General features: G+C 53.5%; 50 protein-coding genes, 1 tRNA gene and 4 pseudogenes (1 of these 55 only partly in view). 34 read left to right on the top strand and 21 right to left on the bottom strand.

The genetic code is table 11. From position 1 onward, the window contains the following. Nucleotides 1–34: 34 nt before the first annotated feature. Entirely contained in the window at nt 35–706 is a 672-nt protein-coding gene (locus FS665_RS10575; RefSeq protein WP_027919754.1) for a Bax inhibitor-1/YccA family protein, read from the bottom strand. A 255-nt stretch (nt 707–961) separates the two neighbouring features. Here FS665_RS10575 and FS665_RS10570 point away from each other — a divergent pair. The 6 genes from FS665_RS10570 (at nt 962) to FS665_RS10545 (ending at nt 10,358) form a co-directional block, all read left to right on the top strand. Continuing rightward, nucleotides 962–1,051 (top strand) — tRNA-Ser (locus FS665_RS10570). Between the two features lie 217 nt (nt 1,052–1,268). Continuing rightward, the gene (locus FS665_RS10565; RefSeq protein WP_088523336.1) at nt 1,269–2,696 is read left to right on the top strand and encodes a site-specific integrase; all 1,428 of its coding nucleotides are present in this window, start codon (nt 1,269–1,271) and stop codon (nt 2,694–2,696) included. Between the two features lie 148 nt (nt 2,697–2,844). Beyond that, nucleotides 2,845–6,225 carry a hypothetical protein gene (locus tag FS665_RS10560; protein ID WP_145187356.1) on the top strand — a complete coding sequence of 1,127 codons (3,381 nt, stop codon included), beginning with the start codon at nt 2,845–2,847 and terminating at the stop codon, nt 6,223–6,225. Beyond that, a complete protein-coding gene (locus FS665_RS10555) occupies nt 6,194–6,850 on the top strand; it encodes a hypothetical protein (protein WP_140174184.1) in 657 nt (218 codons plus the stop codon). The genes FS665_RS10560 and FS665_RS10555 overlap by 32 nt, the downstream gene beginning before the upstream one ends. Before the next feature lie 843 nt (nt 6,851–7,693). Further along, entirely contained in the window at nt 7,694–8,746 is a 1,053-nt protein-coding gene (locus tag FS665_RS10550) for a nucleoid-associated protein (protein WP_088523333.1), read from the top strand. After that, a complete protein-coding gene (locus FS665_RS10545) occupies nt 8,715–10,358 on the top strand; it encodes a hypothetical protein (protein WP_178108324.1) in 1,644 nt (547 codons plus the stop codon). The genes FS665_RS10550 and FS665_RS10545 overlap by 32 nt, the downstream gene beginning before the upstream one ends. Before the next feature lie 283 nt (nt 10,359–10,641). Here FS665_RS10545 and FS665_RS10540 read toward each other — a convergent pair whose 3' ends face one another. Continuing rightward, entirely contained in the window at nt 10,642–11,127 is a 486-nt protein-coding gene (locus FS665_RS10540; protein WP_239937040.1) for a hypothetical protein, read from the bottom strand. Between the two features lie 382 nt (nt 11,128–11,509). Between FS665_RS10540 and FS665_RS10535 the strand changes: the two genes are divergently transcribed. Further along, nucleotides 11,510–12,361, top strand: coding sequence for a sensor histidine kinase KdpD (locus FS665_RS10535; RefSeq protein WP_306102581.1), 852 nt, complete (start codon nt 11,510–11,512; stop codon nt 12,359–12,361). A 26-nt stretch (nt 12,362–12,387) separates the two neighbouring features. On the opposite strand, the pseudogene FS665_RS10530 reads toward FS665_RS10535, so the two are convergent. Then, nucleotides 12,388–13,346: pseudogene (locus tag FS665_RS10530) on the bottom strand (IS66 family transposase); the annotation flags it as partial. 173 nt (nt 13,347–13,519) lie between these two features. Here FS665_RS10530 and FS665_RS10525 point away from each other — a divergent pair. From FS665_RS10525 to FS665_RS10510, 4 genes are all read left to right on the top strand, one after another. After that, nucleotides 13,520–14,311 carry an FAD-dependent oxidoreductase gene (locus tag FS665_RS10525; protein ID WP_218570365.1) on the top strand — a complete coding sequence of 264 codons (792 nt, stop codon included), beginning with the start codon at nt 13,520–13,522 and terminating at the stop codon, nt 14,309–14,311. A gap of 763 nt (nt 14,312–15,074) precedes the next feature. Beyond that, complete coding sequence (locus FS665_RS10520; protein WP_088523332.1) at nt 15,075–15,875, top strand: citryl-CoA lyase; 801 nt, start codon at nt 15,075–15,077, stop codon at nt 15,873–15,875. A 56-nt stretch (nt 15,876–15,931) separates the two neighbouring features. After that, nucleotides 15,932–16,591 (top strand): TetR/AcrR family transcriptional regulator, encoded by a 660-nt coding sequence (locus FS665_RS10515; protein ID WP_088523331.1) that lies wholly within the window; start codon nt 15,932–15,934, stop codon nt 16,589–16,591. A 66-nt stretch (nt 16,592–16,657) separates the two neighbouring features. Further along, nucleotides 16,658–17,503, top strand: a complete 846-nt coding sequence (locus FS665_RS10510) for an ABC transporter substrate-binding protein (RefSeq protein WP_145187353.1) — start codon at nt 16,658–16,660, stop codon at nt 17,501–17,503. Between the two features lie 40 nt (nt 17,504–17,543). Here FS665_RS10510 and FS665_RS10505 read toward each other — a convergent pair whose 3' ends face one another. From FS665_RS10505 to FS665_RS10490, 4 genes are all read right to left on the bottom strand, one after another. Next, on the bottom strand, nt 17,544–18,152 hold the full coding sequence (locus FS665_RS10505) for a TetR/AcrR family transcriptional regulator (RefSeq protein ID WP_371921252.1): 609 nt from the start codon (nt 18,150–18,152) through the stop codon (nt 17,544–17,546). 38 nt (nt 18,153–18,190) lie between these two features. After that, complete coding sequence (locus tag FS665_RS10500; RefSeq protein WP_140174185.1) at nt 18,191–18,592, bottom strand: thioesterase family protein; 402 nt, start codon at nt 18,590–18,592, stop codon at nt 18,191–18,193. Between the two features lie 277 nt (nt 18,593–18,869). Further along, the gene (locus tag FS665_RS10495; protein ID WP_088523328.1) at nt 18,870–20,450 is read right to left on the bottom strand and encodes an NAD(P)/FAD-dependent oxidoreductase; all 1,581 of its coding nucleotides are present in this window, start codon (nt 20,448–20,450) and stop codon (nt 18,870–18,872) included. Nucleotides 20,451–20,467: 17 nt separating this feature from the next. Further along, complete coding sequence (locus tag FS665_RS10490; protein WP_140174186.1) at nt 20,468–20,866, bottom strand: RidA family protein; 399 nt, start codon at nt 20,864–20,866, stop codon at nt 20,468–20,470. 347 nt (nt 20,867–21,213) lie between these two features. Between FS665_RS10490 and FS665_RS10485 the strand changes: the two genes are divergently transcribed. The 11 genes from FS665_RS10485 to FS665_RS10435 all read left to right on the top strand — a co-directional run bounded on the left by FS665_RS10485 (nt 21,214) and on the right by FS665_RS10435 (nt 30,864). Beyond that, nucleotides 21,214–22,002 carry an aspartate/glutamate racemase family protein gene (locus FS665_RS10485; protein WP_145187350.1) on the top strand — a complete coding sequence of 263 codons (789 nt, stop codon included), beginning with the start codon at nt 21,214–21,216 and terminating at the stop codon, nt 22,000–22,002. Nucleotides 22,003–22,056: 54 nt separating this feature from the next. Further along, the gene (locus FS665_RS10480; RefSeq protein WP_088523325.1) at nt 22,057–22,845 is read left to right on the top strand and encodes an SDR family NAD(P)-dependent oxidoreductase; all 789 of its coding nucleotides are present in this window, start codon (nt 22,057–22,059) and stop codon (nt 22,843–22,845) included. Further along, entirely contained in the window at nt 22,842–24,026 is a 1,185-nt protein-coding gene (locus FS665_RS10475) for an acyl-CoA dehydrogenase family protein (protein ID WP_145187347.1), read from the top strand. Before FS665_RS10480 ends, FS665_RS10475 begins: the two co-directional genes overlap by 4 nt. Continuing rightward, nucleotides 24,023–24,835 (top strand): polysaccharide deacetylase, encoded by an 813-nt coding sequence (locus FS665_RS10470; protein ID WP_145187344.1) that lies wholly within the window; start codon nt 24,023–24,025, stop codon nt 24,833–24,835. Before FS665_RS10475 ends, FS665_RS10470 begins: the two co-directional genes overlap by 4 nt. Before the next feature lie 16 nt (nt 24,836–24,851). Further along, a complete protein-coding gene (locus FS665_RS10465) occupies nt 24,852–25,334 on the top strand; it encodes a MaoC/PaaZ C-terminal domain-containing protein (protein ID WP_145187341.1) in 483 nt (160 codons plus the stop codon). Nucleotides 25,335–25,379: 45 nt separating this feature from the next. Continuing rightward, a complete protein-coding gene (locus FS665_RS10460; protein ID WP_145187338.1) occupies nt 25,380–26,879 on the top strand; it encodes a class I adenylate-forming enzyme family protein in 1,500 nt (499 codons plus the stop codon). Continuing rightward, on the top strand, nt 26,872–27,768 hold the full coding sequence (locus FS665_RS10455) for a nitrilase-related carbon-nitrogen hydrolase (RefSeq protein WP_088523321.1): 897 nt from the start codon (nt 26,872–26,874) through the stop codon (nt 27,766–27,768). The genes FS665_RS10460 and FS665_RS10455 overlap by 8 nt, the downstream gene beginning before the upstream one ends. 176 nt (nt 27,769–27,944) lie before the next feature. After that, entirely contained in the window at nt 27,945–28,712 is a 768-nt protein-coding gene (locus FS665_RS10450) for an amino acid ABC transporter ATP-binding protein (RefSeq protein ID WP_220634175.1), read from the top strand. Continuing rightward, the gene (locus FS665_RS10445) at nt 28,712–29,359 is read left to right on the top strand and encodes an amino acid ABC transporter permease (RefSeq protein WP_088523319.1); all 648 of its coding nucleotides are present in this window, start codon (nt 28,712–28,714) and stop codon (nt 29,357–29,359) included. The genes FS665_RS10450 and FS665_RS10445 overlap by 1 nt, the downstream gene beginning before the upstream one ends. After that, entirely contained in the window at nt 29,359–30,018 is a 660-nt protein-coding gene (locus FS665_RS10440) for an amino acid ABC transporter permease (protein WP_088523318.1), read from the top strand. Before FS665_RS10445 ends, FS665_RS10440 begins: the two co-directional genes overlap by 1 nt. Before the next feature lie 219 nt (nt 30,019–30,237). Next, a complete protein-coding gene (locus FS665_RS10435) occupies nt 30,238–30,864 on the top strand; it encodes a TetR/AcrR family transcriptional regulator (protein ID WP_088523317.1) in 627 nt (208 codons plus the stop codon). 367 nt (nt 30,865–31,231) lie between these two features. On the opposite strand, the pseudogene FS665_RS23910 reads toward FS665_RS10435, so the two are convergent. The 8 genes and pseudogenes from FS665_RS23910 to FS665_RS10400 form a co-directional block, all read right to left on the bottom strand. Then, nucleotides 31,232–31,822: pseudogene (locus FS665_RS23910) on the bottom strand (methyl-accepting chemotaxis protein); the annotation flags it as partial. Between the two features lie 267 nt (nt 31,823–32,089). Beyond that, nucleotides 32,090–32,953 (bottom strand): annotated as a pseudogene (locus FS665_RS23905) (HAMP domain-containing protein); the annotation flags it as partial. 530 nt (nt 32,954–33,483) lie between these two features. Further along, nucleotides 33,484–35,406 carry an ATP-binding cassette domain-containing protein gene (locus tag FS665_RS10425; RefSeq protein ID WP_145187331.1) on the bottom strand — a complete coding sequence of 641 codons (1,923 nt, stop codon included), beginning with the start codon at nt 35,404–35,406 and terminating at the stop codon, nt 33,484–33,486. Nucleotides 35,407–36,036: 630 nt separating this feature from the next. Beyond that, nucleotides 36,037–36,768, bottom strand: a complete 732-nt coding sequence (locus FS665_RS10420) for a TorF family putative porin (protein WP_088523314.1) — start codon at nt 36,766–36,768, stop codon at nt 36,037–36,039. 237 nt (nt 36,769–37,005) lie between these two features. Further along, on the bottom strand, nt 37,006–37,680 hold the full coding sequence (locus FS665_RS10415; RefSeq protein ID WP_140174190.1) for a cache domain-containing protein: 675 nt from the start codon (nt 37,678–37,680) through the stop codon (nt 37,006–37,008). Next, the gene (locus FS665_RS10410; protein WP_088523360.1) at nt 37,680–38,468 is read right to left on the bottom strand and encodes a FadR/GntR family transcriptional regulator; all 789 of its coding nucleotides are present in this window, start codon (nt 38,466–38,468) and stop codon (nt 37,680–37,682) included. The genes FS665_RS10415 and FS665_RS10410 overlap by 1 nt, the downstream gene beginning before the upstream one ends. Before the next feature lie 122 nt (nt 38,469–38,590). Then, on the bottom strand, nt 38,591–40,024 hold the full coding sequence (locus FS665_RS10405; RefSeq protein ID WP_088523312.1) for an aldehyde dehydrogenase family protein: 1,434 nt from the start codon (nt 40,022–40,024) through the stop codon (nt 38,591–38,593). 64 nt (nt 40,025–40,088) lie between these two features. Continuing rightward, nucleotides 40,089–41,552: an APC family permease gene (locus tag FS665_RS10400; protein ID WP_256660719.1), complete on the bottom strand. Its 1,464-nt coding sequence runs from the start codon at nt 41,550–41,552 to the stop codon at nt 40,089–40,091. A 705-nt stretch (nt 41,553–42,257) separates the two neighbouring features. Between FS665_RS10400 and FS665_RS10395 the strand changes: the two genes are divergently transcribed. From FS665_RS10395 to FS665_RS10375, 5 genes are all read left to right on the top strand, one after another. After that, on the top strand, nt 42,258–43,919 hold the full coding sequence (locus FS665_RS10395; RefSeq protein ID WP_145187328.1) for a choline dehydrogenase: 1,662 nt from the start codon (nt 42,258–42,260) through the stop codon (nt 43,917–43,919). 405 nt (nt 43,920–44,324) lie between these two features. Next, nucleotides 44,325–44,963, top strand: a complete 639-nt coding sequence (locus FS665_RS10390; RefSeq protein WP_088523309.1) for an NAD(P)H-dependent oxidoreductase — start codon at nt 44,325–44,327, stop codon at nt 44,961–44,963. 212 nt (nt 44,964–45,175) lie between these two features. Continuing rightward, a complete protein-coding gene (locus FS665_RS23900; RefSeq protein WP_088523308.1) occupies nt 45,176–45,445 on the top strand; it encodes an MbcA/ParS/Xre antitoxin family protein in 270 nt (89 codons plus the stop codon). Nucleotides 45,446–46,275: 830 nt separating this feature from the next. Beyond that, the gene (locus FS665_RS10380) at nt 46,276–46,587 is read left to right on the top strand and encodes a hypothetical protein (protein ID WP_140174192.1); all 312 of its coding nucleotides are present in this window, start codon (nt 46,276–46,278) and stop codon (nt 46,585–46,587) included. A 439-nt stretch (nt 46,588–47,026) separates the two neighbouring features. Further along, nucleotides 47,027–47,683: an HAD family hydrolase gene (locus FS665_RS10375; RefSeq protein ID WP_140174193.1), complete on the top strand. Its 657-nt coding sequence runs from the start codon at nt 47,027–47,029 to the stop codon at nt 47,681–47,683. Nucleotides 47,684–47,696: 13 nt separating this feature from the next. Here the strand turns inward: FS665_RS10375 and FS665_RS10370 are convergent, their stop codons facing one another. After that, nucleotides 47,697–48,110 carry a helix-turn-helix domain-containing protein gene (locus FS665_RS10370; RefSeq protein WP_371921251.1) on the bottom strand — a complete coding sequence of 138 codons (414 nt, stop codon included), beginning with the start codon at nt 48,108–48,110 and terminating at the stop codon, nt 47,697–47,699. A 338-nt stretch (nt 48,111–48,448) separates the two neighbouring features. Here FS665_RS10370 and FS665_RS10365 point away from each other — a divergent pair, with 338 nt between their 5' ends. The 3 genes from FS665_RS10365 to FS665_RS10355 all read left to right on the top strand — a co-directional run bounded on the left by FS665_RS10365 (nt 48,449) and on the right by FS665_RS10355 (nt 50,178). Further along, nucleotides 48,449–49,180, top strand: a complete 732-nt coding sequence (locus FS665_RS10365; protein ID WP_140174194.1) for a metallophosphoesterase — start codon at nt 48,449–48,451, stop codon at nt 49,178–49,180. Continuing rightward, nucleotides 49,180–49,494: a hypothetical protein gene (locus FS665_RS10360; RefSeq protein WP_145187325.1), complete on the top strand. Its 315-nt coding sequence runs from the start codon at nt 49,180–49,182 to the stop codon at nt 49,492–49,494. The genes FS665_RS10365 and FS665_RS10360 overlap by 1 nt, the downstream gene beginning before the upstream one ends. 186 nt (nt 49,495–49,680) lie before the next feature. Then, nucleotides 49,681–50,178: a hypothetical protein gene (locus FS665_RS10355; RefSeq protein WP_140174196.1), complete on the top strand. Its 498-nt coding sequence runs from the start codon at nt 49,681–49,683 to the stop codon at nt 50,176–50,178. A gap of 888 nt (nt 50,179–51,066) precedes the next feature. On the opposite strand, the gene FS665_RS10345 is transcribed toward FS665_RS10355, so the two are convergent. Together FS665_RS10345 and FS665_RS10340 are read right to left on the bottom strand one after the other, a co-directional pair. Further along, nucleotides 51,067–51,261 (bottom strand): hypothetical protein, encoded by a 195-nt coding sequence (locus FS665_RS10345; RefSeq protein WP_038453505.1) that lies wholly within the window; start codon nt 51,259–51,261, stop codon nt 51,067–51,069. A gap of 305 nt (nt 51,262–51,566) precedes the next feature. Next, nucleotides 51,567–52,274, bottom strand: a complete 708-nt coding sequence (locus FS665_RS10340) for a hypothetical protein (RefSeq protein WP_145187322.1) — start codon at nt 52,272–52,274, stop codon at nt 51,567–51,569. Between the two features lie 415 nt (nt 52,275–52,689). On the opposite strand from FS665_RS10340, the gene FS665_RS10335 reads away from it, so the two are divergent. After that, on the top strand, nt 52,690–53,070 hold the full coding sequence (locus FS665_RS10335; protein ID WP_140174198.1) for a hypothetical protein: 381 nt from the start codon (nt 52,690–52,692) through the stop codon (nt 53,068–53,070). Between the two features lies 1 nt (nt 53,071). Here FS665_RS10335 and FS665_RS10330 read toward each other — a convergent pair whose 3' ends face one another. The 3 genes from FS665_RS10330 to FS665_RS10320 form a co-directional block, all read right to left on the bottom strand. After that, nucleotides 53,072–53,845 carry a hypothetical protein gene (locus tag FS665_RS10330; RefSeq protein ID WP_140174199.1) on the bottom strand — a complete coding sequence of 258 codons (774 nt, stop codon included), beginning with the start codon at nt 53,843–53,845 and terminating at the stop codon, nt 53,072–53,074. A 202-nt stretch (nt 53,846–54,047) separates the two neighbouring features. After that, on the bottom strand, nt 54,048–54,356 hold the full coding sequence (locus tag FS665_RS10325) for a hypothetical protein (RefSeq protein WP_145187319.1): 309 nt from the start codon (nt 54,354–54,356) through the stop codon (nt 54,048–54,050). After that, complete coding sequence (locus FS665_RS10320; RefSeq protein ID WP_145187315.1) at nt 54,346–55,095, bottom strand: hypothetical protein; 750 nt, start codon at nt 55,093–55,095, stop codon at nt 54,346–54,348. The genes FS665_RS10325 and FS665_RS10320 overlap by 11 nt, the downstream gene beginning before the upstream one ends. Before the next feature lie 367 nt (nt 55,096–55,462). On the opposite strand from FS665_RS10320, the gene FS665_RS10310 reads away from it, so the two are divergent. From FS665_RS10310 to FS665_RS10300, 3 genes and pseudogenes are all read left to right on the top strand, one after another. Beyond that, nucleotides 55,463–55,795 carry a transposase gene (locus FS665_RS10310; RefSeq protein ID WP_189672604.1) on the top strand — a complete coding sequence of 111 codons (333 nt, stop codon included), beginning with the start codon at nt 55,463–55,465 and terminating at the stop codon, nt 55,793–55,795. Further along, nucleotides 55,792–56,127 (top strand): IS66 family insertion sequence element accessory protein TnpB, encoded by a 336-nt coding sequence (gene tnpB, locus FS665_RS23675; protein ID WP_145187308.1) that lies wholly within the window; start codon nt 55,792–55,794, stop codon nt 56,125–56,127. Before FS665_RS10310 ends, tnpB begins: the two co-directional genes overlap by 4 nt. A gap of 81 nt (nt 56,128–56,208) precedes the next feature. Next, nucleotides 56,209–57,240, top strand: a pseudogene (locus FS665_RS10300) (IS66 family transposase); it runs 515 nt beyond the window's last position.

Raw genomic sequence — 57,240 nt, 5'->3', positions numbered from 1 at the left:
GAAGCGGGCTTTTGCAGGGTATGGCCGGGAAGTGTCAGTCGTCCCGACCCATGATCCCGAACAGCTGCAGAAGGCTGATGAACAGGTTGTAGATCGAGACATACAAGCTGATGGTAGCCATGATGTAGTTACGCTCGCCGCCATGGATGATGGCGCTGGTCTGGAACAGAATGCAGACCGACGAGAACAGCACGAAGCCGGCGCTGATCGCCAATTGCAGGCCGCTGATCTGGAAGAAGAAGCTTGCGACCACCGCGCCCAGCAGCACGAAGAAACCTGCGGTGATGAAGCCGCTGAGGAAGCTCATGTCCTTACGGGTGATCAACACGTAGGCCGACAGGCCACCGAACACCAGCGCGGTCATGGCGAAGGCCGAGCTTACCACTTCAGCGCCACCGGCCATGCCGAGGTAGCGGTTGAGGATAGGGCCGAGGATGAAGCCCATGAAGCCAGTCAGGGCGAAGGTGGACACCAGACCCCAGACCGAGTCACGCAGCTTGGCGGTAAGGAAGAACAACCCGTAGAAGCCGATCAGCACGACGAAGACGTTCGGGTAACCAACGCGCATTTGCTGAGCGACGAAGGCCATGACACCGCTGAAGGCGAGGGTGAGTGCCAGCAGGCTGTAAGTGTTGCGCAGGACCTTGCTGACCTCCTGCTGCTCGGCTTGCTGGCCGTGGTGTACGGCGTAATCCTGTTCGCGCATGGCGACACTCCTGTTGGTTTTGGACGTTCAGATGCCAGCAGTCTAACAGAGCCCCTGCAACCCGCGACACAGAGAGTTTGACAGCGTGTTTCATTACGGTATTATGGCGGCCGCAAACGAGCTGGAAGCGTGGCCGAGTGGTTTAAGGCAACGGTCTTGAAAACCGTCGATGGGCAACTATCCTAGAGTTCTTATCTAAAGCCCCTTCTAGTTGCATCTTATAGCGCCGTTGTCCAGTGGCGCTACGAACACCCCGGGAAATTGGCAGAGTGGTTGAATGCACCGGTCTTGAAAACCGGCGAACGTGAGAGCGTTCCCAGGGTTCGAATCCCTGGTTTCCCGCCAAACATCAATGAATTAAGGGCTTAGAGCAATCTAGGCCCTTTTTTTCGTCTCGATTTTCTTAACCCCGACCTCGCTAAGCCCACAAGAAAACTAAAGCGTGCAACGTTTTTGTTGCGTGTTGTTGCGTCTTGTTGCAGTATCGCCATCCGTTGCAACTGGTAGTTGCATCTTAGGGGTTTGCCCATTCCAGCAAACCTACATCCAAGACGGGGGCTTAATGGCTGCAGTGGTAGATGTGTCGATCAGCATCATGGAGACGTTTCGCGCCGGAAGGCCAACGTACCGCATGCTTTCTGCTGACGTGGTGACCAGCGAGTTCTTTGACACCTGGATCTTCGAGCTCTCGAAGCGTCAGGCCTGGAACACCGTGAAATCCTATGGCCCAGCAGTGCTGCTGTTCATCCAATACATCCAGGTGGTCGCCGATCGGAATGGGGGCCTCACGCCTTTGCTTCTGACTGAAGCGATCGAGGGGTACGAGAATTTCCTGGCTTATGGCACGGGCAGTAGTGTCAAGCTGAGCCGATCCGTCGCGAGGATTTTGGGTAACCGGAAAATGGGGGGTAGCTCGATCCGGAAGCACCTTACTGCCGTCAACAACTTCATCGACGCGAGTGAGACTTTCAGAAAGGCAATCTTTCAGCTCCAGGAGACCGGCTACGTAGGCAAAGATCTCATTTCAGCGCTGCCGGCAATCACCTCCCAGTACGTAGCTGCGCCCAGGAAGATCAGCGTTGCAATCGGCAACAGTAGCTGGTTGGCAGGATGCATAGCGGGTGGGGCAAAACGGATACGACAGGTGGGGCTGGTCGCCACCTCCAAGCCGTCAACCATGGCACATACTGATAGCTATGGTGGCGATGAAAAAGTCTTTCCGATTGACCTATGTGTGAAGCTTATTGAGAGCGCGACGTGCCTCAGGGACAAGACGCTATGGTCACTGCTAGCGGCCTGCGGTTGCCGTATCTCAGAAGCGCTGACTATGTTTACGTCTGATGTATGTATCTATCCTGGGAAGCCAGCTGACAGCTACGTTCAGATCATCGATCCGAACAGTCGAATCAAAGAGCTGTCCCGCTTCATGACCGATGTGGCTATCAGCAAGCTGAGCCACAAAGGGCGTTTGCACCCCGAAACCTTCCTGATAGAGCCGTTCGCTTCTCATTTTTGGGTGAATCTAGATCTTTACATCGCCGAACAGCGTGCTCTGGAAATGAAGCGCCACAGGCCTGTATCGCATCGCTTTCTGTTTAGAAATCTTCTCAACGGAGAGGGCATGCCATCCTCCTATCAAGCCGTGTGGGAGCGCTTCAACGCAGCCGCTAAAGCGTTGACGGGTGAGAGCTATGGATTTCATTCTCTTCGCCATATGTATGCATACTACTTGCACAACCACTGCCCAAATCCTTTCAAACCTGGTGCGTTTGGCTTCGAGCTTGGCGTTGTCCAGAAATTACTTGGGCACTCCTCTGCTACTGCAGTCGAGCGGTATGCGCGCAAAGATAGCCACATGCTTCGAGCGTCCATGGCTGCGATGAACCTTATGAGAATGCGAGATAGTACCTTCAATGTAGCTAAGGTACAGATTGAGCACTTGAGGCAGCAAATTGCTCATCTTGAAAAATTTGTAAGCAGCGAGACTTGATCTACCTTTGGTGCTATTTGGCCCCTGTAAATAACGTCTAGTCAAAAAACGCGCGGAATATCCGGGTGCACGTAATTATAAAGTGCGGCCTGCGGGCTTCTCTTGTCCAAAATTCGCTATTTCGTTCTGCTTAAAGAGTAAACATGGTATGAAGATTTTATACAAAAACTCGATGATGTGGTTGATTCCTGGGTCGGAGATCGCATCTGCGATTCAAGGCGCTTGCAAAGAGGTCAGAGCTTTCTATCAGGAACACTCTTCAGGGGTAACTCCCGATGCAACCTATCAGGTTGATAGCTATTTTCAGGGGGCGTTTATTAACTTCTCGTTGTGGGAGAAATCTCACTATCGCGCGCTGGTGAATTGCTGCACTGATGATCCCGATGCGAAATTCGCGGATGTTCATCCCCAGCTGACTTCGTGCACTCCACGGCAAGAACAGGCCCTCGCAAATTTCTTCAAGCTAGTCTTTATTCTCATGTGGTCGAGGAGGCAGGTCATCCTGCCTCTTTCGATGAGGGCCGTAAGCCACCTGGATAGCGTCCTCGAAAAAGTGATCGCATTGGGTGGCGCGCCTGCGCTCCAACAGATACGAAAGAATATGAATCATGACAAGTTATACGCCAGCAAGCACGATCGTCATTTTGACAAGAGCGCTTATACACGTTGGACTAAGCTGTTGCTAAGTGGTCAGGTTTACTCTTCAGATGATTTGACTCGGGAGTACTGTGTTGCGGTTTATAAAGATAGTATTGGGCGAAAAAAGCCTCTTGGTCAATACCGTGTGTTGCAGTTCCTGTATTTTTTGGCCGGGGATAACGTTGCAGCTCGGGAAATGGTAGAAGAGGTTGTCACGGAAGTCAGGAGGGAAATCGACGACGTCAATAAAATTGCTCGGGAAAACAGGAAGAAGCCTGCAAAAAAGGCCGCTGCAGACATCGCGTTTGACGAGGGCGTCGAGTATGGGAATGGCATTAAGCCCGTAGATCTTGATGCTCTTTTCACTCGTTGCGTCAAGTCGTACATGCTTAAACCTGTATTTGATATGCAAGAGGGTGGTGCGAAGTTTTATGCTAGGTTGCCTGAGAAGGTCAGGGTCTTCTGTGCTGGAGTGGACGCCACCTTCCGATCATTTGTAAAATCGAAGCGGTTGCAAAGCGAAAAAACTCAGATTTTTCTGCTGAATTTGCAGTTGGCATACTTGTCGACCTATCTGCCTAATTTCTTCCTGGCTCGCGATGGAGATCTGCGAAATTACCCGGCGTCTTTCAATGATTACGATTGCGTGTTGTATTTTACTCGTGAGGCTAACTTTGTAGATGGGGTTCTTGTGTATGAGAAAGAACCTCCCATGACATTTCTGAAGTTTCTTGAGTGCTACGCTAAGTTTAACGATTGGGGGAATGAGTCGTGGTATTCGCGCGTCCTTTGTGCAGACGAGTTTTGTGATTGGGTGCAAGAGCACCGGTTCACCATCCCAAATGCTGATCGCTTTACCAATAATTTCTCGTCAGCCTGCTATCCACCGTTGAGGCGGCGGAACGGTACAGTCAAACGGCCAATTCCCCGAGCGTACTTTGGTGCCTTTGTGAGTATGCTTTATTCCATGGAATATTTGGTTATGCACCTGAATATGATGGCTGACGGTCAAATGCCAGGGGTCATTCAGGGGTCGCTGTATCAACCTAGCCTGGCCGAACTACAAGAATCTTCTGAATGGGAGTCGATGTGGGGTAGGGGGGAGGCTCGGGTCACGGTTATTGATCAGAGTAAATTAAACTATTGTCCTATTTTCTACTGCGATGGAAAAATCCATAAGTTTGAATTTCTTCCCCGCTTCTATCGTACGATCGATTATGAAATTGGGGGCGAAGTTGTGCCAAGGATCGTGCCTAATCACGTTCGCCTGACGCAACTTATGTGTGAGACAGGCCTTCGTCAGAAGCATCTCATCTGGCTTGATAAGGATCGATACGATTGCATGCTGGATCGCAGCAGTGGTAGCCAGCTGTCGCCGCTGTTTGTTAGTAGTGATAAGTCGCATGGCGAGTGGACTGCGATTGTTGCTCGTCCGGTGATGGCCATCCTTGACAGGCAGAGGAAATGGTACGGACAGTGCAGTGCGCAAAACTATAGCGAGCCTTTATGGTATGGAAATAAGGAGAGCTCTAAATTTGGCAAATTCAAGCCATTGTTCAGAATGCCGCTGGAAGGGCAAAATAGTTGGGCTAGCTATCGATATTATCCTGTGATGCTGTCGATTTTGCAGTGCTTTATTCATAATCAACTCAAAGATCTGAAAGTCCCTGACCTGGTCTTCGTAAGAAGGAGAAATGGTGGGGGTGAGATCCCTATTGTTTACACCGACGAATTCTTTGCGGGGATCACTGTTGACTCTATGGTCAGTGATTATACGCCTCACGGGCTGCGCGCTGGCTTCGTCTCGGAAGCAGTCAGGTTCCTCCCTGCATGGGTTGTCGGTCAATATATGACAGGTCAGTCCGAGCCGCATGTGTGGTATTACTCTGTATTTGAAGAAGATGACCTTCCGAGTCACCAGAAACTACTAGCGAATTATTTGCTGAAAAATACTGAGAAACTCAATGATGCAGAGGCTCCGGAGCTGGCTGCTGCGGTCATCAAGCTCAATGCACGATTAGCTGCTGACATCAAAACTGATCCCGCTCAAGCTATTAAAACGCATGGGCTGATGAGCTTGATTGGAGTGAAGGAAGATCAAAGCGGAATTGAGATTCTAAGGGCTCGTAAGGATACGGTATTTGCCTTCAACCCAACTCACATCTGTCCATTCAACAATCGGTGCCCCAAAGAGATTCTGGAGCTGCTGGGGGCTGGCAGGCCCTGTGATATGTGTCATTACGCCATTCGCGGAGTTTGTCACCTACCGACGATCAGTGCCGAAAAGGACAAATGCAAGGAGTTAATGGTAGAGGTGCTTCGCAAGCTGCAACATTATCGGAATCTGAAGCGCACCGCAGCTGATCGGCAGGTGATCGAGACGCTGAGTGAGGATCACGATAGATATGCTCGTGAGGTCTTTGCGTACGAGGCTATCGAGCAGCAGCTGTACCAAATGGCACTCAATGGGCAGGCGGATAAGCTGTTCGTGCCCAGGAAGGATGATCTGTTGATCCACTTCAAGCGGGTGGAGCTCACCGAGGGGGAGCATTTGGTCAAGCGTCTCATCGACGTCCAGAATTTTCCGGACGCATCTAGCGCCGATCTGGACACTAAATTCGCCTATCTTCGAGCAATGTTGCAAATGAAGCAGGGGGATCTAGATAGCGTCCTCAATATCAGTGAGCATCCACCAGGCGTGGCGTTAGCTTCGCAAATTGGCAGTATGGTAAATTCACAGGCACTAGACGTTATGGACGTCTTCAAGATCAGTCAGGCGGCAGCCAAACCGCCAGTGCCCGTGAAACCCGATTTGCTGATAACCAAGAGGATCGGGCACGGCCAAGTGGAGAAACACGATGCTGAACCCGAAAAAGGACACGTTCGATGAGTATAGGGAAAATCATAGACAACAGCGTATAGAGTTCATTAGGAAGGCACTGATTGTTCTTTCTAATGCTAAGTATAATAATGTTACCAGGTTAGCCAAGGATGTGGCTAAGCTGGTAACGGAGTTTGAGTTGAAAGCGTTCTTCGCTCAGATGGGTTCAGAGCGTGAGGAGCTTTGTAAGCCTGTGAGCCACGTTACGCTGCTCAGGAATACAAGTTACCGTAAGCTACTTGAAGACTTTTTGGGGATGGAGGCCTCCGTGGAGGCAATTTCAGGTAGTGTCATAACCGATATAGAAGCTTTAAGAATACGCAATGCGAGCCTTGAGTCGCAGAATTTATTGCTTAAAGAAAAGATTAGAAGCATTGATTTAGTAGCTTTGCCAGCGCAGGGAAAGATAGACCAAGCTGTGGTGGATGAGTATGAGATTTTAAGGCATGCGTTGGTTACATTCTTAAAGATGATTGATGGCATGGTAGAGCAAGCGGCAGATATATATAAAACAGTTCTAGAAGGGGAGGAATCCGAAAACTTCCCAGAGCCAGGGTTTTATGGGCCGTGGGCTAAGATATCGACATTGGATGAGCTTAGAGAGCTAGATAGAATTAGGAAACGATTGGGTTAAAGAGCATTCAAGTTTTTCCCTTTTTAACTTTGCTCGGAATTTTCCGGGTTTTAGTGTGTCCGCTATAAATCAATGGGCTAAAAGTCAGTCTCCCTTGCTTTATATTTTGTGCTATTAGATATCAAGCGGTTTTAAGAGCATTTAGATGGCGTGGGTGACGGGGGTAAGTAGGTAGAGTGCTTGACTTTATAATATCGCTCCGCTGGAAGCTCACCTTGCCGGTGGTTCTGCTGAGTTGCATCGCCATTCATAAATGGCGCAGTGTTAGAGCGAATTAGGCGTTTGAGGTTAGTTCTTGGTTAAAGCATGATGGCTTCACTCAGTATCTAATTCTTCAACCTATCTGACGATTTTCCAAGCCTTGACTCCTTGGTTAGGTGTTATTGGTTTCAATGATATTTCAATGACTCCTCTAACTATTTTCTGTTGATACGCAACCTTCCTTCATCGCTCACTCTTTCATCTATTCCGGGTCATGTGAATTAGCAGAGTTTCGTCCATTGATAAACTCAACACAGAAACTTGTAGCGTTTGAGTACAAATGTACTCTTTAATGGAGGAGCCAGGCGGTTGTGAAGATTTCTGGCAGCAAAAGCTGATCGGCGTTGCAGCTGTGGGATGGCCTTACGCTGCTTAAGTTGGCTAATGCACCCACAGCGTTGTTGTACTGGCCGCTGGCCATTCTTTCCGGATATGCTCCTGCCACAGCATCACATCCAGCCCTACGCGGAAATGGCCATCGGCTCTGCAGGCTGCAATTGATGCGTAATTGTCGTCTGGGCGCATGCCGAGGCGGGTGGTTCCTCTTCCTGCTTAGGACGGGGCGGATTCCATGGAGATGGCATGAGCTTTTTTTCAGACGAAGAGATTGATTCACTCAAGATCACACGGATGATCTTGCATGTAGTGGGTACCAAGGACTTCGCGGCCATGCCAGAGCGGGCTCTGGAGGAGGAAGCGTTCTTCATCGGCAAGATCGTAGACATGGCCACCGCGCCGGTCTTCATGTTCAAAGCGGTATCGGTGACCCGTAACGAGGTCGAGGCGATCGCAAGTGCGGACACGTCCTTCGTGGCCGGCGCTCAGGCCCTAGCCGCCAGTTTCAACCGTGCGCACGTGGGCGGCAGTGCTGATGGCGTTCTGTTGATGTTCGAGCTGTCGGTCGCAGACCCGGATGTGAAGATCTACAGCCTGATCAAGTACGACTACAAGCTTGCGTTGGAGCAGAACGACGGTGCTCCAGGAAAGAAGCTGCGGCGTATCGTGAATGCTTTGGTAGACGAGAAAAAGGCCATTCAGAAAACGGCACTGATTCGGGTGATCAGCGGGGTTGCCGACCAGAACATTTCGGCTACCGATCGCACCAAGCAAGGGGTGGATCTTGCCGACTACTTCGCCGATTTCTTGGCTGTGAGCAGAGCAGTCTCGGACACTGAGCTGAGCGAGATAACCCGCAAAGTCCTAAAGGCTGCACTGCAGACCTGCATTGAGCACCTGCCCGGTCAGGATATAGCCAAGGCGCTGCAGCGGGCCCAAGCCAACTTGGGCACTCGTCGACGCATTGATGAAGAGACGATCGTTGAGGCAGTGATGATGGCAGCGGGTCATCCTGAGGATGAGAAAATAGCCAACCGCCTGGAGCGTGAGACTCGGAGTCGTGTCAGGAAGAGCAAGCTTCACGAGCTGAGCTTCAAGCCCGACCGCCGGATCCTCCGTCAGCCCTACATGCGCAAGATCGTCACGGCTGAGGGCGTCACCATTCTCTTCCCTGATCGGAAGGAAAATCCCAACGTCCAGGTGATACAGCTCGACGGAGATAAGAAGCAAATCATCGTCGATACAGATCGAGTCAAGGAGGACAGCGTTGTCACACCAAAGCCTGGCCAGCCTGATTAACGAGCTATCGCGCAAGCGTCAGGCCCTAATCACAGAGGGCAACCTTACCCTCATCGTTTCCGACCTATCAGCGGAAACTGCTCGGTCGATCAAGAAAGCCGCTGTCGATGCTGCCTGGTCATTCACGATTTACGACTGCGCGAGTAGCGAAACTGACGTCGATGACGAGGATGAAGATTTCGGGCCGTTCCGCGTTGAGCTGGAGAAACCACTTCCGGAAGACCATGTCCAGGAACAGGCCCTCTATGTGGCGACGGAAGTAGGCTTCAAGGCGTTCCTGGTCAATGGACACGCTGCTGCACGTTGGCACCTGCTTGGCCTCACTCAGCCTTTCAATACCAGAGCGAGGGCATATTGTGGTTGGGGTGAAGGGGGCGACTACACCGAATCACAGGCGACCAAGTCACCTCGGCTCCTGGTGAAAGAATCAGCGACCCTCCGCAAAGTACCGGAGGATGTGCGCCATTGGTTGCTCGCAGAAGGACACCATCTCGATGAGACTGATCCTTTACACATGCTCTGGGCAGGGCAGGCGTTCGGTGCTCTCAGCCGTTGCTTTGCGAACGAAATCGACACCAGTGGTAGCAAGCTCACTTTCAAAGGCCCGCCCAAGCTCAATCTGACAATCCCAGAGTCGATAGATGGGACTTCATCCATCTCGCTTACAGACTTCGAAGTTGTCCACGAAGCAGCGGCATGGGTGTTCGATAACGCGCGGGAAGCAGAGGTGAAGCACATCCTGCTGTCCGCCGAAATTGCGCGTTCCGGTCGGGCGGACGGGGAGGTACAGGAGTACTTCAGGGAGAACATGGCCGCTGCCTTGGACTGCGCGAGAATCGCTTATCAGATGGCGGTCTCGGAAATCACCAAAGACACCCTGAAGTCCCTGACAGATCTTCGTAAGGCCGTGACGGAGGAAACGTCGAAGGCCACAGACGCGACCCGGCAAGCAATCGCAGCGATCTCCACGGCGCTGACCGTTGGCCTGGGCCTGATCGCCGCGAGGCTCACATTGCAGATCAACCCGTACCTGATCTCGATCGTCATGGCGGTCGCAGTTGGATACACGGTACTGAACGTGATGTCGGGCCGTAAGTTCATCAACATCCAGCGAAAGCTTCGCAAGGACTGGCAGCCAAAGCTGTATCGCTTTTTGCCTGAAGGCGAATTCAAGAAAATGGTAGCGGATCCCATTGAGCAAGCCGAAGGGCTCTTCTACAAGGTGAGTCGTCTGGGTATTGCGATGCTTGGGGTCGCGGCCATGGGTATTTCCGTTTACGCCTTTACCTACAGCGCTCCTCCACCCTCATCGTCGACGTCTGTAGTTCCCCCGTCCCAAGTTTCAGCAGCTCCAACAGCCCCGCAGACGTCTGCCAGCGACACCGCGACTCAGCCTCAAATCAAGTCTCAGCCAGCCCCTGTTTCTCGGCCCGAAATTACACCGCAGCAAAAGCCGGCGTCTCAGCCTGAAATAATGCCTCAGCCTGAAATAATGCCTCAGCCTGAAATAATGCCTCAGCCTGAGATAAAGCCACAGCCTGAGATAAAGCCACAGCCAACCCCGGAGCTGAAAGAAACCGTCCCAAAAACGGGAGGCCCCGGTCAGGCTTGATCAGGGGGTTTTTCGCTGCGCGGTCAATGATGTATAGCCCAGAGAGGGTTGCGTGAAAGCCGACGAACTAAGCGCCAGGGGTTGATCACAAAAACGAAAAAAGCCCCATTAGGGGCTATCTCAACTCGTCACAAACATCCTGTTTGTAGCGCAACTCGACCCAGGCACATTGCAATGCTGTGTTGCTCGCTAGTTGAAGAGGGAACCGTGGGTGGATGGATTTACTGTATGCTCATACAGTGCCCGTGTCAACCACTTTGTCAGCAAGCTCTTTAAGGAATGTTCACCACTCTGCTGGTGCAAAGCTCAACATTTGCTCGGAAAAGTTCCCGAACAAAGGCAAGCGTCCGTGGAGTTCACCTCGGTATCCTGCTTGCGGCAACAACTCAACAATCGCCCCATGTAGAGAGTCGAGATGCACGGGTTTAGGCAAATATTTCGCATTTGGGCGCAGAAACCCAGGCGGAATCACAGTATTGCCGGACATAATAATTACGGGCAGATCAGGCCATCGAAACCAAATCGTTCGAACCAAGACCAAGCCATCGAGCCTGCCCGGCGTGCGCACGTCAGTGATGATCAAGGAAAACGATACCGTCCCCTCCAGTGCTATCAGCGCTTGATCGGCGGTGGGGCATTCGTCGACCACATGACCGAGGATCGTACAGCCTCCGCCATCAATGAGCGCAAAATTTTTTCGTCCTCGACCAGGAGTACATTTAGCGTCACGAAGAAGCTCCCAGAAGGAGCTGGACAGGATGTTAAGCAAGTTCCAAGTTTGTGCTGACCGGATATGCCACCACCTATTTCCAGGACTAATCTTGAACCGCACGGCGGCGGCATCGGTATTCCCCTCTTCCAGCTAATTCAAGGACAACGATGAGACTGCACGAGTTCATCCTTAAGCACACCGAGCAAATATTGTCAGCTTGGGAGAGTTTTGCTCGAACTGTGGAAACCGCGTTGCCTGCGATGGACGCCAAAGGGCTGAGGAATCACGCTCAGCACATATTGACGACGGTAGCTGAGGATATGCAAAGGCTCAATCCGAGCGGCAGCAGCTCAAAAAATCCCATGGTCTTGGCCCAGTGACGGAGGGGGATGCACCCTCTCAGACGCATGCGATGACACGATTCGTCGCAGGATTTTCCATGGATCAGATGGTTTCAGAGTATCGGGCTCTTCGATCTAGCGTTCTCAGGCTGTGGCTGGCCAACCATCGGATGGACGCAGAGCACGATATGCAGGACATGATCCGCTTCAATGAAGCCATAGACCAAGCGCTAATCGAGTCTATTGCTACTTTTGGCCAGGCAGCTGAGTCCACACGCAAAACGGTTCTAGGGGTGTTAGGTCACGATCTACGCTCACCATTGGGCGCTGTGTTAATGGCCAGTGACCTGCTTCTCGGGAGCGAAAATCTGGCAGCCAGGGAAAAAAAGCTGGCAGCGCAGATTAACGCGAGTGTGCGTCGAGCTAACCACATGGTGGGCGACTTGCTCGATCTAGCTCGTAGTAATCTTGGAGGTGGCATACCCGTAAATCCGGAGGACGCTGACTTACGCGCCCTTTGCGCGTCTGTTGTAGGAGAGCTTCGTATCGGGTTTCCCCGCGCACAGATCATTACGAACGCAAGCGATGCAGTGACGGGGATGTACGACCCGGCCCGCATGGAACAGGTGTTCACTAACCTGATTAGTAACGCGGTTCGGCATGGGGATTTAGAGCAACCGATTAACGTGACATTGTCGCGGGGTGACGACGGTGCGGTTTTCAGCGTGCAGAATCGCGGCGAACTTATTCCCTCCAGTGTAATGCCCCATCTTTTCAATCCACACGCTCGATACTCAAGTTACGCTACGAGAGAAAAAGGTGCGTCCGCTGGCCTCGGGTTAGGCCTATTCATTGCGGCGGAAATCGTCTCGGCCCACGGTGGAAAAATCGAGGTGGTGTCAACGGTTGAGCAGGGAACAGTATTCAAAGTGCTGCTACCGATTACCTAATGAGGTCTACACCATTCTGTAAGAGTCTACGGGCTACGCCAGCACGGCTGAACAGACGCCCACTTATGCGGCAACAGTTCGGTAATCTCACTCGCCCGCTGCGTCGGCAGGCGTGTAAGAACATCCTTAAGATAAACGTACGGATCATGACCGTCGAGCCGCGCCGACTGGATCAAACTCATGATCGCCACCGCGCGTTTACCGCTGCGTAATGAGCCCGCGAACAGCCAGTTCGAGCGTCCAAGGGCCCACGGGCGGATTTGGTTTTCAATCCAGTTGTTGTCGATGGGCACACCGCCATCATCTAGATAACGCGTCAGCGCTATCCAGCGTCTGAGGCTGTAATCCACGGCCTTGCCGATGGCCGATCCCTCAGGCACAAGCTGCCTCTGGGCGATCATCCAGGCATGAAGTGCGTCGATAATCGGCGCTGCCTTTTTCTGCCGTATTCGCTGTCGGACATCCGGCTTCAGCTCGCGGACTTCTCGTTCAACTTCGTACAAGGCCCCGATGTAGTGCAGCGCTTTCTCGGCAATCTGGCTTTTGTTGGTCACGTGCAGGTCGAAGAACTTGCGGCGTGCATGGGCCATGCAGCCGATCTCCGTGACGCCCAGTTCAAAGCCTGCCTTGTAGCCAGCGAAGTCGTCGCAGACTAGCTTGCCGTTCCAGTGGCCCAGGAAGGCTCGGGCATGTTCACCAGCACGGCTCGGACTGAAGTCATAAACGACGGCAGCCAGATTGGAAAACTGGCTGGTGGCATAGGCCCAGACATAAGCACGATGAGTTTTCTTCGCGCCAGGTGTCCGCATTTGTACCGGCGTCTCGTCGGCGTGGACGAAGCCATGCGTCAGCACGGCTTCGCGCAGCGCATCAACAGCGGTTGTAATTGGACGCCGCAGTTGCCCACCCACTGCGCCAAGGTCGAGCGAGCAATCTACAGTCCGGCGCGGCCAAAGATTTTCTCTTGGCGATACAGCGGCATATGGCCACTCGTCCGCTCAAGCGTCACCCGGATACTCGAATAGATTGACAGGCCGGCTTTAGACCCAAATACTGACCGAAGGGTATGTAAAACAGTCTTCTGGGTATGTTCCGTTCTGGAGCTCCAGGAGGCCGATCGCGGGCCATACCGGCACTGGCAACCACGAGGTACACGCTGTGGATAAATACGTTGGACTGGATGTGCTCATCATCGGAGGAGGGGCTGTAGGGGTCTGCTCAGCCTACTTCCTGCAAAAGGCCGGTATGCGAGTCACCTTGATTGAACAATCAAGGGTAGGTCTCAAAGGGCCGCGCACCCCCTTCGTTGATTGCATCGGCGGCGGTGATAAGAGGTCAGAGCTTGCTAGGCGCGGAAGCGAGCTGGTGTCTCCCCTGTTCGAGGATCTTGGTTATAAAATGCGACTGGTGAGCCGGTTCTGCTTCACCTCTCAGTCGACGATCACGGCTCATAGTGTGCGGAAAGGCACCTTAGGTAATGAGCTTTCGATGCATGAAATGCTTATGGACTTGAGGAATGTCGTAAACGATCGGGGCGGGCGGATTTTTGAAGAGCTCGAAGTAACTGAGCTCATCATGGCTGACGATAAGGTCGTTGGTGCATCGACGCCCGTTGGCCAGTTCTTGGCAGATGAAACCATTATTGCTGCGGGCGTCCTCAGTTCCAAATTCGAAGGGTGCCTGAACCTTGATTTAAGGCTCAAAGAGGAGCGCATCGCCGCAGGCGATGATCTAGTAGATGTACCTGTTACACCTTATGGCAAACCTTACCTGGGACGTCCTGAAGGAATAAATGGCGCAATTGTAGCTGTCGGGCATGACGTGGACGCGATCTGCGCTATAGGAGTAGGGCAGATTGTTGCGGACTTGGTTTCCTCTCCAGTCGCGGGAGAAGGGTTCACATTGAAAAAAAGGATCACGGCACGAGATATACCTTGGGCTGGCGTTTGACTAGGGTCGTGCGCTTCACGGTTTAAATCAAGCTGCGCCAAGTTAAATCTCGTCTATAGTGCTGACGGCCCTGTAGGCGAGATTGATAATAAGGCACCTATAGTGCTAGTGCTATTTGCATGTCTTGGTTCAATAAGTCTGTGTGTAGGTTAATGGGCTTCCTTTTGAGTGTATAAGGGTTAGTGGATTCACAAACCTTTTTTGATTCCTAATGGTTTTATAAAATAGATGTGTGGGGACGCGCGCCTCGATTGGTATTGGCTTGATTCTTTCATATCCCAGGCGCTCAGCTCCCGGCAGTAATTGGCAATAAGCCAGAGAAGGTCTCATTCAATGAATGCATTTTCTCTGATTTAAGTTGGTCGTCCAGTCGGGATGCAATTCAATGATTGCCGGGATATTGTCGGCGGCTATGATCATGCACTTTCTTCGCTGGTCTTCAGTGCTACCGATACCTACGGCGATGATAGGTATGGCATCGGAGGGCTCGCGCTTGTATTTCCGGCCTCGCACGGGGAGGAAAAAATGGATTGGGGAGTTATCGCCGTAGCAGTGAGAACTCCACGCCATCGCTCTGGAAGTGGGCCTAGGGGAGGGGCGAGCCGCTAGGCCTGGCCAGTGACGTCACCGAGCTAGGGTGATGCCATAAAGACCCGTAAATCATTTTTACGTACCCGCTGGACAAAAAAAAGTACCTGGAATACAGTCGAGTCATCGGGCCGTCTCGGTGGATGGCACGGGCAACATTCCATAGGAACCAGCAATGACTACAGAAAAACGGTATTGGAGCACCTCGGTTAGCGACGTCGAGGAGTCCGCTGTCTACATCCGGGGCTATGACCTGGGCGATTTGATCGGGAAGCTGAGCTTCGCTTCGGCGACCTATCTGCTGATCCGTGGTCGCCTGCCGAATGCCGGCGAGTCCAAGATGATCGATGGCATTCTCTGCTCGGTCTTGGATTACGCGTTGAAAAAGCCTGGTACTGCGGCTGCCCGCTTCTGCGTTTCCAGCAACCCGAGCATGGTCGCGGGTTTGGCCACCGCAGTTTTGTCGGCTGGTGAGTATTCGCTGGCCCCTGATCAAACTGGCAACTTCCTGAACGCTACCTTCTCGCCAGACGTAAACGACTTCGAGGCCTCGGCCAATGCCTTGGTAGAAGGTATGCGTGCGCGCAAGGAGCGCGTTCCAGGGCTGGGCCACCCGGTCTTCCGATTTACCGACCCGCGAGCCCAGCAACTCAAGGCTCTGGCTGTTGAAACCGGTGTATGGGGCGATATCTGCGAATGGTATGAGGCGGTGCACAAGGCCTTTATCACTCAAGCCAACAAGCCCGAAATCGTGATCAACGAGGTCGGCATGATGGGTGCGATTTTGGCTCAGATGGGCTTTACCCCAGCAGAGATGACTGGCCTGGCAGTGATTTCCACTATGCCAGGTGTGGTCGCACACATTTCTGAGGAGCTGCAGAGCAAAGTTCGCATTCGCGCGATCAGCGACAGTGAGGTCGACTACGCTCGCGACCGCCGTAACTTTGCGGAAGATCTGGCAAAAAGCGGGCTTTGACGTTTACTGCTGCCGCTCCCAGTGAGCGGCGGCATTTCATAGTAACTTCTTAGTTTATGTACAACGGCATCCTGTTGTACGAGGTTGGTGGTATCAATATGGGAAGTCTTGCCAGTTCGTTCGCCACCAATGCCAATATTGATAGCGGCTCGTGCAAGTCGGTAGCTGTACGGCGCACCGCATTGGAATTATTTGCGACTAAAGGGTTTCAGTCTGTCAGCCTCCGGCAGCTCGCCGATGCTGTGGGAATCCAGGCTGGCTCTTTGTACAACCACATTGAGAGCAAACAAACTCTTTTGTTTGATTTCATTGAGGAGCTCGACTCGTTGTTGTTACATGCGATCACGCAGGAACTCAAAAGTCGCCGCAATGCTATCAGTGCGCTCGAAGCCTTCGTCAAAACATACATGACCATTGCGCTTGAAAATCGCTCCCTTTATGTGTTGTCGCGACGTGAAACCTGCAATCTCTTGGCTGAACAGCAGGCAGATATCAACCGAATTCGAGTTCGAGTTGTCGAGCTCTTGTCTGGCGTTATCGCTTTAGGTCGAACGAGGGGCGTCTTTCATGCCCAAGATGACCGCATGACTGCAGGGACGATTTGCGCCACTTTGGATGGGGCGCTCACCAAGGAGTGGGGAAGCGACGTTTGCGTCGCCTCTCTGGTCAAGCAGATCCAGAAGTTCGTACTTCAAGCCGTTTTGAGCAAGCAGTAGTTTACGCGAGCGAAGCTTTGCTGAAGCTCACGTTCCCTCGGTTAATTCATAAAGCTAGGTGAGACGATGAAAAATAATAGCATCAAAGGTCTGCTGGGCATGGGCGCTTCGGTTCTGGCACTAGCCATTTCGGCTTCTGCGGTGGCGAAGGAGTGCAAACCTCTGTATACCTTCAAAACCATCACGCCTGGCGAGTTGACCGTGACTTCGGTAGTGCTCCCGCCGTTTGCCTATGATGATCAGGCCCGTCGATTCAGCGGGGTCGACGGGGAAATTGTTCAGCAGATCGCAAAGGACAGCTGCCTGAAGGTCAATCACATCGTCACCGATTCTGCCGCTTCGATTCAGTACGTCGTGGCCTCTCGATCCGACATCTCCGTCGGCGCTTGGTATCGCACCTTCGAACGCTCCAAGGTCATGGGTATCTCCGACCCAGTGTATTTGGAGCAGACCGCCATTTACTCGCGTGATGGCGCCGATACGTTCGATCAGCTCAAGGATCGCAAGGTTGGCACTGTGACTGGCTACCTTTGGGTTCCGGAGTTGAAGAAACTCTACGGTAACAAGCTTTCTCTCTATCCGAACGCTGTGGCGCTTTCTCAGGATCTGAACAGTGGCCGAATCGACGCTGCGGTCAACACCTATGCAATCGGCGCTGAAAGTCAGAAGAAGGGCGGTGTCGGCAAGGACATTCAGATCAAGGTCGCGAAGCCGGACGAAAAGGTGAAGTCTTCAGTGTATCCGGCACAAACGGCGTTTATCTACAACAAGGGCAATCCTGAGCTGGGCGCCGCGATTAACGCAACCATCAAAAGCTTGCGCGAGTCGGGCAAGCTGGCGAGCCTGCTGACTGACCAGGGTCTGAGAGCAGATGGCGCGGACGTGGGAGAGCCCCGTTACGCCGACCAGTAAGTGTGTTGAAACAAAAAGCGCCTCTTGTGAGGCGCTTTTTTTATGTTCGGTAACCGCCGGCCATCATGTCGACGTAGGTCTCAGCAATCTCCTGCGCACTCATCTTGCCATTCTCATCGAACCAAGTGTGCAGCCAGTTACACATGCCTAGGAACCCGCTCACTGCAATGTGTGTGGGCACTGGTTTGAAAAAGCCTTCCTCCACACCGCGCTGATAAACGCCCTCGATCATCTTATCGTATTCGCGCTTACGCTTGCGAATGACCAGACGTTGCGACTCTTCAAGCTCGCTCTCGTCGCGGAAGTAGATCGCCGTCCAATCTTTGCGCTGCATCACGTTCAGTGCGTGCTGGCACAAGATCTTCTTGAGGGTCTCATCAGTCGGCAGGCCTTCCTGCAAAATTCCCACGATCGTGTCTTCGTAGCACTGGTGCATGCGATTGAAGATCTGCCACAAGATCTCATTTTTGTTTTTAAAATAGTAGTAAACGACCGACTTCGTATAGCCTAGGCTGGCAGCAACATCATTGATGGTGATGGCGCGGAACCCTTTATCAGCGAACAGGGTAGCTGCAGATGCAAGGATTTCATCCTGGACGTAGGCTTGTTTTTTTTGCTTTAGTTGGTCGCGCAAATCGACAGTATTCAAGGTAACCACCTGGATAGAGGTTTAAGATCGCTAGGCAGTTAGATTCTGCTCACGGCTGCTTCTTTGATGTCACTCGGTATGGACTTTGAAGTCCGCTGCTCCAGATCGAAATAGACCGACGTCATTTGGATTTCTGCGCACAGCTCATCCTTGGCGCTGTACATCTGATGACGAGTGACAATGGAAGAGTTGCCGACTTTTTCGACAGTGCTCGCCACCTTGAACAGGTCACCGACCTTCAATTCAGCTCTGTAATCAATTTCGTATCGAACATCTGCCCAGCCTTCCTTGCGCTCGAAGCGCCAATCGGCGTTATAGCCCAACGAGTGGATCAGGTGCCAGAAGGCCTGGTCGAACGCTGCAACATAATACTGCACGGTCATATGTCCCATTGCATCCGTTTGCGCAGGGTAAACAACACCTCTGTACGTGATTTCCATTCAGTCATCCACTCGGTTCTGGCGTGCGATAGAGAGCGACTGAAGTGGTACTTCACGCTCATTGGTTGTCCATTGTCAGTTTTATAGACCGATACGTCAAATTTTTTATCTTTCTAGTCTGGTGCCCGTAAGCCCGCGTTTGTGGGGTCGTGGGCGTCCAAAGGGGTCTAATGTCCGAGCAGAATAGCCGGTAGGGAAGGGCGGGGAAGGAAGCGGCGGAGCAGAGGTGATGGTGCAAAGCCCCCTCCAACAAGCAGAGGGGGAATCCACACCGCGATTAGATTTCGCTAAGAATAACCTGCGCAGCATTGTGGCCAGGAACACCGGTGACACCACCACCGGGGTGAGTCGATGCACCACATTGATACAGCCCAGCGATCGGCGAGCGATAGTCTGCGTAATGGGCGATAGGCCGACGGAAGAAAATCTGGTCGATGCTCAACTCACCATGGTGAACGTGCCCGTCTGGAAGGTCGAACATTGCCTCCAGGTCAGAGGGCACGAGAACTTGTTTGTGTAAGACAAGTTCGCGGAAACCAGGTGCATAGCGTTCAATCTGATTGACCACGATGTCGAACAACTCTTCCTTGGTCGTTTCGTCCCAAGGCCTGCCATCTCGAAGCGCGTAAGGCACATGACCGCCTAGTAGGCTCAAGGTGTGTTTGCCTGCAGGGGCTGCGGTCGGATCGAACACGCTTGGGGTCAAAATCCACATGTAGGGATGCTTGGCCATCTCACCGTGCTGGGCCGACTCGTACGCAGTCTGCAGTTCTTCTAGATTTTCCGCGATCGTGATCGAGCCGGGAGTCTGGTTATCCGAAGCCTTAAGGCCCTGCCACCTGGGCAGGCCGGACAGCGCCATGTTGATCTTGAAGGTGCTCGCTTTGGTGCGAATTCGTTTCACGGCATCAATGACTGCCGGCGGCAAATCTTGAGGTTTGAGCAAGCGCAAGAACAGGGTTTTTGCGTTCGCATTGCTGACAACAGCCTTGGCGTGGATGACCTCACCATTATCGAGGCGTACGCCTACGGCGCGTTTGTCTTTGACAACGATCTCTTTCACGGGAGCGCTGCAGCGGATAGTGACACCGTGATCCAGGCATGCTTGCTTAACCGCGTTGGCCAAAGCGCCCATACCGCCTTTGACCAGGCCGCCTGGGCCGGCCTTAGTGGTGCCGTCGCGAAGATAGGGTCGAGCGAGCACATAGGCAGTGCCAGGAACCATCGGGCCAATGTTGCCGCCGCTGCCAGAGGTGTAGCACCCAAACATTGTGAGCACTTGAGGGCTCTCGAACCAACGGCGGAGGAAGTCGTGGCAGCTCAGCGTCAGCAGATCCCAGATGTCGTAAAACATCGGGCCTGCCGCTTTCATACGCCACAACAGGGCGGCTGATTTGGTCAGGTCTTTTACCTTGCCCGTCGCGATATCAACAGGCACCTCAAACAGCAGCTTGCGAAGATGGCCCACCAGTTTCTTCATGTGCTCTACATAAGCCGGGTAGACGTCAGCGTCCTTGTCTGAGTACCGGCGGATTTCGGCGCACATCCGGTCTACGTCTGCCCAATGTGTGACGACTGAGCCATCTTGGAATGGATGAATACCGGGAGGGGTCGGAATCACTTCGACGCCGTATTTGGGCAGGTCAAGGTCAAGCATGATTTTGGGCTGCATCAACGACATCCAATAGGATGCAACCGAAAGGTGGAAGCCGGGCCACAGTTCTTCCGTGAGGGCTGCTCCGCCTACGATATTACGTCTTTCGACCACACAGACCTTTTTCCCAGCTTTGGCCAGGTACGCAGCGCATACCAGGCCGTTATGGCCGGCGCCGACAATCACAGCATCGAATTGAGACATTCTGGCAGCTCGCTTATTTACTTCGGTTGACGTGGTACTACTGCGAAGCCATCGATTTCGATCAAAACGGCTGGGTCGTAGAGCATGGGTACGGTAACCAGAGCGCTGGCCGGTGGGCACGCCTCGTTCACGTAAGAGTTTCGCACTTTCTTGAAGATGGGAAGCATTGACGGCTCGAAGTGCGCGACGTACGTAGTCAGCTTCGCGACTGCCTCAAAGCCCACGCCAGCTTCGGCGAGAGTTGCCTTCAGGTTTTCAAATACCGCGCGTACCTGAGCTTCGAAGTCGCCCTCTACAACATCGCCATTGATATCGGTTGGGCAATGGCCGCTCAAAAAAAGGATTTCGCCTTCGCCCGAGAGGGTGGCGGTGGATACGCCTGGGAAGCCTGCGCCCACGTTTACTGCCTTGATCATCCGTTGCTCCTCACATCATTTTGGAGTTGGAGGTATGAGTCACCTCTGATTGTCCGGCCATACTAAAAAACTGACCGATGGGTATAATCTATACAACAGACCGGCACGGTGCAAGAGGCGAGTCAGCAGATTCATGCTGCACTGATCTGGCGCGGGGCGTCGCTAATTGGTGCGTTCTGGGCCTTTCCGAGATCGGGTACGCAGAGGCGTATCGAGACGATCGTGACCTATTGACACGTCGCAAGATTCAATCATACTGACTCGACGGTCTAATTTTTAATACGGCTGGTAGGTTTTTCCGAAAGCTCCGTTCGAGGCGGGGCTATAACAACAGCGGAGCTTTTCCTATGCGTGTTCGCGTCAATTTCATCAACCCCTTCGGTACGCCTGCCTATAACGGGTTGATCTCTGAAACCCTCACGCCGTACCTCAATCAGGGGAACGAGCTGGTGGTCACCAATACTGAAAACGTTCCCGAGAACTGCGACTGGTGGTACCCCAAGCACCTCGTAGAAGAAGAGCTTTTTGAGTGTGTGATCCAAGCTGAGAAAGATGGCTTCGATGCCGTGATCATCGGTTGCTGCAACGACCCAGGCGTGCGCGCAGCTCGTGAGCTGGTGGACATTCCCGTAATCGGGCCTCTTGAGGCTGCGATGCAACACGTAAGCTATTTTGGCTACGACTATCTGCTCGTGACTGATCACCGGAAGTCAGCGGCTTACATGACCGACCTCGTGAAAATCTATGGTGCCGAGCAGAAGTGTCGCGATGTCCGTTACATCGACTGGCACATCACCGACATGATCAAAGACCTGGAAGGCGTTGCCCGTGACGCACTTTCGGCGTCCGAACAAGCCCGTGAGGTTGGCGGCGTGGAAGCGGTCATTCTGGCCTGCACCATCATTTCTGCAGCCACAGAGAAATGGTTACTCAGCAATGGCCAGTACCGCGACCCCACCATCCTTAATCCCAACACCTTCGCGCTGAAGATGGCGGAATCGCTCGGCCTGCTGAAGCAAATGGGTGCATATGGCATCAGCCGCATCGGTTACTACGAGCAGATGACCCAGAAGCGCCCAGAAGAGTTTGCTGCGGTTCGTGAGCGCTTCGGGCGTCGTCAGCGCTTCGCTAAATAATTCTGTTTGAAGGGCTGCGTCCTTCGACTCAGCCCTGATGATGTGGAGATAACTATGTTTGACCTCAGAGGCCGCGTAGCGGTCATCACAGGCGGTGAGTCCGGTATTGGCTTGGCGCTTTCCAAGACATTTGCCGCTGCCGGTGTGAAAACGGTTATCGGTGGAATTCTCGCCGAACGCGGTGAAGCCGTTGCCCGTGAACTGGCGGAGACTGGCGCCGAAGTCCGGTTCGTCAAGGTAGACGTTCGTAACCAAGCAGACGTTGAAGCGCTTGTGCAGAGCGCAGTCGACCAGTATGGCCGCATCGACATCCTCGTAAACAATGCCGGGGTTTTCGACGGGATGGCTGATGTCGAGGAGACCACCGAGAACCTCTGGGATCACATGGTCGATATCAACCTTAAAGGCACCTTCTTTGGCTGCCAGGCCGCGATCAAGCACATGGTCAAGCAGAACTACGGGCGAATCATCAACACCTCGTCCATTGGCGGGCTGATTGGCGGCGCAGACGGCGCGTCGTATACCGCTTCGAAATTTGGTGTGGTGGGTCTGACCCGTCAGATCAGCAACACCCATGCAAAGCACAACATCACCGTCAACGCAGTCTGCCCTGGTGCGATCGACACTGATGTGCGTGGCAACTCGGCTGCAATCGTCAGCTCTGCTGCAGAGTTCATGAACCGTGGCGTCGGTGCGAATCCTGAGTGGATCAACCGAATCATTCCGGCGCAGCGCAAAGGTACTGCACAAGAGATCGCGAACCTCATTTATTTCCTGGCCACTGAAGAAGCGAGCTACATCACTGGCCAAGCTATTGCCGCAGACGGAGGGTGGACTGCATGAGCCAATTCAACGACTTTGATGATGTCGAGAAAGAGATTCTCGAAACCGTCCGTAAGTACATCGCCAAGGAAGTTCGGCCTAACGTTCAGCAGCTTGAACTGAGCAAGACCTTTCCTGCAGAGATGCTGGCCGCGATGAAAGAAATGGGCCTGTTCGGCTTGGCCATTCCGGAAGAGTATGGCGGCTACCAACTGCGGTTGCCGGTTTTCGCTGCCGTGATGGAAGCCATCGCTGCTGGCTGGACAACTTTGGCTGCCTTCATCAACAGCCACTGCACGGTTGCTTATGCCATCAGCAAGCATGGTACCGAAGAGCAAAAGCGCCAGTACCTCCCTCTCATGGCAACCGGGGAACACCGTGGCGCGCTGTGCCTGACCGAACCGGCAGCCGGTTCTGACTTGCAATCGATCACCACCGTTGCTTCCGCAGACGAATCGGACTTCGTGCTCAACGGCACCAAGATCTTTGTGACCAATGGCGAGCGCGCCACGCTGCTGCTGACATTGGCTCGTACCAGCGTTGACGCTGGAACCGGTCGTCCACGCTCCAGCTTGTTCTTGGTCGAAAAAGCCTTCCCTGGCGTTACCGTGGAAAGCGAATTCCACAAGATGGCCTATACCCAGGTCGACACCGTCGAGATCCTGCTCTCCAAGGTCAAAGTGCCTGCGACTGCGGTTGTCGGTGGTAAAACCGGTCTGGGCATGCGCCACCTGCTCGACTCGCTCGAAGTTGGTCGTATCGCCATCGCAGCCAGTGCAGTTGGCCTGGCTGCAAACGCCCTTGCCGAAGCCAAGCGTTATGCAAGCGAGCGCAGTTCGTTCGGCGTGACCATCGACCAGCATCAGGCCGTCCAGCTGCGCATGGCCGATATGGCCACCAAGCTGGTCGCCGCTCGCCTTATGACCGCTGAAGCTGCGCGTGCGAAAGAGGCAGGCCAGCGTGCAGACATGCTATCGGGTATGGCCAAATTGCTGGCCAGTGAGTCAGCAAAGGAAATCTGTGAAGACGCGCTGCGTATCCACGGTGGTTATGGCTACATCAACGAGTTCCCTGTAGAGCGTCTGTACCGTGAAGCGCCGCTCTACATTGTGGGTGAAGGCACCAACGATATTCAGAAGATCGTGATCGCGCGTCGCATCATCGACGGTAGCGAAGTGGACGCTCTAGGGCTGCCAGCATGACCACGACCGTCTGCTTGACCTTCGACTTCGATGGTGTGGCCATCTGGCTTAGCACCTTCAAGCAGGTTTCGCCTACTCCGCTTTCGAGAGGGGAGTATGGGGCTAACGTAGGTATGCCAAGGCTGCTTGATGTATTGAGACGTCGTGGGGTATCAGCAACGTTCTTCGTACCAGCACATACGGCGACGTCCTATCCAGACTTGGTAAAACAGGTCGTCACGGATGGTCACGAAGTCGCCTGTCACGGGTACGTGCATGAGTCCCCAGTAAACCTGGAACTGGCCGAGGAGCGTGAGCTCCTGGCCAAAAGCATCAAAGTCCTGCAGGACGTCACAGGCGTGCGCCCTCAGGGTTATCGTTCGCCGGCGTGGGACTTGAGTCCAAACACCATCCCGTTGCTGGAAGAGTTTGGGCTTCGCTACGACAGCAGCCTGATGGCAAATGACTTCGAGCTGTTCTATGCCCGTACCGCTGACGTTCTGACAGAAGATGGTTTCACTAAAGGCCCGGAAAGTTCGGTGGTTGAATTTCCGGTTGCCTGGGAGCTGGATGACTACCCGTATTTCCAGTTCAACGTGAAGCCGATGAACACTGGCAATCGCCTGCCTTCGGATGTCTATAAATATTGGGCCGCCGAGTTTGATACCGCACGAGCTCAAAACGGCGTGTTCACCTTGACTTGTCACCCCGAAATTATCGGACGTGGCCCGCGCATGAAGATGTTGGAAGAACTGATCATCTACATGCAAAGCTTCGATGACGTTGTGTTCTCGACCATGATCAACGCTGTACCTCTAATTAACAAATAAAGTGCTGGAGATAATCATGACTGCTGCTGTTAAACAAGAAGCTGGTATCGGCCAAAACGCTCTGTATTTCGATGAGCTGTTTGAAGGTCAGGAGTGGAACTCCCCACGTCGCACCATCACTGAAGCAGACATCGTGATGTTTGCTGCTCTGACCGGTGACCATAACCCGGTGCATACTGATGAGGAGTTCGCCAAGAACACCGTCTTTGGCGGTCGTATCCTGCATGGCCCAGCTGGTTTCGCGATCGCGACCGGTCTGGAAAGCCGTCTTGGTATCAAGGAAGGTACTGCAATTGCCTTCCTCGGTATGACCTGGGATCTGCGTGGCCCGATCAAAATCGGCGACACTATCCACGTCAATCAGAAGGTCGGCTCCAAGCGTGAAACCAAGAAGCCAGGCGTGGGTATCGTCAACTTCCAGGTGGCCTTGGTGAACCAGCGCGGCGAGTCGGTTCAAGAAGGTGAGTGGAAGGTTATGATGCACTGCAAGCCTGAGTAATTGATTTGGCCGCCCGCTAACGTACTATTTTTGAGGTTTTGCAAGATGATCGTAGGTTTTGTCGAAGAGCACGCTACTGAGAGAAGCGATAGCGTTGCTTTGCGGTTTGATAACAAAGTGCTCAGCTATAGTGCGTTGGCGCGCGAAATTGATCGAGCTGTTGTCCTGTTGAAACATGCAGGCGTCAGCGCTGATACAACCATCGCGGTTTACTGCGAGAACAATATTGAGATCATGGTGTTGTATTACGCCATGGCGAAGATGGGCGGGACATTCGTTCCGATCAATGCGGTGCTCAGTGCAGCTGAAGTCAGCTACATCCTGGGCCACGCAGACGTAAAATTCTTGTTCACTGACAAGAAGCTGCGCGAGAACGCCGTTACGGCGGTTGGTGATACAGCCTGCAGCCTGATTGAAGTCAGCGAGTTCTTCAGCAATACCCTGGCCGCCGCCGAAGAGGTCGAGCAGGCAGAGGCGATCAAGAACGACTTCTTGATCATCTACACCTCGGGCTCCACTGGGGTACCGAAAGCGGTGCTCTACAATCAGCCGGCTGAGGTGGCAGGCAACGCGTCGCTGATCGATATGTGGGAAGTTTCGCCAAATGACAAGGTTCTGGTCGCGCTCCCGCTGGGCTTCCTTTACGGGCTCTCGACCGCTGCATCCATGGCACTGCAAGCCGGGTGCGAGACGATCATCCAGCGTCGGTTCCACCCGCGAGAAGCCCTTGAGGCCTTCGTCCAGCATGGCGTCACCGTGTTCCAAGGTGTGCCAACCATGTTCTCCATGATGCTGGAATACGCAGAGCAGAACGGGCTGGACTTCGACTTGTCCTCCATGCGCGCTGTCATCTCGGCGGGCGCTCCATTGGCAAGCGACCTGCGCGCCCGCTTCAAGAGCAAGTTCGGTGTCGAGATCCAGGACTATTACGCACTCACTGAGGTGCGACCGGTATTTGGCAAATTTTCCGGGGATAGCACCCCAGTGCCTGCAGGCGCGATCGGCAAAGCAAGCCCTTGCGTATTGATCAAGATTGTTGACGGTGACGGTCAAGAGGTTGGCCCAGGCGTGACTGGCGAAATTCTGGTGCGCGCTCCAGCTACCACCTCTGGCTACTACAAGGCGCCTGAAGTGAGCGCTGCCGCCTTCGTTGACGGCTTCTTCCGCACCGGCGACCTTGGGCATGTCGATGCTCAAGGCTTCTATTACCTGACTGGCCGGATTAAGGACATCATCATCAAAGGCGGAGCCAACATTGCCCCGGCTGAGGTAGAGGAGGCGTTGTTGTCTCACCCACAAGTCGTGCAGGCCTCTGTGATTGGCGTTCCAGACCAGAAGTTCGGCGAGCTGCCTGTTGCGTACCTCGTCGCTGCTCAAGGGACTCAACCTAAGCCAGAAGATCTGGCTGAATACTGCCGTTTGGTGCTGGCTGAGTTCAAAGTGCCAAGTGAATTCATTGCGCTGGCAGAGATGCCACTTGGAAACACCGGCAAGATCGACAAAAAAGAACTGCTGAAGCTGTGGAAGGGGAAAGCACATGTCTGACAATTTGAAAGTATCCGTTTCAGTATTCCGTATCCAGCACTACCAGCAGTTTGCGCAATTTGCCGAGCACGTTGAGCGCTTCGTTGTGGATGCCAAGGCTGCAGGCAGCCGGGTATTGGTTTTGCCCGAGTTCTTGGCAATGGGCTTGCTGTGGACTCATGGCACCGCTGCTGAAATCGACAACTCCAAAGTTTCGGACTTCTACCGTGAAGTGTTCAGCCCGATGCTCCCGGAATTCCAGCATCTGATGTCTGCTTTGGCGAAGAAACACGACATCTACCTGGTGGGCGGCACCTTCTGGCATGAGGAAGACGGTAAGGGTCTTAACAGCGCCTTCGTGTTCAGCCCAGATGGCTCCCAGTTGCGTCAGGACAAGATTCACCTGACCCGTGGGGAGCGCGCCATCAACAGCACAGGTGGCGAAACCCTGTCGGCGTTCGAGATCGATGGCGTGAAATGCGGTTTGTTCGTCTGTTATGACGTGCAGTATCCGGAGCTCACCCAAGCATTGGTGGCTGAAGGCATCGAAGTCCTGTTCGTGCCGACCCTGACGGAGAAGCGCGGGGCTTGGCGCAGCTGGTACAGCGCACACGCTAGGGCCCTCGAAAACCAGATCTATGTTTGCGTTTCACCACTCGTAGGCAATCTGGGCATTCCAAACGACTACCCAGTTAATGGGACGGGTGAAGCATTCATCGCTTGCCCGATCGACAACCGGATGAATGTCGAGGACGGTACCTACGCGGTTTCCGATTTCAGCGAGGGTGAGGAGGGTTTGATCCATGCAGATCTCAACCTCGCCACTCTGCGACTGTCCCGCGAGCGTGGAGAGGTTCGGCACCTCAAAGACCGCCGACCTGAACTTTACAAAAGTTTTCAAGCTAATTGATTGTTAGCGCGCGGGGCAGGTATGCCCCGCATTGAAGATAAGAAAATAACCCGCATAACCTCGAACAGGGATTGTATTTAGCAATGCTGCCGTGATGTGCCTCGACTCCAGGTCAGGCATAGAGATTCAGTTAATAAGACAGAGAAAAAATGACTAAAGTCGCGCAGATAAAAGACATGAATCGCCGAGAAAACGCCTCACCTATCCTGACTGTACAAGGCCTAGGTAAGTCCTTCGGTTCCGTTCGAGTGCTCCATGACGTTGACTTCTCGATGGCATCGGGCGAAGTGGTGGCGATCATTGGCCCTAGTGGTTCGGGTAAAAGCACCTTTCTGCGATGCATCAACCAGCTTGAACCGCCAACAGAGGGCACCATCTGCATTGGTGGGCAGACGATCGATGCTAGCAAAGGAGCCACGAAGCAACAGCTGGCTTTTCTGAACCGAAAGCTCGGGATGGTCTTTCAGTCTTTCAATCTCTTTCCTCACCTTACCGTTCTGGAGAACGTGAGCTTGGCCCAGCGCCGCGTGCTGAAACGCAGCGCCAAGGAAGCTGACGAGCGTTCCATGCAGCTCCTGACGCGGGTAGGCCTAGCCTCGAAAGCCAACATGTACCCTTCCCGGTGCTCCGGTGGCCAACAGCAGCGGATTGCGATCTCGCGCGCCCTGGCTCTCGATCCTGAAGTCATGCTCTTCGACGAGCCGACCTCTGCACTTGACCCCGAAGTTGGACTGGAAGTACTCGCGGTCATGCGTGAGCTGGCCAACGAAGGTATGACGATGATTGTCGTGACGCATGAAATGCGCTTCGCAGAAAACGTCTCTGATCGCGTGGTGGTAATGGCTGATGGCGGCATCATCGAGCAAGGGCGCAGCGTCGATGTCATGCGTAATCCCCAGCACCCACGGGTACAACAGTTTCTGACCGCCGTGAGGGATCGGTGATGGAAACAAGTCAAATTTTGGCGGCGATGCTCGCTGCCTTGCCCTGGACGATCGCCCTCACCGCCGGATCGTTTCTGGGGGGAGCGATCCTGGGGATTCCGATCTGCGCTATGAGGATCTCCAAGCACAAGATCCTTCGGAATATCGCCATCGCGATCATTCTGACCTTGCGCTCAATTCCGCCAATTGTTTGGCTGTTCTTCATTTTCTTCGCATTCAGCCAGTACGTGATTCAGCTAAGTCCATTCGTGGCAGCGATCATCGGTTTGGCATTGATCACCTCCGCTAACATGGCCGAGATCTATCGTGGAGCGTTGAGTGCAGTACCGAAAGGGCAGTATGAAGCTACAAAGGTGCTGGGGTTGAGTACCTGGCAGAAGTACGTCCATGTGATCGTTCCCCAGGTAGTACGGATCTCGGTTCCAGCGGCGAGTACCTATTGTATCGGCCTGCTGAAAGACACCGCCATTGCGTCCACTATCGGTGTGTCGGAACTGGCTCAGGTCGCAAACCATATCTCTCAGGAGACATTCCGAGGCCTGAGTGTGTACGCCATCGCGGGCCTACTGTACTTCGTTGTGAGCGTTGTTATGGCCCTGCTGTCGCGACAGCTTGATATTCACCTTCGTGCAAAGGTTGAACGGTAATGGAGCTCATTGACCGCTGGATTGAGTGGTTCCCTCAACTGATGGATGGCTACTGGCTGAGCCTGCAGGTCACCGCCATCAGCCTAGTGATAGGGATTCCGTTGGGGTTGTTATTCGCGCTGTGGGTAGGATCGAAAAAACGGCTCAACCGTGCACTCGCGCTCATCTTCATCGAGGTCGGACGCGGAGGGCCGGTGCTGATCCTGCTTCAGTTTTTTTACTTCGGACTGCCTAGCGCTGGCCTCACGCTGCCTTCTTTCACCGCATCAATCCTTGCGTTGGCTTGGAGTACCGGTTCGTACACCAGTGAAATCATTCGCGGAGGACTGGGGGCAGTACCTCAGGGCCAGCGAGAGGCGGCTCGCACCTTAGGACTCAGCAGCTGGGATGCATTAAAGATCATAATCTTGCCTCAAGGGATGAGGATCGCTCTGCCGCCACTGCTTGGCTTTTCTCTGGTGATCCTGCAAACCACATCGTTGTGCTTCACTATTGCGCTGCCCGAACTTGTCGGCGTGGCCAATGACATTGGATCTGCATCCTTCGAATATATGTCGGTATTGTTGCTAACCGGGCTGATGTATGCGGCGGTATGCGTACCGGCGACCGTGTTCGTAGGGCGTTATGAAAAGCATTTATCTCGGTACGAAAGTGCCTAATAAATAGCGGCTGATGAGGTTGACTAACAAAAATACCACTTGGTATTGTTAGTTTGCATCACTGCTGCGTTGGCATATTAGCTTGGGAGCTTTCCCGCCTTATGTACCAGCATATAGGTCAGGCTTTTTTGCCGCTGCTCGTCTCTATCTTCGTTTTGGGGCTCCTGCGTTAGTATTTATTAGCGTAGGTAGCCCATTTTTTTTGAACGGGATTCTTAGATGCATTATCTTCCGAAATCATATCTTCACTATTTAACAGATCGCATCGAGGCTGATCAGTTGCCGGGCAGAAAGCACGAAGTCCAGCAAGCAGCGCTCTCTCTTTTTCTAGAATTCGGTTATGCCTCGGTTAGTTTGCGCCAAATTGCCTCCCTGGCCAATATTAAGCTAGGGTCAATTCATAAGCTTAGCGAGGGAAAGGAACAGCTGTTGGCAGACTTGTTCATGAGCGCGGCGAGCAGCTTACTAGAGGAGGTCAGCACTGCAAGCCAAAGGAAAGTCCCTACATCGAAAGCTGTGGAGAATTACGTCGAAGCGTATGTTCGCTGTGGGCTCAAGTACAGATTGCACCATATGCTTTTCCGTCGCGAAGGTCATCTCTTGAATAGTGGCATACTATCGGAGCTCAATGTGCTTCGAGATCGTAAAGTGACTCGGCTATGGGAGCTGTTAGCTTACGGACAAGCGACGCAGGTCTTTCCCGACCAAGATGCTCGTTTCGCTGCGAAAGCCATCGTCGCGATGCTTGATGAGTTGATAAATAACTCAACTATCAGCGGGGAAAAGCTTCAGGATTCGATTGAAGCTCTGAAAGGAATGGCGCTTCGGCTGGCAGGCACAACGTAGATGGATCATTGATGAGCTCTGTTGACCACTTCTGGCCGCATGCTCGATGGCCTATCCGCTGGCACTCCTGGATCCCAGGCTCATCATTGTCTCGCTGGGCGCGGTGCAAGGCGAATTTGATCGAGCCGGTAAGGTCTCCAACACCTGAACAGCGCATTCAACGTTGCGCTAGCCTCATGCATGATTCTTGCCGGTTCACTTCTGCGAGCGAAGGGGCCTGAAGCTCACATTGTTAGCTGACTTCTGCCCATGTAGTGATGCCGAGCAGACCCCAATTTCCACAGCGTGGGCATTGCAGTTGCGACGTGCCTGGTGGCCTGAAGGGAGAGCAAACCGAGAAAAAAGGGCCCGTGAGGGCCCATGGGTTTTAAGATTTGAATTGCTCTGCCAGGCTGAACTGAAGGTCTGCTTGAGAGCTGAGATGTTCGCTGATCGCCGCAGTCTCTGTGGCGCTGATACTCAACTCATCTGTGACCTGCCGGATGTTCGTGATGTTGCGATTAACGTCCTCTGCAACGGCGCTTTGTTCTTCAGCGGCAGCGGCAATCTGGAGATTCATCTCGCTGATCACGGAAACAGCATCGCTGATGGTTCCGAACGAGCGCGCCGTCGCCTGGATCGTCTCATGACTGATTTCAGCTTTGGTGTAGCTGCTCTGCATGGAGTTGACCACGCCCTCGGTACCGGATTGCAGGCGCTCAATCACCTCCCGGATCTGTTCAATGGACTCTTGCGTGCGCATGGCCAAGTTCCGTACTTCATCCGCCACGACAGCAAAACCTCTCCCGCTTTCTCCTGCGCGTGCCGCCTCGATCGCGGCATTGAGGGCGAGGAGGTTAGTCTGCTGGGCGATGCTTCTGATGACCTCCAGAACGCTTCCGATCTCTTCGCTATTTTCTGATAACGACCGTGCTTCCGTCATTGCGGCAGACAGGGTCTCCACCAGTCCGGTGATATCTTGCGTACTGCGCGCGATTGCTTGCAGGCCATGCTTGGCAGACTCATCCGCACCCTGGGCCGCACTTGCTGCTCTGGCTGCACTGGCCGCCACTTCATGTGCAGTGGCGCTCATCTCGTGGGAGGCTGTGGCAACCTGTTCGATTTCCCGCAGCTGCGACTGCATCCCCATGCTGGTTTCTTTGGCTATTTGATTAGACCGACTGGCAGTTGAGCGTGTCTCTACGGTGGCTGATCGGATCTTCTGAATGGTGGGCTGCAACTTGTCTAGGAACAGGTTGAACCAGCGCACCAGCTCTCCAAGCTCGTTTGTACTGGCGTAATGCAAGCGCTTGGTCAGGTCTCCCTCGCCTTCAGCAATGTCTTTCAACATTGCCGCTACACCGCTCATAGGTTTTGTCAGGCCTGCCGCGATGAACCACATGGCCACAGCTCCGACTAGGGCAGCGATTACGGCAATGAGTGTCGAGAATACCGTGGAGGCTTGCTGAAGGTCAGACTGGGCTTTTTTTAGTGCGAGTGAGTCTGCGCTGGCTACCTCGCTCGGGAGCTCCACACTTATCTTCCAGGGAGCAGTGCTGCCCACTTCCAGATTCTTGGTAACCTTCAGTGGCGCGTTTTGTGTAGCAGTTGAGGGGTTAGGGCCTGAACTATTGCCAGTCTCCATTTTCTTGCCTATCGACGCAGGATCAGCGCTATTCGCGGCGATTAGGCCCTGACTGGTGGTAATGACCAGGTTGCCTTTTCCATCGTATAGCTGGCGCTTAGCTTCTTCGGCGATTGCCTGTAGCGAGGAGAGGGAAACATCGATACCAGCAACTCCGATGACCTTACCGTCGGCGATGATCGGCGTCGAAAAACTGGTCATAAAAATCTCTGTACCCGAATCGGAACCGTAGAACGGCTCCAAGACGCAGGTACTCCTATTGGTGTCGGGGCATGTCATGTAGTAGTTGGCCGGATAGCCGGAGTCGCCTACGGTCGTGTCTTTCAAGCTATCTTCTTTTGTGGCCAGGTTGACAGATCGCCCGTCAGGCCTCACCCAATAGCTGGAAAATCTACCCACTTCATTGGATCCCGCTGTCAACGCGTTGACGAAGTTGCTGTCCTCACCTAGTTGATTGGGATACATGATGATCCAGAGCCCCAGGATATTAGGGTGAGCCTCGAAGAGATCTTTGAGCAGAGTGTTCTGTTCTAAGCGGATTTTACGTGCATCTGCTCCGTTGGTGATGAGCGCTTGCATCGAGGAGGTCTGGTGGGCGAGGAACTCAACGAGGTTGATCTGGCTGTTGAAAGTGCTTCTGATTTTTTCTGTCTGTTCGGCAGACTTTGAATCTAAGACTTGTTGTATGTTCTGAGAAATTATCTCATTGCTGCTGCTGTATATTAGGTCGTTGTTTTCAGAATTTTTTAATATTCCTATGCATGTAATAATGCTTATTACAATTAATATGATGGTTAAAGAAGCGAGTGTGATCTTGGTTTTGATTGCAAGGTTGTGAAGCATCTGATTCTGGCCCCTGTGTTTGTTATTCTAGATCGGCAGTTTGATTCTTCGAATGGTTGCAAGGATCATCAGTGCGGCCAACCTCGCTCGCACGGGTGACTATTGTTTTCTTTATAGATCGCTCGGCTGTGTCCTAAGGGTGTAAATGCGATCTAGCGCTTGGCGCATAATTCTTCAGCTTCGTCTTGCAATAACAACCATTGTTCTTCGAGCTCTCCAATGAGCTTGCCCATGGTTTCCCATTCCAGCGTGATGGTCTGAACTTCTGTGTAGGACAGCATGGGGCACATCCGACTTTCGGCCCGACCTTTGTTCTCTTGTGCTTGGGTAAGCCTCTGCTCAATTTTTTGCAATTCACGCTCGATGCTTTTTAATCGCTTCGAGCCTGAGGCGTGAGGTTGGTGTGCAGTTTTTACGGGGCGTTCGACAGCGGGATGCGCGGCCCGTCTAGCCTCGGCGCTGCGTTTGGACTCATCAACTAGGTAGCGGTGATAGTCTTCAAGGTCACCTTCGAAAGGGGTTACCTCTCCTCGACCTACAAGCCAAAATTCATCGCAGACAGCGCGAAGCAAGGCCCGGTCGTGGCTCACAAGTATCACGCTTCCCTCGAACTGGTTCAGTGCAAGGGAGAGAGCTTCACGAGTAGCGAGATCCAAGTGGTTGGTCGGTTCATCGAGTAACAGCAGGTTTGGCTTCTGCCAGACAATCATGCAAAGCACGAGGCGTGCTTTTTCGCCACCACTCAATGTACTAACGGTCTGGGTCACCATGCCTGCGTTAATGTTGAATGTGCCTAGGAAATTCCGCAGCTCCTGTTCCCTGGCGCTCTGACCGGCTTGCCCTGATTTGCGTGCAAGCTCCAGCATATGGTGCAGCGGCGTCTGCTCAGGATCCAGGACGTCCAATTCTTGCTGGGCAAAATAGCCGATCGTCAGCCCTTTTCCCTCGGTGATCGATCCAGCAAGGGGTTCCAAGTCACGCGCGATGGACTTGATGAAAGTCGATTTGCCTTGGCCGTTCGCACCCAAAATCCCAATCCGCTGGCCTGCCATTATGGTTTTGCGGACATGAGACAGAACTTTACGATCAGGGCTTCCATCGGACGTCTGGTAGCCGAAGTCAGCGTCGTCAATCGCGATCATGGGGTTTGGTAGATGGTCGGGCTCTTTGAAAGTGAACGTGAACTCGGCGTCAGCGGCCACGGCGCTGATTTTTTCAATGCGCTCCAACGCTTTGATACGGCTCTGAGCTTGCCTGGCTTTGGTGGCTTTGTAGCGGAATCGATCAATGTACTTCTGCAGGTGCTGCATTTTTTCCTGCTGCTTTTCGTGAGCGGCTTGTTGCTGCTCAAGCTTCTGCACGCGTAGGAGTTCGAATGCGCTGTAGTTGCCGCTGTATCGGGTGAGTTGCGCATGCTCAAGGTGAATGGTGACCTGGGTAGCGGCATCCAGGAATTCACGATCGTGGCTGATGACCAGCAATGTGCCCTCATATTTCTTGAGCCATTCTTCAAGCCAAACCAGAGCATCAAGATCCAGATGGTTAGTCGGTTCGTCCAGCAGCAGCAGATCAGATGGGCTCATGAGTGCCCTGGCCAGTTGTAGTCTCATTCGCCAGCCACCCGAAAAACTATTCACTGGTTTTTCAAGGTCGCTCGGTTTGAAGCCAAGGCCCAGGATGAGAGATTGAGCTCGGGACGTTGAATCATGGTCGCCGGCATCAGCAAGGTCACCGTACGCCTGTGCGATTGCCATTCCGTCGTCGCGATCGGTCGCACGTCTCAGCTCCGCTCTCGCATGCATCAGGACGGTATCTCCTTGAAGCACAAAGTCTGTCGCAGCATCCGAGGTCTCCGGCATGTGCTGGTCAACCTGGGCAATACGCCACTGGCGGGGTAGCTCGACCTTGCCGGCCTCCTCATGAAGCGCGCCGCATAAAAGCGAAAACAGTGTTGATTTCCCCGCACCGTTCCTTCCGATCAGAGAGGCTTTCTCTCCGGCATTGACAGTCATGGTGGCGTCCTGCAGAAGCACCTTGGTGCCCAATCTCAGTTCTATGTTCTTCAGAGAAATCATGTGGGGGCCTGACTGCAATGGAAGGCTCGGCATTGCTAGGGGAGGGGAATAGCAAAAATACCGAGTGGTCAGAAAATGATACCACTAGGTTTTGAAATATGCATGATGGGTTTTTAAGCTGGGGCTGGATGTGAATTGAGGGTGCCATCGCATTCCCATGGATGGGCCAAAACGCTGCGACTGGAGCTATGAGAAATCTCGGATGCTCGCAAACCCAAAGCGAGCGTTTGGGCTGGTCTCAAACCCTATAGCCTTTTCATCCCAGGCGGCATCTGCCAACGCTGATATTGGGGCATGCGAATGCCAGCCTCTATCACTGGTCGGCCCAGCGAGTTCGAATCGACTCCGAGCAAGCACGAGCTAGCGAGCTCCAGCCGTACGTCACCTAGACCATACCCCTACACCGACTAAAATTTACGCGTCGTTTCCGGCTGCGAGTTTTGCCAATGGGTGAACGATTGGGCTCAGCTGAGCATTTAGGCGCCTTGTGCGCCGTTGCATGCGGTGCTCATGCTATGCGCCTGGCCTCGAAGCCATTTTGGCTTGTTGGCCTAGGGGGCAGAGATTCATAAACATGTGCGAACACCCTGATGCAGGGGAGGGGAGGGCAAGAATGCCCTCCCGTTCGGTTTAGAAGGACTTTTCGACGCCGAAAATTACCGTGCTTGAGCAGATGTCGTCATAACCATTGAAGTTCATGCACTCTTGTCTGGAGAGATCTGTATCACCGTACGCGGCAGACCATACGAAGCCATAGAGTGGTTTGCTGACCTTGGCTAGCCATAGATTATAACTGTCGCGAGACTGACCACTGCCATTTACAAAAACAGGATCTTTGTAGTCGACCTTTCCGTAGGTTAGGTCTAACTTGACCTCGTGGGGAAGATTGGCGGTGTAGCCTGCAAAGCTATAAAGGTAGCTCTGATCATCATTTAGATCGTCTGAATAGTATCCGCCTACGTTGAAGCCATATGCGGTTAATTTTGCATAGTATTCAGAGTAATTCGAGAGAGACTGTCTGGGGTATTCATATTTGTAATAGGCTAGGTCTAGAGAAATATCATCTGATATCTGCCAGAAGTACCCCGCGTAATAGTCGATTTCTTGTCGAGTCTTGCTGCCGTTGCCGAAGTCTACATTCGAAGACCATACGCCCGCATACAAACCGCTGGAATGGATAAGGGTCGCCGAGGCCTGCAGCGCAGGATCACCTTTGGTTTGCGACACACCTCGTGACCAATAGTCGCTGAATACGCCAGCCGTCAGTGCGATCGAAAAATCATCATTCAACTCAGCGGCACTGACAATGCCGGAGGAGAAGCTGAGAATCGAAGCTGTAATAATGCCAAATTTGGTCTTCACATTTTTATCCTATTATGTTGTTGGCAGATTTCAGTTGCTCAAAGGTACTCGCGTAGCCCAGCGTCCTGCGGAATAAATGAACACTAGGTATCGTAAAATCATACCCGGTAGTCAGTATTTTGGGCGTACGATTTTGTTGCTCGTTCTATAGACACTTATGGGTTGCTATTAATCAGGAATTTGTCCGTCGTAGCCCGTGTAAGACCTACTGCTGAAAGGAAGCGACAAGCTGCTCTTTCAATCTAGAATGATTGCTCTCCAGCCGGTTGTCGATACGGTTTCGCCCGCACCCAAATATGCCGGGTTTAGAGAGCCTACGGGAGCACTGGCTGTATTGGATACCACTACCCGTCCCTCATGATTACAGAGCAGACAGTCTCGGCCTATGCGTGAAAGCGGGGTGGCCACGATTCTTTCGAAATCGCTTAAACGGATGTCGGCGGCGCTTACACCTAGAAATCGGTCTTGTACAACTATTGGTGTTGCGAGCGTAATGATGTGTTTATCGAAGTCAACATAAGGGCCCACAATTGCTGGGCAGCGCTGAGTCTTAGGGATCACCATCCAATCGGCATTTGGGTACTCATAGAAATTTCCGCGCCATGGGTACCTGATATTCGAGTCATCATTGATGATGCCATCCGAGTCGATCTCAATCCAGTTCAGCCAAAACGGCGAATCCTCAATTACACCTTCATCAAGAACGATGCCCAGCGCATAGGCATAAACTCCCACGCTGGTTAGGGATCGAACCATGTCCGGGCGAATTTTTGACAGCCCCGACTCACTAATGCTTTTCTTAGTGTTCTTCGAGCTCGAAATCAGAAGCTCAAACCGACTCGCAAGCTTTTCTAGCTCGGTGAAGGTTGAGTCAAAAACAGCACTAGCTGAGTCTACCAACGGCTTCAACATTACGCGGTCTCTAACTTTTCGCCTAAGATATTCTCTGCGCCTTCGGCAATCAGCTTCAATCTTAAACGTACGAGATTGTCAAAAGACACGCGAGTCCGTGACCGTGCCACGTTCCCGGCTTCTATGCCTTCACCTTGGGTGATTCTCTCAAGAACTTCTCCGACAGTGGCGGCGCACAGATCGGTATATTCTTGTTCTTCGTGGGCCAGGGCCAGTAACCATCCGAAGTCTTCATAAATCTGTAGTGCTGCAGCACTCAGTCGAACGGACTGAGCTACAGATGCAAGCTCGACGTCAAATCGAGCGTGGGCTCGGCAAGCTGTCAAAGCATCCTTGGCATCGGCGATCCTTGCCTTATACCCAACGAGCCGAGCGATGTTCGACGGTGAAGCTCTCGTAGCTGCGAGCTCTGCGGACTCTCCTAAAAGCATCGCCTTCCAGTCTGCCAAGTCCCTAAGTGCCACAGCCGACAGCTCTCGCAGCCGTGAGGTAGCTTTACCTCTCACAAGCCTTGAAGCATGGTTAACAAACGTTCCACCACCTCGGCCAGGCTTCGTGTCCACCATGCCTTCTGCCCGGAGCTGAGCCAGCGCTTCTCTTAACGTAAAGGCTGTCACATGAAGCTCTTTGGCGAGCAGCGCTTCTTTAGGAAGCATCTCCCCGTGCTGGAGAAACCCAAGATCGATGGCCGTGCGCAATCTTGCTATCACGGATTCAACGCCGAACGTCTGCTCCGAGCGCAGAGCGAACATGGTTAAGCGCTGGGGATGGTTTACACCACTGATCATTGAGTCCTCATAGGAATACATTGGAGCCGACTTCCTATTCTACCTAACTCACGCTTCGGGTCGACGCTGGCGATCAGAACCAGGGCCGGGCATCAAACGAGCGCCGGCCACGGTTTGGGACGTTAAGCGCCGTAGCCAACGATTGCTTTTACTTCCAGATACTCCGTAAGGGCGTGCGGCCCTCCTTCCCGACCATTCCCAGACTGCTTATAGCCGCCGAATGGAGCCATCACGTCCCAGTCCGGATAATTTACAAACACCGAACCTGCCCGCAGTTGCCTAGCGACAGCGTTGGCCTTTGCTTTGTCGTTGGACTGCACATACGCCGCCAGACCGTAGAGACCGGAGTTGGCGAATTCGATCGCCTGTTTCTCGGTGTCGTAGGACGAGATCACCAGCACGGGGCCGAAGATTTCTTCACGTACAATCGCCATCTCTTGAGTTACGTCTGCGAAAATTGTCGGCTTAGCGTAGAAACCGACCTGCAGATGGTCAGGGCGACCCAGGCCGCCGGCGACCAGGCGTGCGCCTTCTTTGACACCAGATTCGATCAGGGTCTGAACTTTATCGAACTGCATGCGGCTGGCAAGCGGGCCGTACTCGGTTGCAGGGTCGCTTGGAAGGCCAACGATGGCCTCATTCGCGACCTTGGCTGCGATCGCCAGGGCCTGTTCGTAGTGCTCCGCAGGAACGAGCATGTGGGTAGGCGCGTCACAGGACTGTCCACTGTTGCTGAGGCAGACGGTGACACCTGTAGCCACAGCCTGTTCCAGATCCGCTCCGCGCAGAATGATATTTGCAGATTTGCCACCGAGTTCCTGGGTCACTCGCTTGACAGTATCTGCAGCGGACTTGGCCACCTGAATGCCTGCACGGGTCGAACCGGTGAAGGACACCATCTGAATATCCGGGTGGCGGGAAATAGCGTCCCCAACCGTTGGCCCGTCGCCGTTTACCAGGTTGAATACCCCGGCAGGGACGCCCGCATGTTCAAGGATCTCGGCGAAGATGATGGCATCGAGAGGAGCGATCTCACTGGGCTTGAGCACGACAGTGCAACCGGCAGCGATCGCGGGAATCACTTTGCAGATGATTTGATTGAGCGGCCAGTTCCACGGTGTAACCAGACCTACTACCCCGATAGGCTCTTTGAGGATCTGCGTGGTGCCAAGCGATTCCTCGAATTTATAGCTGCGAAGGATATCGATCATCGCTTCTACGTGAGCGATGCAGGTAAAGGTTTGTGCTTCGCGAGCAAACGTGATCGGCGCGCCCATTTCACGGCTGATGATCTGGGCAATGTCCTCACGACGCTCCTCCAAACCGCGTCGAACCCCATCCAGCAGGTTAATGCGCTGCTCGACGGTAGTCTGGGAGAAAGTTTCGAACGCTTTGGAAGCTGCTTGGACGGCGAGATCCACGTCTTCTTTGGTGCCCATCGCGATCTCGGCGAATGCTTCCTCTGTTGCTGGATCAATCACTGCGAGTCGCGAGAAGGTGGACGACGCAGGTGCTACCCACTGCCCGCCGATGAAGAATGTCGAGTACTTCTGCATGTTGCTTAACTTCCATTCCTAAGGTGGCGTTGTTGGGCTGCAGTCGATCGCAGCCCGCTACGAGTTAGATCACCTGACGTCCTATCGCTCTGTAGACCAGGGGCGATGAGCGTTCTAGCCAAATGGCGTAGATGCAGCCGAACACCAAAGATCCAAAGAGAAACGCTAGCAAGATCATGGCTACGCTTTCGCTACCTGTGAGCAAACCGATGTTCTGGGTTGCCAACCAGGCGGTCGTAGACAGGCCGACTAGTGCAAGAGCGGGAGCTACCTTGGTCTTCATCGCGCTCACACTGTTGGGCGTCTTGATGAAGAACACGATGACCGCGACCGAGGTCAGGATCTGGAGTATCAGCAGCGTATAACCGGCGATGCCCACTAGGGACGAGTAACCCGAGTAGGGTTCAACACCTGAATAAATGGCGGCGAACATGCTGAGTACGGTGATGATGGCAACCATTCCTGAGGCGCGATACGGCGAATCATGAGTCGGGTGGACGGTGCTCAGTGATTTGAACAGGACGCCGTCAACGCTCAGGGAGTAGATGTACCGAGCCAGGATGTTGTGGATTGCGAGTACGCAGGCGAAGATGCTGGTGCATACCAGCGTGTGGACGATGCTGACCCCCACGTTCCCCAAGTAGGCCTCGATGACGCCCATGCCGGCATTAACTGGATCGTTGATCGATTTATCTAGAGCTACTTCCGGCCCCCATCCAAGGATGAAACACAGGGTAGCTGAGGCGAACAACACTGACATGGCAATAATCGAAATGTAGGTCGCCCGGGGAATAGTGACTTCCGGATTGCGGGCCTCCTCACGAAACACAGCAGTGGCTTCGAAGCCTGCGAAGCACGTAACGCCGAAGAGTACTGCCAAGCCAATCGATCCGGAGGTCAATGCTTGGGGGGTCAGCCACGACAGTGATAAGCCGTTGGCTCCTCCGTCTTGGAACACGGCGGCTTCCCAGACAAAGGTAATGATCACTTCGCAGACAAGAGCCAAGGACAAAAGCTTTGCAGAAAGCGATATGCGGAAGTGGCCAAGCACCGCCACGATAGCGGCAAAACCTAACGACCACTGCCACCAAGGCAGCGTCTCCAGACCGATCCACGAGAGTGAAATGGTCGAGAAGGTGACCCCGACATAGAGATACGCCCCAACCAGCATGAACGTATAAGCCAAGATCGCCATGAAGGCACTGCCTAACCCTAGAGAGCGACCCAGGCCAGCAGTGATATATGCGTAATACGCTCCCGCATTGGGCACGTGCCGAGCCATCGTTGTGAAGCCAACGGCGAAAAGAAGCATCAAGCCGCCCGCCGCCAGGTAGGTGAGGGGGGCGCCCAGACCGTTACCCATGCCAATAATCACTGGGATCAACCCAATGATGATGGTCAAGGGGGCGTTGTACGCGAGCACTGTGAACACGATGTCGAACGTGCCGAGATTGCCGCGCAGACGCTGCGCTGGCTGGTGCTGTTTAGGGGCTGTCATGCTAAGCCCTGCAGGTTCTGAATAACTCATACATTTAATCCCCGTCTATGCAGAGGTGCCGCCAAGGTAAGTTTGGACTTGCTGCAAGTTCGTACGTCGTACGGCTGGATCAGCCCGTCTGAGCATTCGTTTGCGTAAGAAAATTCAGCCGTAGTGGCTGCCTGGGCAGTAGGGGAAGGAGAGCATTGAAGGAGCAGCGCTCGATCTGCTCAATCAGGCTGCTAGGAGAGCCTGTTTTTCTTATTTTTGGTACGCAGTGTTGGACGTCCTTGACGGACTCTTCGCGCACATCACAGCAGTAATGATTCGCCTCAGATTCGCTCGGAAAGAGGGGACTCTGGGCTGCCACCACTGCGACACGTCTGATGACGTTGATCGTTGTCATTTTCATGCCTCTTATTTTTGTGAACCGCAGGCAACGCTGGGCTGGCCTTAAATCTACGTCTACAAATATTTTTAGACAAGATCTTTTTTGCTTGGTAGTTTGAAAAGACGAACAGGCAGTCCTGCGCTGAGCTAGGTCGCGCTGTAACCGGGTCAAAATGGTGCGATTTGAGCGATTTTCGCCTCATTTTGAAGCATTTGGGAGAGAGCTATCGTCGACGTCGCGCGGTTTATGCACGGCGCGCCGAATTTTCCTCAGGTTAAGGTGCCGCCCGGCCAGCTTCAGAGCGCAAATTTCTGACGTGTGTTGCCGATCTGGCAGTTGAAAAATCGAACAAAAAGGTGAGCGAAATGAGTGCAGTGAAGGGTGGCGGGTACGACTACATCATCGTAGGCGCCGGCTCGGCCGGTTGTGTTGTGGCAAACCGTCTAAGTGAAGATCCCAACGTCAAGGTGCTGGTCATCGAGGCGGGTGGGCCTGATCGGAAATGGGATTTCCGCATCCAAATGCCAGCTGCCCTTACGTATCCGCTGGTGGGGAAAACCTATAATTGGCAGTTCCTGACTGAGCCTGTGCCTGAGCTTCGCAACCGTCGCGTACCCTACTTCAGGGGGAAGGTTTTGGGCGGCTCATCGACCATTAACGGGATGGTCTACATTCGTGGTAACGCGATGGACTTTGATAACTGGGCTTCGGATCCAGAACTGGCTCACTGGTCTTACGCTCACTGTCTCCCATACTTCAAGAAGTCTGAAACTTACGACCAAGGCGAAAGCGAGTATCGGGGTGGCTCTGGCCCACTGCATGTTACCAAGGGCTTTGGAGCTAGCCCGCTGTATCAGGTGTTCCTTGAAGCGGCCCAGGAAGCAGGCCACGCGCACGTCAATGACCAGAACGCCTATCGCCAAGAGGGTTTCGGTCGCATGGATATGACCGTTCACAATGGGGTAAGGGAGAGTGCTGCTCGTGCTTATCTTCACCCAGCGATGACCCGCCCGAACCTAACGGTAATCACAGGTGCGCTGGTGCGACGCGTGGTGTTTGAAGGAGACAAAGCCGTCGGCATTGCTCTGCGTAGTGAAAACAGCGAACAAGTGATTCGCTGTGATCGCGAGGTCATCCTGTCTGCGGGCGCCATCCAGTCGCCCCAATTGCTTATGCTGTCGGGCGTAGGGCCAGAGGACGAGCTCAAAAAACACGGTATTCCGGTAGTCTGCAATTCGCCTGGTGTGGGCCGGAACCTCGGTGATCATATTGAATACATCGTGGCCTACGACTGTTTGAAGCCTGTCTCGTACTACAAGGAGTTGAAGCTGCATAGGCAAGCAGCCATTGGCGCCGAGTGGTTGGCGAAGCATACGGGCTTGGGTGCTTCGAACTTCTTCGAGGCGGGAGGCTTCTTGCGCTCGACCCCTGATAAGCCTTGGCCGGATGTTCAGTGCCACTTCGTGGGGGTTGCTGCCGAGTACAGCGGGCGAATGGCTGCTGAAGGCCACAGCTACCAAGTGCACCTTGGCCCTCAACGGCCAAAGAGCCGAGGCTGGCTGAATCTCGCCTCTGCTAATCCTGAAGATGCGCCTCTTATCCAGCCCAACTGGTTGACCCATGAGCAGGACTGGATCGATTCACGAAACGCCATCCGTTCGACCATCGAAATCATGGAGCAGGACGCTTTCAGGCCGTATCGCGGGAAGATGTTGAAACCGCTTAAAACCGAGATGCATGATGAGGGTCTTAACGACTTCATCCGCGACCACGCGGAAAGTGGGTATCACTTCTGTGGTACCTGCAAGATGGGTAGCGGCAGTGATGCGGTTGTCGACGGCCAGCTTCGCGTTAAGGGTGTTCGCGGCTTGCGGGTGGTCGATGCGTCGGTAATGCCTGAGGTTACTAACGGCAATACCAACGCTCCGACCATCATGATCGCAGAAAAAGCCGCAGATATGATTCTGGGGCACCAACTTCCGCCCTCCAATGCAAAATTTTATAAAGCAGAGCTTGAACACGCCTGATTCGAGAGGGGGGCTTAGGCCCCCTTATCTCGCACTGCGACATTACCCTTCGACGGTTGCCTCTCCAAACCGCATCAGATTGAGCCGCATGCTCTGACACAGGTGGCCATTCTCTGTGCGCCCCCTTAATCACCGGTGTGAGCGAAGTACCCCTTCAAAAATCTTGCAGCTCTTTCCGATGGGGTGGTGGCATGAGAACCCACTGCTGGAGCGGCCTAGCCGGGGTCTCACGTGGTTTGAGAGTAGAGCCCGTCAAAGAAGGCCATCGGTTCACGGAGCTCCAACATCGCCCACCGAATTTTTTTTGAGCGACTCATGCGCCAAGATTCCTGGGGATTAGGCAGGCGCTTCGCTTTCCTTTCGATAATGCGCGAAAATACCGTGACATGAACGCAGAGGTTTTTAATGGCTCCTACTAGGTCAAAGCAGCATGCACTGATCATTGCCGCACATCCAATGACCGAATCACTCACCCACTCAATCGTTCGGCAGGTACGTGAGGCGCTGATAGATGCCGATATTTCTGTAGAGGTTGCTGACCTTCATGCTGAAGGATTTATTTCGGCTATGACACCTGCTGATGTGTCTTACTACCGAGGCGAGGGTGATCTGCCAGAAGATGTGGTCAGGGAGCAGCGACGATTCGACAAGGCTGACATGGTCTACTTTGTTTTTCCAATTTACTGGTGGACTGTTCCTGCGCTTTTGAAGGGTTGGTTTGAGCGTGTGTTCACATCAGGATGGGCCTATGACTACCAGGGTGATGGCAAAGCATCGGGGCGACTGAAGCCTGTCCCAGTTCATCTCATTATCACCATCACAACGGGCGAAGAATCGTTCTGCCGACACGGAAGCAAAGCAGCATTTCAAACTCAGGTGGTTGATGGCATTTTGGGGTATTGCGGACTAAAGGACGTCCGGACTTCCATGCTTTGGGGAGCCGACTATGTCGATGATGAAAACTTTGCTTCTTTCATGGCCGAAATTACAGCGACATCACCCCATCGATCAGTGGCTAAGCAGAGCCATTCGGAGTGTATCTGACCGAACGGAGCAGCGGTGTCGACGCACTTGTACAGCGTGAGATTTAATTGTCTCAACATCTCTGCTATCGCTGCCGTAATGACCAGGCCCCAGTGCTAGGGGGGGACATTTTGGCTGGCCTTGGACAGGCATGCGCGCGTTTCCTGGCCCGTGTTCACTTGCTGCAGAGTTTCTGACAAGGCTTAGGGTGGGCCTGTCGAGCCGCGTGGCCTATGATGCACTTATTGCAGGCAAACGGGGCAGGTGACTCCGGCTCGACATTTGTCACCGAAGGCAGTCCGATCCGGGCTCAGGGAGCATCAATGGAGAGAATCGATCCTGTCTTACTAGAGGCTGCTGTCCGAGTCTTCGGCGATCGGGTGCGCGCCATACGATGGCTGACCACCCCCGTGCCAAATTTAGGCGGGAAGAATCCGGCTGACGTAGACATCAAAGAGGCATTAGACCTGCTCACACGGCTGGATCATGGCTTTTCTGCCTAGCGCAACGGTGCTTCGTACTGGGCATGCCCTCTTCGGATGCACAGCCCTACAGGGCTCTAAGCGCCATAGCTTGCCGAGTAGGTTACAGAAAGCGTCCCTGCCAACAACTCGGCTCCTCCAGTGACGTTCTCTCTTCCTGGGTAACCTCGGCGCAACAATTACTCAGCTAGAAAGGAACAGCAGTCGCACCCGAGCATGAATAAGTGACTCGTGCGTGTCGCGATGAGCTCGGAAATCCACATCGGTCAGAGTCCGCCTTCGAAAGATATCCCCGTCCAGTGTCGTCCAAACTGTCCTCTGCGCGACATAACGTTCAGATTCGCGACAAATTCAGCCCCCCCCTCTTGAAATTTTTAAAGCGAGACGGAGTTTTATATTTGAGGGCAAAGAAAAAGCTGTAGTGGCTTAGACACCCGTCAATTTCACAGGATACAGCCGGCTTTTACATCTGATTCTTCCGCCTTCCAGATCCCACGGTTTGAAGCTTGGCAGTGAAGCTGAGGTCGAGAAGGGTGCAGCGTGGGGAGATCGCTTTACTTTGCAGCCGTCAGGCTGCTGCTTCCGCTTTGATTACAAACCAAACGTAAATTTTTTAAAAAAACTACATATAGTGTTCTTTGTGTATTTGTTTGCGATTCTTATCTATATGTAGTGTTTTTGCTTTCATTGGCCACCTTTGTCAGAGGGGGGCGGGCCAGCCTTGCACCAGGAGTTGCTTCAAGCCTGAAGTCATGAGTGATCTAGCGGGTACGTGTAAAATGCATCCCTTGAGCGTCCTATGGCCCGTTTACGGTATTCACCCTGAAATTGAAGTGCTTGAGATCTGAAACATGAGTGAGAACCTAAGCGAAGAAGAGATGAGAGCCGCGTTGTTCGGGGACACGGTTGGCTCTGTCGGCGAGCCGATTCAGCAGCAGGCCGCGTTGCTAGAGGCTGTCAAGCCGTCTAGGGCTAAACGCCTGTCCTCCAGGTTGCGTGTCATTTTGCACGTCACCAAGGAGTTCGAAGGGCCGGAGGACGTGTTCACTCATGATGCCGATACCCTCAGCACATTGATTGCGGAGGCAGAAGCGAAAGCGGCGGCTAAAAAGAATAAGTATCGATATTTCAACGTAATCTCAGTCACCCCTGTTCAGGTTTGAGTATGCGGCATCGCTGGCTGGGAGGGGGGAGCGGGGCGGGGCATTCATTGCCTGTCTCAGTCGTCCCCGCAGCAGGCGTGGTTTCAAAGCCCAGGCGATTACAGAAAGGGGATCACCTGCAGTGGAGCAGGACTTGGTGAACGGGTTACCCACGCAGACTATTCACCATTGAGAGCGAATCATTATGCCTTCACGCCATGAGCAACGGCCCGACACTGTGGTCTGTGGTAACCGAGAGTGTTCGAGACCCCTCGGCTTCTCGGATTACCGCTATGGGTATGTCCACGACGACGTGAAATCGGCAAGCATTCATTGGAGGGCATACCCGCTCCTCGATGGTGATTCAGTGTTGTGTACGTGTGGCCATTTTACTGCTTACTACGATCCAGCCGTTCGTAGTCCGCCGGCACGCTAGCCGGCACTCTTGGAAGCCAATCTCATGCCAATCGTTGCTGCAGTGTTTGATGCTTTTGGAACTGTGGTTCACATCAGGCGCAAGCACCATCCATTCCGGAAATTGCTGCGCATTGGTGCTCAGCAAGGTCGCAAGCCAAGCGCTTCAGACCTCCATTGCCTGATGACGACGAGCCTGTCCCTGGAGGAGGCTGCTGAAGTTTTCGGCATCAGATTGAGCTCGCAGCAATTGATGGCGTTGCAGGATGACCTCCTTGATGAGCTGGAGTCGATCTCGGTGTATGCCGATGCCATTGAGGCGCAGCAGTTACTAAAGGCAGAGGGAATGGTGATGGGAGTCTGTTCGAATCTGGCGGCGCCCTACGGCCCTGTGCTTAGGAATCTGCTGAGCGACATGGATGGGTTTGCCTTGAGCTATGAGGTCGGTCTTATGAAGCCTCATGAGGGAATCTATCGCGAGATCTGCCGTCAACTAGGTGCACGCTTGGGGACGGATTTGACTGACCCCTGTGGCAAAGTCGTGATGGTCGGCGATTCCCTGCAATGTGATCAAAAAGGCCCTAGGGCTGTCGGGATTTCCGGGCACTTTATGGACAGAACGGGAGCTGGATCTCTCTCCGATCTCGTTCAGTTTGCAGAACGTGTGATCAAGGGTGAGCGTCTAGGGGAAAGTAGGGGTTGATGGGGGAGCCGGTCTAGGGAGCATCCGGCAGCTCTCGCTTCCATAGAAAGCTGACAGTTGATCTGCTGATTCCCAGCTGCCGGGCTGTTGCTGCCTGGCTCAGGCCAGACTCTTTACACGCCTGAACCTTCTGCAGCTTTATCAGATCCGCTGGACGTGCGGGTGGCCGTTTAACGACCTCGGTGCCCATCATCTGTGCAGCGATGTCTTCCGGGGTCACCCGCATTTGGAGCGCCTCCAATTCCTCTCTAGCCTGGGCCAGTAGGTCAGCGCTCGACTGCTCGTCACGCGTACCCAGAACCAAGGCCATCAGCGCCACTGGGCTCAGTTCGAGCGCAGCCGCAAGCTCAATGAATTTATCCAGGGTAGGAGAGCTCTGGGCACTTTCAATTTTGGTCAGATAGGTGCGGGAGGTTGCCTGCGCCATACCCTCTTGAGTCAAGCCCAAGCTACCACGAACTGAGCGTATGACTGCTGCAAGCGCGGGCCTTATCGACGTCAAGTCGTTGTCCTCAAAACTGAGGATGTAGCCACGTCGGCGTGTACAGTTACACATCACATAGTGTATAAAACTGTTCGAGGGCGCTTTTGCGCCATGTGTTGCTCTGGGCTGGCCGGCGGTGATGGGCCAGCGTGGGGCCGAGCCTGCATATGCCAAGCGCCCTTCGTCATGGTCTTCAGGGGGGCTCCTGACGATCAATAAACCCCTAAATCGCGTTGCAATCATCCTTTCCGAGAGGTTGCCAGTTCAATGGAGGTCAGGGTTTGAGAGTGCGGATTTATTCTGACCTACACCGAGAGTTTGACGGTTGGGAGGCTCCGGATTGCACTGGCGTCGACCTCGTACTATTGGGGGGCGACATTGACAAGAAGGGGCGAGGTGTCCGTTGGGCCAATGCGGCGTTCGAATGCCCAGTGGCCTACGTCAGTGGTAACCACGAATTTTACGACGGCCATGTTGATCGAACGCTGCAGAAAATGAGGGACGCCGCCGCTGGCCACGTCCACATTTTAGAGAATGAAACCCTGACGTTTGGCAATCTCAGGATCCTGGGCACGACGGGGTGGACTGATTTTACATCGACAGGTGACCAGGTGGCGGCGACCAATATGGCCCGGGAGTGGATGAGCGACTTCAAATACATTCGTGCTGATTTGAACTACAGGCGTTTGCGGCCCGATGATGTCATTTCCAGGAACCACGTCGCCAAGGCTTGGCTCCGTGAGGAGCTGGAAAAACAATTTGAGGGTAAAACACTCGTGCTGACACATCACTCACCATCTTCGATGGTGATAGGTAACGAGCACGAAGGCCATCTCACAGCCTCCTATGCGAACGACTGGAATGAGCTCATTGCTCAGGCGAATGTGTGGGTATTTGGCCATACGCACTACGCCGTCGACGTTGAGTTAGCTGGCTGCCGGGTGATCTCGAACCCTAAGGGCTATCCAAATGAAAACACGGGCTTTGATCCCTATTTCGAGATCCAGATTTGATGGTTAATCACTTGAACAAGCAACCTTTGTTCGCTGTCGATTCCGATTCCCTTGTGCGGGACTTTCCCTTGGAGGTAATCCAGGCGCAGGGCATTGACTGGAATGTCCCTATCGACGCGTTCTTAGCCGATGCTGCTCAGGCCGGGAGGCGATATGCCGCTTTGATCTACGGCGATCGGTCAGGGGTGAATCAGGATGGCATGACCATCGCTACACCGCCTCTTGAATATGTCGAGGCCAGGTCGGGTTTCAAATTGATGCGTAGTGTTAGTGGTGAGGATTATTACGTAATCACTAGCGAGCTGAACATGTAGCCGAGCTTCGCAGGGCGCTGCTACTCAGTGCTAGCTATCAATTACGCCGGATCGCAGGATTCTACCTCCGGTGCAGTTTTCCAATTCTCTAAGCCGCCTATCTGATTGAAGGCGGTGACGTATTGCGCTACCGATGAGATTTACGCGCAAGCCTCCGTAGTGAATAAGTGCGCTTAAGGATAATGCATGTCTGAACTTAAAAAAATTGCAGTCACAGTTAAGAACTTTGATCTTCAAGCGAGTGGCGATCTAGATGCCCTCTATCGAAATGTTCGGTGTGAGGATGAAGCAGGGACGACTTTTTACTTTAAAGAAGTCGTGATGCTCAACTATTTGAGGAGGCATGGTGCGATCGCTACAGATGCTCGGCGCACTTGGTACTACAAACATCTTGGCAAGAAGTCGATTGTTCTCATTGCATTCGAAAAAAGTAACGGAAAGGTTGAGTATGATCTGGAGCACATGCGGGCGGTTGCGAAGTCCAGTGTCCTCAAAGGCATTATTTTTGCCGTGGCGGCCATCCCAGCGGGGCTGATCATCGCGACAGCAACCTTCGGCGTTGGATTGGTATTCATACCGGTTGGATTGTTTTATGCGTACAGAAGTGCTTTCAAAATACCCGGTCTGCTGCGCCGTGAGACTCTGGTGCGAGAGCTGGCGGAGCATGGGGTTGTCGTTCGATAAATGCGCTTGAAGCCAGTGATTTGAGCAAGCGAGCTGCTGTTGACCCAGAGCGTCAGGTTTTCCCTACCAGTTGGCCTGCCATCAACATCTGCCCGAACTGACTCCCGCTCCCGATTTCCGTCCTGCAGGCACGTCAAGAAGAGCCCTGTGAGTGGTTGCACTGCCTTCGGAGGTTTCTTCCTGACAGACCTGATAGCTTGAGTCGTTGCTCAACTGTTATGGGCATTTTGAGAAAGTGAGAAGGAGCCAGACGTGTCAGTTTTGAAGAAGTCGGCAGCGCATGTGGTCGCAATGGTTGGAGTCATCTGCATCTTGTGCCCAGGAATCTATACAGGCGCTGCAGCACAGGCATTGGGGGACGGCGCATGGTTGGAACTCAGCAGTTCTAGCCTTGTACATGGTACGAGAGGGGAGGCTCGTGTAGTCATTCAGCAAGGCGCTGAGGTCGCGGCGCTGGAAGCGCCGTATGAAATTGCGGGGCATGGATATGGGGCTTCTAGCATCAAGCTGCGTACTCATTGCGGCCCGATGACGTTCATGGTGATCAAGGGTGAACTGAGGACATCAGATACCGAGCGTCTCGGAAAGTATCGCGGAGGTGCGAATTGCGGCCTAGGGCAACGGCTGACACGGGCCGGAGCCTGGCACCTGGTTTCCCAGTAGCAATTCAGGCCAAGCGTTTGCGGAGGCCATTCACCCATCGCTGCCTCTGCGCTAATTCGCCCGCTAGAAAGCCCTCCCGCTGATCAACTTGGATGCGTGGGGCGATGCATAGCCGATGCGTTTGGTATCGTGTCTTATTGGTACTCATTGCCATGGGCATGCTCTGCTCTTCAGTGAGGCGATTGAGCGCGAGCCTCCCTTGCCTCAAACAGCCGCGCGGGCGGGCTAATCGTCGATATTCAGCGCGATGTGGTGGATCAATTCCCTGGGGCGGGGGTTACTGATCAGTTCGTAGATGATGTCTCTTTTGCTGCGGGGCAGCTTCTTAACGATATTCTTGCCCGCGCGGCGGACTGCTTCATCCGAACCATGGATTCGGTCAGCGAGCATCAGAACTAGGATGGCGTCGGATAAGGTCATGCGCGTCTCGTTGATTGGGGGGCGTCCCTGCGTGATGCGATGGTGGCAGGATCGTAGCACGGCGTGATTGTCGCGTTATGACACGGCACTGACCCAAAGGAGCTTGCTCAGCATGTGGAAAAATGCCAGTTGGAGCCGCTCCTCGGCGCGCTGAAGCAGGACTCGCGACCGCATTGAGGCCCGGATGGTACGGTGAGACCTCCCGCGACACGGTGACGATTCCGGTAGAAAGCATGCTGGGGAGGTGGGCCGTGGTGTATAGGCAATCACATAGTCGACGTTCGCCATCGCTTGAACACTTCTGCTCAAGACATCCTGAGCCCAGGGTTCCCGAGGAAGCAGATCAGCAAGTCGTCCAGAGCCATGGCCTCCTCATCGCTCAGCTTGAAAGGCTCGTAGCCCTCTACAAAATACGTACGGGCTATATTTTCGACGTCCAGCATCGCGCTATTAACCTGCTTGCCAGCCTTGAAGTAGATCCTGCTTCGCGATGATGGGTGCAGTTCGGATAGCAGATTTTCAATGTCCTGCTGGGACAAACTAAAAGACTGCTCGTCAATCTTGAAATTCAGAAAGTCCATTTTCCAGCGGAACTGCGTGAAACGGTCTCGGCGGGCACCATAGACGCTGAACGGTCGGAGAATTGCGTTTGCTTTTTTGAATTGCTCATATAGTTCTGAAATGGGTGGGAGGCCTTCGGTGTCTGCATGGATGATGCTATTGCGATAGCCTTTGAGATCTATCGCTTTCTTCACGAACTCCTCCCAGATTTCAGGGTGTTCAGGATTCTGCGGGTGAGCCTTTAGGATGTGACGAACCAAGTCCCCTAGTGAGTCCTTCGGCTTTTTTCCCGTCGCGCGCTCAACGTAAGCCTTCACATATTTGTCGAAATTGATGGCTTCTTCTCTCAGGTCATCAATCGTGGGCTCGTAGCTTCCAGGGATATCCTGAAAATGGTTTGAGGGAAGGTATCGACGAGCCTGTCGAAATCGTTGGGTAATCCATTGCAGCATCTGAAGTCCTTATAGTGATGAGTGGTGGGCAGGTCTGAGTGGTCTTGGAGATGATGGCTTATCAGGCCGCTTATCAAAGCCGCGGGCGCTGGGTTGAGGGGGCGTATGATCGCCAAGCCTTGCACACTCAAGTAGCCTTTCAGAGGCGTTCCTCATGCCTATTGGAGAGCTTGGCCGTGCATGCACGTAGGTTGACAAGGCGCCTCCGCGACAATTGGAAGCTGTTGTTGCTCGTCTGAGCCTTCCATCCGTTAACGTTATGCGTCAGGGACGCAGCTGCTCTCGACATTTCATACCACAAACTCTTGAGCTCGGTTCTGCTCCATCTGCAAACTAAATGAGAGCAAATCAACCGAAGCCACAGCTCCAACGCGATGTTAGGGGCAAGGCGCAGAATTTGAGGCGGCGAGAGATCATGATGCGAGATGCTAGACCACACCCAAGATTGCCTTTTATCAAGGTAGGGATCTTTGTTGACCCGTTGGCTTTCAGCTTTGGGCTTGATTACCAGGTCGGTGAGAGTGACGCATGGTGCTACACCATCGAAGATGACGCAGGCTTTCCCATAGTCAGGGATGAGGAGACAGCGATCCGCTCGGCTGAGGAAATGTTGTTTGCCGTCCGACCTGATGTGGTGCGCAAGTACACAGACTTGGCCATCAGGCAGCAAGATTTTGAACTTGCAATGGCACTGGCGGAGCGTCAGGGATACTGGGAAGCGGTAGCGCACCAGAGGAAGGTGGTAGGGCAGATCGTGCGAGAAGCCCAGTGCATCCTCCAACCCCTGACGCTGTAGCCTATTTTGCCTGTCTCATGCCGTCAGCGAAGAAAGAGTTGGAGAGGAAGCGATACCAATGTGAAAAGCTCTCCTCCGGCTGCTGAGCGAACACTGGCGAACCATTCACATAGACCTCTCCGCCGACCATGTACCTCGATACCCGTATCGTCAACTGGTCGTCTTTTTTCCGATACCGGTTGATTTTGCTCCCATCCTCTTGCTCGTTGATGAAGTAGAAGATCACCAGTGTGTTTGCCTTGGAGAGCTCCTGTAGGCGCGCGAATGTCGTCTCTTCAGGAATGTGGGTACGGATCACCTCGATGATCACGTTAGGGGAGCTGGAGGTGGGAAAGAACTTGTTGGCATCCCGCCCAGAGAGGTCGGGTTGGATGTACCTATCGTCGTGAAAGCCTACGCGAGCGGTGCTTTCCATGAACCAACGGTAATCTGTCCCTGCCAGGGTGGAAAAGACCACCTGTTCCTGATATTTCCCGTTGTCATCAAAGACGTAGACTGAGATCGAGACACGGTTGATTTTGTCGCTACTCAAGTTTTCGTAGAGCAAGCTCACGCATTCATCGTGCGTGGGGTCGTTTTCGCTTCTTCCTAGACGCGTGCCAAAGGAGGCCCGGCCAATTCGCCTGAAATGGGGACTGTCGATATTTCTCACTGGAATTACCAGCTCATCTGCTTCGTTGAGCAGCGGCTCCTCGCGCATTCTTGGGTACAGCGCCTGACTGAAAATATCCTGAACTTGGTAAACGCGGTTCGAGAATCCACCTCTTGCAGCCATCCGTCATTCCTTGTGGGCAAAAGTGCGACCTTAAAGCGTTGAGCCGGGTATCGCCACCCTGATGGTTGTCTGCAGCGTTTGAGCACGCTCCTCCAGCAGTTCGCAATTGACGTTGGAGGGTTGCCTGGGTTGAGCTTGCGCGAGTTTTCCCGAAGCTCGGCCTGGCGCTCTATTCGGGAAAAGTCCCGCCACTTGGCCGATTTTATTCCAAGGTAGCTGAGCCGACCGACTTAGGTTGAAGTGTGTGATGCAGCTCTCCGAGGCTCGCGCGGCCATTGGCTACCAGCTCAGCAATTGGGCCTTCATGCAGCGCCTCAATGAATTTCCCCTTGTTCAGCCAGAACTCAGTCTTTGTGAACACGGCCTCTAGCTCGGGAGGGATATCCATACGATCTCTTCCCGAAAAATCGCACAGATTGTTGTAGTACTCCCAGGTAAAGCGGAGTGCAGCTAAAGTTTCTAAGGTGCTTGTGCCAAAAGTCGGGGCGTCGGAGTTGTCTTCATATCGCACATACACTCCTTGCTCTCTCATTGTCATGTATATTTTTTTGATATTTAGTTTTTTTTGCTGCGTGATAAATGTTTTTGCTTGCTGCCAGATAAAAGCTAAATGAGTCTTTGTTGCTTCCATCTAGTACGCCTCTCAAGTGGCTGGCGGCTCCCTGTATAAGACTTTCAATTTGTTCAAAGGCATGCTTATGTATGACGGGCGTGCCGTCTTCAGGTGTGCCAATAAAAAATCTTTTATGAATCACTGGGTGGGTTTTGTAGCTGAACGTATACTGGTTGAAGTATTTGGTATCGTCTATTTCTTTGAAATATTCGAACATGGCTTTTCGATGCGCGTAGTAAGCATCTAAATTGTTCTTGGTTCGGCTTAGAGTGATTTGTCTAGCAGCTTGTTGGGTCGAGTGAAAGCGTGCAACCAAAGCGGCTAATGGCAGTGATATTGACATGAGCGCCAGTGGAAGAAGACTTATCTCAGCGAACCTTTTGTACCCTTCGGTTGTGAGACTTACCTCATAACCTGACCACGTCCATAGGCCGAATGCGAAGCCTAGGCTCAAGGGAATGCCAATGGCTAACCACAGCAAACCTTGCCTGATCAATCCATGCTCGGTGTTGAGCTCAAAGACAGAGCGTGCTTTGGTATGCAAGTCATGACCTTCCCCGAGCTTTCTGCTGACTAGCCAGAAGGTGGTCAATGCGGGACACAGTATTGTTGCAGCAAGCAGCGCTAGATCAAGCATTCTGAAGTCCTGTCGCAATCGTCGTTCTTGGTAAGCCGGTGAGGGCTATGGATGCTCGCTTTAGCTCTCTACAACCGTCATCCTACTGGGATCTCCAAAGCGGGCTCCGGGCTTAAATGAAGAGGCGGGCATTGTCGCATGATGGGCTGCGCCACCATGGCGACGTAGGTTACTGGTCGAAGAGATCGTTGCTTGGCTTGCTGGATTGCCTCCTTGAGCAGGTGGTGAAAACGCCTATCAATGCTGGTACCTCGAAGGCGGATCGTATCCGTCCGGCCAAGTCATCTACCCTGCACCGTAAAGCCAAGACATTGTGTGCACTTAAATTTAGGTGGACACCAGTTCTAGCCTTTTAAGCGGGTATTTCATGCAGCCACAACGACGTTCTTACTCCAAATCCTTCAAGGCCCAAGTCATTCAAGAGTGTGCCCAGCTTGGCGCTTCGATTGCCAGCGTCGCGCTGAGCCACGACCTCAACGCGAACCTCGTCCATAAGTGGATTCGGCTGCAATCGCAGAAAAGTGCCGTCCTGCAACCTGCCTTTATCCCCGTGGCATTACCGTCATCGGCGTCACGATCAGATATCACCCCGGCCATGATCTGCCTCGAAATCCCACACCCACGCGGCACCGTCAAAGTTAGCTGGCCGACCGAAAGCGCGGCTGCCTGCGCAACCTTTTTGCGAGAGCTGTTGCGATGATCCGCATCGACTCCATCTGGCTTGCCACCGAGCCCATGGACATGCGCGCCGGCACCGAAACCGCGCTGGCGCGGGTGGTCGCTGTGTTCGGTGCGGCGCAGCCGCACTGTGCTTATCTGTTTGCCAACCGCCGTGCCAATCGCATGAAAGTGCTGGTGCACGATGGGCTGGGTATCTGGCTGGCGGCCCGCCGCCTGCATCAGGGAAAGTTCATCTGGCCCGGTTCTCGGCACGGCTCGCAGATAGAGTTGGCCGCCGAGCAACTGCATGCCCTGGTGCTGGGGTTGCCTTGGCAAAGAGTCGGGCCTGGCAACGCAATTTCCATCCTATAACCTCTGCCACGTGCCGCCTGGCCGTGCAATTATCCGATCAGCCTGTCGTCGGTTTTCGCCTGTTCTGGCAAAATCGTCGGCATGACTTCGCTGCCCAATCTCGACCTCCTACCCCCTGAACAACTGCGCGCTCTGGCAGCGCAGTTGATGCAGCGCGTGGAAAGTCTCGATCAGACAGTCGAGACAATGGGCAAAAAAATCCACCGCGACCAAACGGTTATCGAGAAGCTGACTCACGAAATTGCACAGCTCAAACGGTTGAAGTTTGCCAAGAGTAGCGAGCAGTTAAATCCGCAGCAGGCTAGCTTGCTGGACGATTTGATCGATACCGATATCGCGGCGATTGAGGCTGAGCTTCAGGCATTGCAAACAGCTCCGCCTGCGACCGATAAAAAGCAAAAGCCCAAGCGCACGGCGTTGCCGGCGGAGTTCCCACGCACGCTAATCCACCACGAACCGGACAACACTCATTGTCCTTGCGGGTGCGCACTCAAGCGTATCGGTGAAGACGTCAGCGAAAAACTGGATTACAGGCCTGGCGTATTTACTGTCGAGCGCCATGTCCGTGGCAAATGGGTCTGTGATGACTGCGAAACACTGATCCAGGCGCCAGTGCCGGCGCAGGTCATCGACAAGGGCATCCCGACCGCCGGGTTGCTGGCCCACGTCATGATTGCGAAGTATGCCGACCATTTGCCTCTCTACCGTCAGGAGTCAATTTTTGGTCGAGCCGGTTTGGCCATCCCACGTTCAACTCTGGCCCAATGGGTTGGCGTAACTGGCGTGCAGTTACAGCCTCTGGTCGAGGCGTTGCGCGACGTAGTGCTCGGACAGCAGGTCATCCACGCCGATGAAACGTCGGTGCAGATGCTCAGCCCGGGCGCGAAGAAAACCCATCGTTCCTATGTTTGGGCCTACGCCACCAGCCAGTTCTGCGAAACAGCAGCGGTTGTTTACGATTTCAGCCACAGTCGCGCAGGAGAACACGCACGCAACTTCCTGCAAGACTGGAAAGGCAAGCTGGTCTGTGATGATTTTGGTGGCTACAAGGCCAGTTTTGAACTCGGCGTGACCGAGATCGGCTGCATGGCCCATGCCCGGCGCAAGTTCTTC

The sequence above is a fragment of the Pseudomonas sp. URMO17WK12:I11 genome (genome assembly GCF_007677725.1).
In the GTDB taxonomy this organism is placed as follows: Bacteria; Pseudomonadota; Gammaproteobacteria; order Pseudomonadales; family Pseudomonadaceae; genus Aquipseudomonas.
The sequence above is the reverse complement of the archived record's forward strand: the minus strand, read 5'-3'. Positions and strand labels throughout refer to the sequence as shown.

Excerpts from the sequence above, each read along its gene's own strand:
- FS665_RS10390 (WP_088523309.1), top strand. The coding sequence starts at position 44,325 with ATGGCTCCTACTAGGTCAAAGCAGCATGCACTGATCATTGCCGCACAT.
- FS665_RS10565 (WP_088523336.1), top strand. The coding sequence starts at position 1,269 with ATGGCTGCAGTGGTAGATGTGTCGATCAGCATCATGGAGACGTTTCGC.
- FS665_RS10440 (WP_088523318.1), top strand. The coding sequence starts at position 29,359 with ATGGAGCTCATTGACCGCTGGATTGAGTGGTTCCCTCAACTGATGGAT.
- FS665_RS10410 (WP_088523360.1), bottom strand. The coding sequence starts at position 38,468 with ATGATCAGTGGTGTAAACCATCCCCAGCGCTTAACCATGTTCGCTCTG.
- FS665_RS10460 (WP_145187338.1), top strand. The coding sequence starts at position 25,380 with ATGATCGTAGGTTTTGTCGAAGAGCACGCTACTGAGAGAAGCGATAGC.
- FS665_RS10465 (WP_145187341.1), top strand. The coding sequence starts at position 24,852 with ATGACTGCTGCTGTTAAACAAGAAGCTGGTATCGGCCAAAACGCTCTG.
- FS665_RS10500 (WP_140174185.1), bottom strand. The coding sequence starts at position 18,592 with ATGGAAATCACGTACAGAGGTGTTGTTTACCCTGCGCAAACGGATGCA.
- FS665_RS10355 (WP_140174196.1), top strand. The coding sequence starts at position 49,681 with ATGTCTGAACTTAAAAAAATTGCAGTCACAGTTAAGAACTTTGATCTT.
- FS665_RS10405 (WP_088523312.1), bottom strand. The coding sequence starts at position 40,024 with ATGCAGAAGTACTCGACATTCTTCATCGGCGGGCAGTGGGTAGCACCT.
- FS665_RS10470 (WP_145187344.1), top strand. The coding sequence starts at position 24,023 with ATGACCACGACCGTCTGCTTGACCTTCGACTTCGATGGTGTGGCCATC.
- FS665_RS10560 (WP_145187356.1), top strand. The coding sequence starts at position 2,845 with ATGAAGATTTTATACAAAAACTCGATGATGTGGTTGATTCCTGGGTCG.
- FS665_RS10555 (WP_140174184.1), top strand. The coding sequence starts at position 6,194 with ATGCTGAACCCGAAAAAGGACACGTTCGATGAGTATAGGGAAAATCAT.
- FS665_RS10475 (WP_145187347.1), top strand. The coding sequence starts at position 22,842 with ATGAGCCAATTCAACGACTTTGATGATGTCGAGAAAGAGATTCTCGAA.
- FS665_RS10515 (WP_088523331.1), top strand. The coding sequence starts at position 15,932 with ATGTACAACGGCATCCTGTTGTACGAGGTTGGTGGTATCAATATGGGA.
- FS665_RS10320 (WP_145187315.1), bottom strand. The coding sequence starts at position 55,095 with ATGCTTGATCTAGCGCTGCTTGCTGCAACAATACTGTGTCCCGCATTG.
- FS665_RS10535 (WP_306102581.1), top strand. The coding sequence starts at position 11,510 with ATGGATCAGATGGTTTCAGAGTATCGGGCTCTTCGATCTAGCGTTCTC.
- FS665_RS10510 (WP_145187353.1), top strand. The coding sequence starts at position 16,658 with ATGAAAAATAATAGCATCAAAGGTCTGCTGGGCATGGGCGCTTCGGTT.
- FS665_RS23900 (WP_088523308.1), top strand. The coding sequence starts at position 45,176 with ATGATGCACTTATTGCAGGCAAACGGGGCAGGTGACTCCGGCTCGACA.
- FS665_RS10520 (WP_088523332.1), top strand. The coding sequence starts at position 15,075 with ATGACTACAGAAAAACGGTATTGGAGCACCTCGGTTAGCGACGTCGAG.
- FS665_RS10345 (WP_038453505.1), bottom strand. The coding sequence starts at position 51,261 with ATGACCTTATCCGACGCCATCCTAGTTCTGATGCTCGCTGACCGAATC.
- FS665_RS10415 (WP_140174190.1), bottom strand. The coding sequence starts at position 37,680 with ATGTTGAAGCCGTTGGTAGACTCAGCTAGTGCTGTTTTTGACTCAACC.
- FS665_RS10490 (WP_140174186.1), bottom strand. The coding sequence starts at position 20,866 with ATGATCAAGGCAGTAAACGTGGGCGCAGGCTTCCCAGGCGTATCCACC.
- FS665_RS10445 (WP_088523319.1), top strand. The coding sequence starts at position 28,712 with ATGGAAACAAGTCAAATTTTGGCGGCGATGCTCGCTGCCTTGCCCTGG.
- FS665_RS10380 (WP_140174192.1), top strand. The coding sequence starts at position 46,276 with ATGAGTGAGAACCTAAGCGAAGAAGAGATGAGAGCCGCGTTGTTCGGG.
- FS665_RS10495 (WP_088523328.1), bottom strand. The coding sequence starts at position 20,450 with ATGTCTCAATTCGATGCTGTGATTGTCGGCGCCGGCCATAACGGCCTG.
- FS665_RS10310 (WP_189672604.1), top strand. The coding sequence starts at position 55,463 with ATGCAGCCACAACGACGTTCTTACTCCAAATCCTTCAAGGCCCAAGTC.
- FS665_RS10340 (WP_145187322.1), bottom strand. The coding sequence starts at position 52,274 with ATGCTGCAATGGATTACCCAACGATTTCGACAGGCTCGTCGATACCTT.
- FS665_RS10480 (WP_088523325.1), top strand. The coding sequence starts at position 22,057 with ATGTTTGACCTCAGAGGCCGCGTAGCGGTCATCACAGGCGGTGAGTCC.
- FS665_RS10375 (WP_140174193.1), top strand. The coding sequence starts at position 47,027 with ATGCCAATCGTTGCTGCAGTGTTTGATGCTTTTGGAACTGTGGTTCAC.
- FS665_RS10435 (WP_088523317.1), top strand. The coding sequence starts at position 30,238 with ATGCATTATCTTCCGAAATCATATCTTCACTATTTAACAGATCGCATC.
- FS665_RS10550 (WP_088523333.1), top strand. The coding sequence starts at position 7,694 with ATGAGCTTTTTTTCAGACGAAGAGATTGATTCACTCAAGATCACACGG.
- FS665_RS10370 (WP_371921251.1), bottom strand. The coding sequence starts at position 48,110 with ATGGCGCAGGCAACCTCCCGCACCTATCTGACCAAAATTGAAAGTGCC.
- FS665_RS10575 (WP_027919754.1), bottom strand. The coding sequence starts at position 706 with ATGCGCGAACAGGATTACGCCGTACACCACGGCCAGCAAGCCGAGCAG.
- FS665_RS10485 (WP_145187350.1), top strand. The coding sequence starts at position 21,214 with ATGCGTGTTCGCGTCAATTTCATCAACCCCTTCGGTACGCCTGCCTAT.
- FS665_RS10360 (WP_145187325.1), top strand. The coding sequence starts at position 49,180 with ATGGTTAATCACTTGAACAAGCAACCTTTGTTCGCTGTCGATTCCGAT.
- FS665_RS10450 (WP_220634175.1), top strand. The coding sequence starts at position 27,945 with ATGAATCGCCGAGAAAACGCCTCACCTATCCTGACTGTACAAGGCCTA.
- FS665_RS10425 (WP_145187331.1), bottom strand. The coding sequence starts at position 35,406 with ATGATTTCTCTGAAGAACATAGAACTGAGATTGGGCACCAAGGTGCTT.
- tnpB (WP_145187308.1), top strand. The coding sequence starts at position 55,792 with ATGATCCGCATCGACTCCATCTGGCTTGCCACCGAGCCCATGGACATG.
- FS665_RS10395 (WP_145187328.1), top strand. The coding sequence starts at position 42,258 with ATGAGTGCAGTGAAGGGTGGCGGGTACGACTACATCATCGTAGGCGCC.
- FS665_RS10330 (WP_140174199.1), bottom strand. The coding sequence starts at position 53,845 with ATGGCTGCAAGAGGTGGATTCTCGAACCGCGTTTACCAAGTTCAGGAT.
- FS665_RS10400 (WP_256660719.1), bottom strand. The coding sequence starts at position 41,552 with ATGAGTTATTCAGAACCTGCAGGGCTTAGCATGACAGCCCCTAAACAG.
- FS665_RS10335 (WP_140174198.1), top strand. The coding sequence starts at position 52,690 with ATGATGCGAGATGCTAGACCACACCCAAGATTGCCTTTTATCAAGGTA.
- FS665_RS10455 (WP_088523321.1), top strand. The coding sequence starts at position 26,872 with ATGTCTGACAATTTGAAAGTATCCGTTTCAGTATTCCGTATCCAGCAC.